The sequence below is a fragment of the Thalassotalea ganghwensis genome, from assembly GCF_053485795.1.
In genome coordinates this window covers 115,344-173,014 of sequence record NZ_JBQRUM010000004.1, presented here as the reverse complement: position 1 = coordinate 173,014, position 57,671 = coordinate 115,344, and the positions used below count along the sequence as shown (strand labels likewise).

The following is a 57,671-nucleotide window of genomic DNA, read 5'->3' as shown; positions in this document are numbered from 1 at the left end:
GTTTAACCTTAAATCCAGACTTTGGTCATGTTGATAGTGATAACTTAGTGGTTAACTTTTCGCCTACTGAAACGTTTTTCTCAGAAAATCGTGCTTTTTTCACTGAAAATCAATCACTGTTTACCTTAAACGGTCAAGAGAGTTTACGATTAATACATACAAGGCGTATCGGCGCTAAGCCAGATGGAGGTGACGCCTTAGGTGCGGATATCAAAGGCGCGTTAAAATTTACCAGCGTTGATGATCAAATAAGTTACGGCGTTTTCTCAGCGATTGAAGATGATAGCGATCAGGCAAGCGGCCGTAATTTCTTTGCTGGCCGCATGATGCGTAAAACCGAGCGATATAATCTTGGCTATTTAGCAACACTAACCGAACGCGATACACTCAATCGACAAGCAGTAGTGCAAGCTGTTGATTATGGTTACTTTATTAACGATAACGTGTCAGTATCTGGTCAATATATCCATTCAAGTATCGACGAACAACACCAAAAATCGCAAGGTAGTGGTGGTTTTGTCAGTGTCAGTTATCAACCGTCTAATCAATGGCGACACTTTTTATCAGGTACATATTTTGATGAAGATCTGCAGGTTAACGATTTAGGCTTTTTACCGAGAAATAATATTCGCTCACTTGCTTATCAAAATATTTATAACCAGTATGAATTTAGTCAAGAGAGCTTATTTCAAGAACATAAAATCGTTACTGATGTTATTTATAAAGAAAACCAACAAGGCGTAAAGCTAGTGTCTTCATTGGCATTAACTGATATTTGGAAACTAAAAGATGCTAGCTGGTTTCAATGGCAGGTTAGCCTTAAAGATAGTGCATTTGATGACTTAATCACCCGAGGCAACCATGCCGTAGCGCTTAAACAAGGTAAAGCGCTTGATCTAATGTACTTTGGCAAAAATACCGGCAAGCTGCGTTATCATTTACATGCCACGTTATATGATCTGCCAGTAAAGGGGCAAGGTTATACCATGCATGCCCACCCAAGTTACTATTTCAGTGACGATTACGCACTTACCCTTGGGCTTTGGTATACTCAAAGCGATGACTGGTTACTGTGGCAACAAGGTAACGAACTTAATGGCTATCATCGCAAAGAGTTTCAAACCAATATTAATTTCAACGCTATTATCGATGAAAAACAAGAGTTTACTTTGAAGTTTCAATGGATTGGCTTATCCGCGAAAGGAGATAATAGCTATCAGGTTAATGCAAATGGAGAGCTTGCTCTGTTAAATGGGGATGTGAACGATTTTAGTATTTCAGATACCGCGATACAGCTGCGTTATCGCTACGAGATTGCGCCGCTGTCAAATGTTTATCTAGTTTATAGCCGAGGCGGTAGAGCGTTAATTGACAACAATGAATCGTTAAATGCACTGTTTAGCCCAGGCTGGGACAAACGCGATGGCGATAGTATTTCAATGAAAGTTCGCTATCAGTTTTGAATGATAAGTTAACCTCATGTTTGTAAAAGTAATCGCACGAAAACTGTAAAATCAAAGTCTTAAGCTCATAGTGACTTTTTAGCACGCTACTCTTTATTTAATTTAAGGCGTATTAATTAGGAATAGCCAGCTATTTCACGACAATATCACGCAGAAGTAAGTAAAAATAGGTGTTAGAAATGTATTCCTTATGCAGAGCTGAGGTCAAGTTAGTGCCTGTTGAACGTTCGCGGTTAAATGGTTTTCGTGTTTCTAAACCTTCTTCGGTGTAAGATTTTTAGATATTGAAATATCCATTGTCTCCAGTGCGTTGAAAACTTCATTTAAGTGATGGTGTAATTTTCGGGGCAAAGGTCACAATGATATTAAGATATAAATCGGTTTTAATACTACCAATTTAGATGGTTTTACATATTTTGGAGCCCTAAGGTTTCTTAATACAGCTAAAGAATATAATGTTGGTTATCTGCCATGGTGGCTGTTTTGTGTGTTGCTGAAATTATTGTTGGCTGATATTACCTTCAACTGCAGTTAATGTATTAACCGCCAAAGACGTTCATTTACTAAGGCAAATGCTTAATGAAACGGTAAAATGACTAGAATGGAAAAATAAAGAGCGGCAAATATGCCGCTAGAGAGCAGCTAGTAAAATTTAGGCGTTAATGTTGAGTTGTCATACTAGCCATAAACTACAACCTCATTGAATAACAAACACTTTCTAATTTCCATTGGTTATTTTTATAGCGTAGGGAAAACTTCTCTGCATCGCTTGGCGCAACTTCAAAACTGGCTAACCAAATATCAACATGGTTTGCAGAAACCTTATGCCAGCGTGATGCTTGAGCCACCGTCGCAAATGTTGAGGCAAAACTAATTTTTTTTACTAATTCATCACTGGATTCACACGACCAATCTCCCAATTTTTTTGTGCCTGAATAAAAACCACGATGACTTTTTATTGCATAAGGAAGATTGACCTTGCTTGAATAGCTATTTTGTTTTGCTTGGCAGATAACGTTAAAAAATGAATCAACCAATTGCTCGGAAGCAATAACCTTTTTAGTGTTAAGGTAGTTTTTAATGGTAGGGTAGAGCTCAGCTTTTTGCTCATTATGGCAAAAACTTCCTTTGGCGAGTAAGTCTTCGTTTAGCAAACTAAAATGTTTCAATTGCTTTTCGGTTAATAGAACCCCAATATCTTGTGCAACCTTAGCGTTATTTGTTGTTGATTTTACTTCTGGTGGCGGTGTTAAAGGTGGCTGATGTTTGACACGTTGTAAGACCAAATCACCTGTAGTAAAGCGTAGCGTATTGCTTTCCAATGAAAATTTACCCCAAGACTTTTCTTCTCCCATCAGCGAAACAGAGAGTTCGTTATGTTTAACCTGCCATGTACCATGTAAAGAAAATTTAGGAAGGTTGACATAAAGTTTGTTTTCTCTATCTAAGCACAATAATTCAGCATTAGCTTTACTTTGATTTTGCCAGCAGCCAACAAGGTTATCTACTTCAAAAGCGTTTGTGTTGAGGCTACTTAGGGTAATAGCTAAGCCAGTTATCCAGCGTATTTTTTTCATATTCTTTCCTTGAGTTTAAAAGTATTTACAGTGGTTAAAATTGACAATATTGTTTGATTAAAAATTGTTTAGTCGAGTGCGGAATGAATGGCCTTAGTGCCAGCAGCAGTTGGCTTAGCCGGTTTAACCATCAGAGGGTTAAATGCCCGTCTAAATCGGCAAATGTTAATTTAAACTGCCCTGAGCGCTCTATTGTAAACACCGCTTCTGCCCATACCTTGTCCGATTTAGCTTGCGCTAAGCTGAAAAGCTGTTGAAAAACCCGTTCGGCAAATGGCGAGACGGTTACGGCAATATCTTTAACTTTGCTTCCTGTTTCAGGGTGATATTCACGGGTATAAAAGCCACTGCATATAAAACTCTGTTTTTCAGCGCTTTGTGAGCCAATATGAGCATTTGTACAGGTGAGCGTAAGCGTGGCTGATAGCCATGGTTCGTTAATTGAGTGATATAAGAATTGCCCTAGCTGACGAGACAACTCCCGCTCAGTCATTTCTTGTATCGCTGAAATATCCATACACATCCTTTTGTGCTGTCGTCCATCAACATAGGAGGGGAATCTACCTTATTTAATCTTAATTAAAAAGAAAGCGAACGGTATTGATTAAGGAGATTAATCGTTAATTTATCAATATTTCTTTACACCTCTAGGGCTATGCAGGTAATTAGTTATAGCATCCTTGCTTACGTGTTAAAAAGTTAACTCATTATTACATAGGCTATCAATGCAAACAGTGGAGACATGAATAACAGAAAAGCGGTTATATTGATAGGGAGATTTAGTTTAATTACTAACCGTATATAATCTTCACGTTCTAGCTCATCAACCTCGTCATCACTCATACTAGTTGAGCGTACTGAAAAAGCACTTATAAAAATGCCGCTTCCCATTGCTATTAAACACAATGCTACAGGAATAAGTTCTTTCCCCTTAATTGTATGGCCTGTTCTTTCTGTTTTTGAGGGTAAATAAATCTCTCCAGTGTGTAATCCAATAAAGGCGTATAAAATAAATAGAAGACCAAACCATATTAGAAATTTTTCAGGCTTAGTATTTTTTAAATTTTCACTATTTCTATATATTTCCATCGTCAATTGGTTTGAATCAACTACGCCCCCATGTTTAATCTTAATATCAAGGATTGTGCCCGTATACTCGGATCTTATATCTAAGATACCTTGCACTGTTTCAACATTGAATAGTAAATCCCCTTTTTTAACTTCTTCGCCTTTATGCACATAAATCATATTTATTTTCTTTGAATCTTGATCATAAAAAGTAGGCGCTAATACTTCCATATTGTAATACCTTTATAAATTTGCTTAATGATTAAATATAAAATCATCCTTTCCAAGTTGTTAAAGAGCGAAGGTAATACAAATTACCGAATATTTTATTGATTAAGAAAAATCTGGCCTTAATTGCTCACGCATTTCTTTTATTTTGGCGGGCTTAATTGTCCAGCGATTTGGGTTGTCAAACTCAAAGTCTATTTTGATACGTCCGGTTGATTTTTCCATTTGGATTAAGAGTTGTTTAAATTTATGGCCAGTTTGTTCATAGATCATTTTTCTAAGGTCTTTTATTTTGTCGCTTAAAAGCATTGGCTCTTCTTTGATTCTTGCCGTTGCGGTTCTAATATTATCTTCGTGATATAAGAAGCCTGAGTTTGCGAGATGACCATCTGCGACGTCAAAAACAAAAGTTAAAGCCTCCCAGTTGTTCTCAATGACTTTTTTACAACGCAGAGTTAATTCGCCTAATTCTAAAATATACTTATCATCAATATTCATTTTTTTACCTATATGCTTTCATGTCCTTTCTTCGGACTCTATCAAAACCTTCTCCAGATCTATTGTTAAACTCATGATCCCGTTCGAAGACAACATCGCCAGTGTTTGGGTATATGACTTCATATTCAGAAATAATATCCGTCGGTCTCTCAGAGCCTGGAGGATGAAGCTCAACTTTCAACTTGATCTCAAACCCTTCGTCAATCCAATCAGCCCATTCATTTTCCATTTTCTTGTCAGCACTGCGGTTTAAATTCGCATTTTGTGGGAAAAGGTTTTTAAACCTAGGTCAGACATAAAGCGATGTCCGATAATATGTCCCCCATCATCATCGGCTAAGCGTGCTAAGCCGCAACGGTTTGTTGCAAATTCTTCTCTTCGTTTGAATGCTTTTCATTGTACGTATTATCAAGGGAGCTCTGGCTTGGAGGATTTTTTGAGAAGGGTGCGCTTTAATGTACCCCACTTAGTTCAAGGTTTAACTCAAGCTAAGTGGGGTAGTTTTGGCATCCGTTCCAAATTGTTAAAGAGCAATCAAACGCTTGTGATTAGTTAATGGGTTGACCATTCGCCAGGCATTTCCAATCTTCTGCTGGTGGAAGAGGTTGAAAATTGTCAAAGGACGTTCTTAAAGCGTCCCGTTTTCATATTTATTCGCAAGCTCTTTCCATAACTCCAGTAACCCACCTTGAAATAAAAAGCTATCTGAAAAACTAATTGTTTGATAAGAGTTACTGATTGGCGCATGATCTTTTCTTTGTAGGTTCGTTATATCATAGCCACCATCTCGGCGTGCATTTCCTGCATCCACTAACCGGCCTAAAATTAAGTTTTCCCCAGCGATGGGGTCTTTGTCGGTGGCAATTTTATTAGGCGGAAGGCCACCTTGGCTGGAGGGTTTTATAAAAAATTCGAGCTTATTAACGAACCACGGTAATATTGCTAATGGAGCATCAAACTGGTCTGTCGTTAAATAAGGTGCTTTGTTTTTTGGGGTGATTATCCAATGATGTACAATGGATAAGTGTTCACCTTGTTGAAAAAATGAATAGATTTCATCTGGATAATTTAATTTATCATTAATTTCAGCGATTTTTAATATGCCATCAGGCGGGCAGTTTGGATCAGTAATTTCAATTAACGCGGGTAGGTATTGTGAACTCATGGTTTCTTTTTCAACTACAAAATACCCTTTTGATACTTTTCAGCTAAATCTTTCCAAAACTCTAATAAGCCACCATCGTACATAAATGGATCTGGGAAATCAAAGCCTTGATAGCTGCAACTATCAGCTGTTTTACCATAATCAATACGGCTTAGGTTTTCTAATATATAGCCTCCATGGTCTGGGCCTCCGACACAAACGCCACGAGTAAACAATAATGTTTCTCCTTCAACCTCTGCTTTATTAGATATTTTGCCTTCTTTTAACCCTCCTTGGTTTGGTGGGGTGGAAAATATGCCTAATTGCTGCATTACCCATGGTAAAACGGCCAATGGAAAACAGGCTTGATACTTTAAATACTTAGTGTGTTTAGTAACAGGGTGAGTCCAATCATTGCCCATGAATATGACAAGTAAATTCTCAAACATTAAAAATATATAATCATTGTTAGGTTTATTTGGATTTTTTAGTTCGCCAAGTCGTTTGAATTCGTTTGGTATTGAACTAGGGTGAGCTATTCTAGGAGGAGTGAGCATCTTATTTTCCTATCAGTTTTAAATCAGTAACAATGGTAATAGCATCACTGTCTCGGAGTTCTGCTATCGTTTGCGGTTTTCTCTCAAGGGTAAAGATTTCAACCACACCAATTTTCTGTTTATTTGGTAGATTGTTTTGGGTCACACCTGTTCCTAAAAAATCTTCATTACTGCCTAGCTTATTGTGGAGTTCTAGACGGCTTTTAAAGTGTTCTACTTTTTCGTCTTTTTCTAATAAGACTTCACCAAACTGCTCCATACCTTGTTTATCCCAAATATCTATTTCGCTTTTTTCAGCTTGCCTATATAAGTTTTGGTAAGTAGCTTGATATTCATGAGTGAATACAGAGTCAACCACTTTGGCATCAATAGTGTCTAACTCTTCTTTTGCAAAGTTACCAAGCTCTTTAAATGTAGGTGTAATAGATTTAGCTCCAGATGTTTGAGCGGCTTTGTGAGAATCTATTAATATCATGGTATACGTTTTTTTAGGATTATAAGTTAACCCTAAAATTTCGGCTATAAGTTTTGGATCTGTATCTGCCGATTCTATTTGATCGAATGTTGTCGACCAGTATTTGATCCCCGTTCCATTTTTGCCTTCAAAGTTGCCTCCTAACTTTCCACTCAATGGAGATTTTGGTGTCTCTCGATCTTGTAGGTACCTTTCTTCCATAAAGCGTACATGAAAACGTTCATTAGCGACTTTACCTGCTTGAGCCATAGCAAGTAGTTCATCATCTGAATATTTTGAGCGATAGCCGTGTTTTTTAATACTTTGACGCGCTATTTTAAGGCGATTAAACGCATCAGTTAACGACACAGGTGGTGGAAATTTCTTGAATTTAGGCGCCTCTAATGTCACTTGTGGCTCGGGCGCTTTAGTGGTTAAGGCGTTCTCGCCCTCAACTAACGCTTTGCTTTTTTGCTGGTTTAGTTGCTTACGCTTGAGTATGTCAGCAATATCAAGCAGTGATTGGTTGGCTTTTACAACATATTTTGATTTAGAGGCGGCGGAAACCGCAGCGCCAGCACCTGCGGTCAGTACTGCAAGCAATATTTCGAATAAGAAAATGCCCCCTATACGGTGTTTGTCGACAATCGAATGTGCATCTACATAGTTTTCTGGAAAACTCACTAGCATTTCGCGGGTAGGCTCATCGGTGATGACAATAACCAATAAGTCAAAGGCGTCACTTAATTGCTGAAAGCTTTTTTCACTGGCAGATAATAGGGTTTCTAATTGAACTTTAATCCGGTAAATATCAGCTCGTTGTAAGGCGCTAAACAGGTGTTGAGCGGCTGTAAAGGCATTATAATGTAGCTCAAGTGATAAGGCAGCTAAATCCGTCAACCCAGAGATTAACGTTTCACCGCCTTGATAAACCCCTGTCATTACCGCGCCAGAGCGTATTGCCCATTGTTCAAAAAAGCTGGCTTGCTCAAACAAGGCATCTTGAAGCGCTGCTTTGGCTTTAACTTCGCTTATCATGCCTGATAGTGCTTGGTTTAACGATGCTCTAAGGGCGATGAGCTTTTGCTCATCTTCCAAGGTGGCGCAGTTGAAGGTGACTTGGCAAGCGCCAGTGGCTAACTCTGCAACGGTGGCTTGTCCATTGGCTAATTCTCCGGTATGCACTTGCCCGTGTGCGTCGATTACCTGATATTCAATGGTTTCTTTAGCTTGTTCACTGTCAAGCTCATAAGTAAGGTTTAAAATTGAAGTAGGCGCTCCAACCTCAGCAGGCTCGTTTTCTTGAGCTTTTCTTGGCTTACCGTCCAGCACCTTCATTTGTGGAAACGGCAACGGGGTAATTCTGGCAATATTGGGGGCACTTTTTTGCCCGGGTTTGGCGGATTCTTTTTGAGGAGGGTGCGCTTTAATGTCCCCACTTAGCTCAAGCGTTAACTCAAGCTAAGCGGGGTAGTTTTGGCATCCTTTCCAAATTGTTAAAGAGCGAAAATGCTAGAAATTAGCTAAATGCTTTTTTAAACAAAGCATCCTTATCAAGAACTTCAATTTGACCAAATTGAGCTAATAACGATAGATGCACAAAAATATTGACCTTTTCAACATTCTCTAACTTAGCATCGCCACCAGCAATTAAACTCGGTACAAAACCAAACATTTCATCAGCTTTTAACGCTCCTAAGTGTCTAACGCACTGGTCAAATAATGGGTTACCATCTTCATCATCGATATCTTGAGAGGTTGGCCTAGCGCCACCAAAGAACCTTTCAATTGCTAAATTATGTTTTGAACGAGGTGTATTTTTCTTTTCGATAATCCAACCTTGTGACGCGGTAATTTGATAGCTATAGCCTGTTTCTTCACCCCAAAGAAATAAGTCACCAAAGGCATTGCGTGCAAATACATGATACACATCATTATCAGGAATATTTGTTGGCTCTAGCCATTCGTCCAAGACCTCTTCGTATTCTTCAGGGTTTACTATCCAAAATAATCCATCAGAAAAACCACAAAATCCATATTCTTGCCAGTATTCTAATAAGCGCGAGGGGAGTTTACCTGTGTACTTGTTAATGGTCTCGGTGCTACAAGGGGCTTGCTCAATTGGAGTATCAAATTTTTTTAAAAAGTATTTAAAGCCTTCATCTAACTCAAATGGAGTGCTCATATATATTTACCTTATTTACATCGTGTAAGTTCTACATTCATTTGTGCATTTGGGCCAAATTCAGCCAAAGCCTTCTCTGCCGCTTCATCCATACTGGCTACTCTGCCTGCTTTTGACCACTGTGAGCCAAGCGACGAGTTTACATTGGTGTTGCCTAAACGGTTTATTTTATCATCACCACCTGCGATCATATCAGGATCGTGCAGTGCTGCTAGCTCTTCTAATGTTTTTTTAGTATTTGAGATTGCGAGTTCTTCTGCCTTTTCAAAGGATATTCCTTTATCAAGGTAATTATCAAATAAAGATTCATAAATCTCGTCCTCATATTTTTTTCTAGCTACATTTTGCGCTGCACTTCCTTTTGTTAAAATTCTACGTGCTTTTTTATGACCGTGCTCATCAATTAAGTCTTTGAGAGCTTGTCTATTTTGTAAATATTTACCAACGGTCATTTTATTAATGCCGTCTTGCTGGTCTTTAAGTTGGCGGTAGAACTCTTTTTCGAGTTTTTGTTTATTACCAGAAAAACGTTTGGCTTTGAGTAACGCTTCACCCGGTGTAAAGCAGGGTGGGGTGTGCTTTTTCATCGGAACTGGTTTTGTTTTCGCCCCTTTTAACTTATTCCCTTTAGGTGGTTCGAGTTCATCTGTCTTAATTTTTTTCACCGAACCCGCTGAGCCCGTGTGTGGGGCTTCACCGTGATAGGCTTTTAAGGCGTTTTTTACTTTATCTTCGATTAACTGCGTTGCATCCTTAATCCCTTGGTCAACTTTGGGTAAAATTTCAGTCAGATTATGACTATGCTTGCGCAGGCTTTCTAAGGCAGCGGCAGACAATAACCATGAATAATTGGCGATAATACTGTTTAAAGCATCACGAATCGCGAAAACTTTTTCTTTAATTAACTCACTGCCTTGTTTGCCTAGGGCTTGCCAATTAATGTTTTCAATGTACTTAATTGGGTCGCCTTTACCCGCTTTACGCAAGGTGGCAGCGGCGAGTGATATGGCACCTTTGGGGTTATCAATAATGACTTTTCCAACCCCTTTAACCGCTGAGCCAAATAGCGGTACAAAACCTATCCCGGTTAAGGTTAGCGCAATCCAACCGTCAGTGTCGTTGGCTTCATTATCATCACTAAGCAGCATGACATTAGCACAGACATCGCGACAATCCATCAGTTGGTCAATCACCGGTATCATTGAAATCACCGTACCGACAACAATTTGTGAAGTACTCGGGTTTTGGTTGAAATCACCTTGTAAGGTGCCCCATAACCAATCACCCGCGCTGTCTGCCATTTTACTGGCTTGATTGAGCAAGGAGAGGTCGTTATTTTCAACCATTTTTACCGCGCTTTCTGGGGTGATTTTGCCATACAAGGGGTTAGCGGTGGTGTTATCTTGAGGTTGATACTCTCGGGTATCTTCACCCAGTACCACGCGATACGCTCCTTGCGGTACACCCGCTATTTCAGCTTGACCTTGCGCATCAAGTGCACCTTCAATGACGGTGCCGTCGTTTAAGGTGATTTTATACGGGGCATGTTGTACTGGCTCACCGTCTTGATAAGTGTAATTGAGCTTAATTGCGGGGGCGACTTGCTCGGCTTCAGCGCTTTCTCTTGGCTTACCGTCCAGCACCTTCATTTGTGGAAACGGCAACGGGGTAATTCTGGCAATATTGGGGGCACTTTTTTGCCCGGGTTTGGCAGATTTTTTTGGCGCTTTAATGTCGTAACTGACGGGGCCATCAAAGGTGATCATTTGTCCTTTTAGGGTTAACACATCGCTGCCGAGCAGTTCAATATCGCCTTGTTGGTTTAGGGTAATAGCGCCTTTTTCACTGTAAAGGGTGATGTTGCCATGACCATTGCCTTTAATGGCGATATTACCGCTGGCATTGCTAATAACGCTGCCTTTAGGGACATTTATGGTAAAGTTACCTTGCTCGCTATTGGCGATAATGTCGCTATTAGCACGGGTTTTTAAGGTACGACCGGTGAGCAAGGTTGTGCTTTTGTCGCTGTGCAAACTCAGTGCTTGTGCGTTTATTTTACTGGCATTGGCGCTGTGAAGGTTAACGTTTTGCTTGCTAGCGGCGATGGTAAGATTTTTAGCGGTATCTAAACGATGGTTCGCTGCGCTATTGAGGGCAACGAAGCCATCGTGCGATTGCAATGTGGTGTTTATCTCACCTTGTACGGCAATGGTGCCTAACGTTGATAGCCATTTTAAATAGGGTAGCCCCGGTCGCGGCGTCGCCATTTCAAGGTAATGGGCACTGCCTAAGGTTTGTAAAATAATTCTGGGTAAGTAGAGATCGTCGTCAAAAATCAGTTCATTGCCTTGACGAGACAGCAGGCGATTTTGCTGATGATTTTTACTGGTCACCACGGGCGGTTGTTCGGTGTTTGGGTCAAAGCCAACGATATACGCTTGCGAGGGGTCGTTGTTTAAACAACCTATCATTACCTGCGCATCTTTGGTTAACGGGAAATGCCAACCGGTGGCTTGTGGTTGGTGAGCACAGGCGTAGTTCACCAGTTTTCTAAGCGGTGCTGAGTTAACCAAATGGCCATTGGGTTGTTGATCAAAGTTTACTTTGACTTGATACAAGCCGTTATCGTCGATGGTTGGCTCGTTTGATAAGCTTTCTACTTTGGCGGCGAACATCATCGGCAGCGGTGGAAACTCGGTTAACGGCAGCTTAAAGGGCTGGGTGCGCAAAATGGCGGTTACTTCACAACGATATTGGCTTAGCCCGTCTTGACAGCTTTCATCGGAAGGTTGCTGACAATGGTGTTTAACTTGTATACATAAGTAGTCACCACTGAGTTTTAAACCACTTTCGTCAAATAACGAAAATGAGCATCCAGCAAACATTTCGGGCACATTACCCGTTAGGGTAAATACCTGCTGATGGCTGTTTAATGCTAATGATTGAACTTGGCTAAAGTGCTGGGCTTGTGCGCTATTTTGTCCGACAGGCTCAAAGAAGTTGTGATCCGTTAATTCATCTCCTTCAAAGCGATGGTTAGCCACTGGCGTACTGGCGAGTCCTTGAGGCAATACTTGTTGCTGCTGACATTGGCTAAAGCCGACAAAACCGTCGCTAAGCGTTGTGGTGTCTTGGCCTTGCTGTACTGACCGTGCAAAACCAAGCGAGGGATTAACGTTAATTAAGCCTCGGTGCAAATAAGGGGTGTTGATATTGGCATCAGTAAGCACAATGCAGGTGTCGTTGTCTTGACTGATAAAATAGTAAAACAGCCCATATTGACGCAATAAACGTTGCAAAAACGCATAATTATCTTCCATCGCCTGCACACACTGGTTAAGTGTTGGTAACGGAGAGGCGGTTTCAAAGATAATTTGTCCGTGATGATAACCTGCGTCGATTAACAGGGCAGTAAAAATATCGCCTAACGAGGTATCAATAAACAATCGAGAATGGCTGGCGTGTTTTAATAAACGCAAGCGACTACCTACCGTAAGGTGGTAGCGTTTGGTGGCGGTGGCATCGTGATAATCGCTGGCAGTCACCTTGGCACCAACGACACCTTTATCTTCAATAGCGAGCAGGGTAACACTTTGCTTTTGTTGCTGACCATCTTCGGCAATGAAGGTGAGGGTGATCGTGTGCCCAAGCTTTTGCTCAAGTGGCACAATATTGAGCGTGTCGATACTTACCAACAACTCTATATCTTCACTGAGGGTGTCAGTACCTGCTAAGTAGTTGGCTTGATACTCGGTATTTGCACTGGCAACGATTAAGCGCGCTTTTGACACGTCGTTATCCTTAACGAAAGTTGGTTAATACATTAACGCTGGCATGTTAACCAAATGCTGCTTTGGTGCAATCGCTTTTGCTATGGCAATTTTGCATAACAGTTATGCAAATGTATAAACAAGGTAAAAAAGGTTAGTTATAACATAATCTTATGTAAAAAATTTGTAAGTTTTTGTGATTGTATACGATTTTTACACTTTACTATCGTGCTCAGCGCTTTAACATTGCCGCGTATATCAAGAGATTACTTTTGAACCGTTAAATAGGATCTGTTGATCTTTGTTTAAAACTCATGCTGAGTAAAAAACAAATAAAAATCAACAGGCCCTAGGTTAGGGATAACTGACTTAACAGCTTAACGAAACCAGTGTAAACAAAGGGCTGTATGCCGTTTGGGTATTTAGCGTTTTTAAGCTGTGAAAGAGCACACTAACGTTTTGGGAGTTGCAACCAATGGAATTTGCTAAAAACGTTTTGGGTAACGATGAAACTCAATACGCGATAAAAGCCGTTAAAGCTGGCACTACTCACGCAAGCGCTAGGCAGCAGCAAGGTCATAATGCCAAGGTTAGCTTAATTGACCAGCAACCCAGCGCAGATAACCACAGCGATGTTGCAAGTCAGACACGAACAGTGCTAAAGGAAATTGGTTATAAACAGGCGCTACTAAGTGCGGTGTGGTCACAAAGTCGATTGGTGGCGTCATTACTTGACCAAACCGGCTTGGCTTATCACCGAGTACTAGACGAAGACGCGCTGGCGTTATTTTTACAGTTCATTCAGACGGAGTTGGATGTGTTGCTGTGGCAAGATGATATTCAATTAGTGCCACTGAATCGCCTTAATGAAAACCTTCTGGCGATTTACTCTCATTTGATCATGTCGATGGACGCTATTGTGTTAGAGGCGTTTAAACAACAACAAGCCCATAAACAAAACCATAGTATTGTTGATCGAGCGCTCGGACGACACCATCAGTGGCAACAATGCGCTAAAACACGGTTTGAACAAGTGGTGTGTACGGTATTAGAGCAAAGCTTACCACAAGCAAAAATTAACCCTGCTTGTCGTTCAGATAAAACAGAACGAGAAAACCATAACCTAGAAAACAATAACCTAGAAAACAATAACCTAGAAAAACATAACCTAGATAAACAAAACAATGCTGATAAGCAAAAGGTATAGAAAAAATGAAGTTAGTAAAATTTTTTAGTGTGATCGTGTTAACCAGTGTCTTAGCGGCATGTACGTCTACGCAAGTTAAATTAGATGTGGTAGCCACCGATAACTTAAACCTTAACCAGTTTGATGAGGCCTTGCCTGTGGTACTGCGTATTTATCAGTTGTCTGATATTCAAGGGTTTAACTCGGCAACATTTGAACAACTATGGAAGTCTGATAAGTCGGTGTTGGCCAATTCGTTGATCACCGTTGAAGAGCGTACGGTTAATCCTTCTGATCGCTTAACCATTGCCTTTGAACAAGCTGAAGAAGCAAAATATGTTGCGGTTTTTGCCTTATTTAGAGATAGATCTGCCGACAAATGGCGGGTATTTCATGAGTTAGATTCTGGTACTGTGCAATTATCAACATCACTGGATGTCATGCTGACCAGTAACTCTGTGTCGTTACCAAATAAAGAAGTTATTCAATAAATGTCAGGCGTCGTTGGTAAAAAACCGGTATGGGCTGAAGGGGTGTTGCTGGGTCAGCAGCACTTTCAGGTGTTTGATCAGTACCAGGAATATATGCAGGCTAAGCGGCAGTTTGCCCATTCAAGTCTCGCGTATGGCTTTAAAAGCATTAGTATTGACCACAGCGCTTTAGCGCGTGGTGAGTTAACGGTGTTAAAGCTTGATTTTGTTTTAGCGTCTGGGCGTTACATTGAATATAGCCGCACGATTGACAATGAATTGTCGCTTACCCTCAATCAAGAGCTTGAAACCATGATGGTTTATGTCGGGATTGCCTCTAATGACACCACATCGGGCATTAGTGGCTACGATAATAGTGGCCAATTGAGTGCTTTTCGTGCCCATTATGCTGAGGTCAATGACGTGCATGATGCCTCGCGCAGCCGAGAAGTGATGGTGGCAGAGCCCAATTTGGCATTATTTACCGATAATGAAACCACCAACTATTTTGATGTGTTACCGCTGTTTCGGTTAGTGCGTGGTGAAGAAGGTCAGTTCGTGGTTGACGAGCGCTTTATTCCGCCATTAATAGATATTAGTGCTTCTCCTTATTTAACATCATTGCTATCACGCACCAATAATTTGGTCAATGCTAAAGCGAATGTATTGATTAAACGTCGACAATCGTTAGGCAGTGTCACCGATTTTGGCCCAAATGAACTCAATAGCTTTTTACTGTTAAGTGGGTTGCTGCCGAGCGCAAAAATGCTAACCCATTTAAAGCAATTATTGCATGTTCATCCAGAACGTTTGTATTGCGAATTTAGTACCTTGATCAGCAAAATTTCGTTGTTTGAAAACAGCCAGCTAATTGAACAATTACCGCCTTATCATCACAACCAATTGAGCGATGTATTTACGCGCTTTGATACCTTGGTTTCGCAATTGTTAGATGAAGTCGTGCCGAAAAAAATGTCAGGGCTTAAATTGGTGAAAAAATCACAGGCGTTATATCAGGTTGATACCATTGACTCTGATCAGCTCGCTCAAAACGATTTTTATTTAGCGGTGTATTATGATGCACCCGATAATCAATGGATAGATAACTTTGCTGACCAAGTAAAAGTAGGCTCAGTGGAAAACATTGAAACGATTGTTGCCTCTGCGCTCAATGGGGTTGCGGTAACGCATTGTCAGCGCACACCCAATAAACTGGCGGTGAAAAGTGGCTATGAATACTTTCGCTTAGAGCCTTATGGCGCGGTGTGGCAACAAATCATTGAAGAACAAAGTATTGCGGTGTTTGTACCGTATTTATTGCAAAGCGCTAATGTTGAAATTGTTAGCATTACTAAACAGTAACCTTAGCCAACTCGTGTAGAAGAGAGCCAATGGACACTACGGAAAAAACACCTGATTTATTACGATGTATCGCCCCGGTGGTCAATGCATTAATGCCGTTAAAGTTACATCAGGAAGCGGGCAAGTTACCACAAAACTTTCGAGAGCAGATCATTGACTGTTTCGATCAGTTTGAAAAGCATTGTTATGAAAATCAAATCACGACTTCGCAAATGCAAGAGGCAAAATTTGCTTTAACCGCAACGTGTGACGAGTTAGTGATGAGCTCTGGCGCAGCGTTTCGTATGGAATGGATGAGCCGTCCTCTGCAATTAGAGTTTTATGGCAATAATCGCGCCGGTGAAGAGTTTTTTGAGCGCATGGACAAGTTACGCATGGGCGGTGAAGACAAGCTAAAAGTACTTGAGGTTTACTATTTGTGTTTACAGATTGGCTTTGAAGGTGCTTATAAAATCAAAGGCTTAGAACAGCTAAAAGCGCTTATCGTCGACATTAGAGCTCAAATTGAAGACGCCAGTGGTATCGCCAATACCGTGTTGTCTGATAATGGTGTGCCAGAAGAAGGCTTTGTTATGAAAGTTGGGCGCAACCTGCCTTATTGGGTCATTTTTAGTATTGGTGTGTGTTTGATCATGCTGTTATTCATGGGCTTTCATTATGTGATCAGCAGTAATGCCAAAGAAAGCAACCAGCAAATGGAAAAGCAGTTAGCGGTGCTTACGCAGTTAAATCAAACGCAGCTACCACACAATCGGTTGAATCCTAAACCACTAGCTCAACAGCCATTAGGTCAATCAGCGTCTACTACAGCGCAGCAACAGGGAGAGAGTAACTAACATGGCAGGACGTGCAAATACCAGTGGCCTTGTTCATTTTCTTTTAGGCATGGCCTCATCGCGTGCATCAGGGCAAGTCGTTGGTTTAATTGCGGTATTAACCATAGTGTGGTTTGCCGGGCATTTGGTGGGCTTAGATAGCGCAGACAAAAAACTTATTGCTATGCTTGCGGTTTTTGGGGCATTTGTGACTTATTTGATCGCCCGTTGGTTATGGACAAAACGTTCAGGTGATAAGTTAGTTGCAGAGCTTGCTCATCACAATGCAGGCTCAGAAGCTGAAATAGAAGAAATTCAGCAGAAGATGACGCAAGTGTTGCAGTCGTTGAAAGGCTCGCACTTGGGGGCTGGACACCGTGGTAACGCGGCACTTTATGCCTTGCCGTGGTACATGATCATCGGTCCATCGGCAACGGGTAAAAGTACCTTATTTGCTAACTCTGGTTTGCATTTTCCTTACGCTGATTCCAATCAACTGCATGTGCAGGGCTTTGGTGGCACGCGAAATTGCGATTGGTGGTTTTCTGATCAAGCGGTATTAATTGATACCGCAGGGCGCTATACCACCGAGTCTTCTGATAACCAAGAATGGTTGTCATTTTTGGGATTACTTAAGAAACACCGCCCTAAGCTGCCGATCAATGGCGTGATTGTTGCGATCAGTGTTGCCGATATCTTAACCAGTGACAGTGAAGGAATACGCCATCATGTTAAAGTGGTACGTGAACGTATTCAAGAGCTAATTAATGAGTTAGGGGTGATTTTTCCAGTTCATATTACCTTTACCAAAACGGATTTGATCAGCGGTTTTGAACCATTTTTTGCCGATTTGACCGAAAAAGAACGTGAACAAGTTTGGGGTACCTATTTGCTTGATGAAAGTGAAGATCAAAGCAAAGATCCCGCAGAGTTGTTTGAATTGCGCATGGAAGCGCTTTTCGAACGCCTATGTGAACAGCGTTTAAGTAAGCTGGCACGTGAGCGTAATACCCATCGTAAGGCACTTATTTTTGATTTCCCCAATCAATTTAAGTCCGCGTCGATAAAACTGACTGAGTTTATTAACTTATTATTTAAAGATAACCCGTATCAAGAAGTACCTTGGTTTGCAGGGGTTTACTTTACCTCTGGCACGCAAGAAGGCACGCCGGTAGAGCGCATTATTTCTGGGGCAAGAGAGCAGTTTTGTGCGGTTGCGATAGAGCAAACCCAAGAAACCATTACCAAAAGTTACTTTATTAATCGCTTCTTTAACGATGTGGTGTTTAAGCTACAAGACTTAACTCGTGGAAATCGTCGAGAACGTAAAATTTCACGTTGGTTAAAAGGCTTGTCGGTATCAGCAACCTTAGCCAGTATCGCAGGCGCTGTGGCGTTATTGACCACCTCGTACACCATGAATGCATTATTGGTGGCCAACGGTGAAGAAAAAATCAACCAATTAGTCGAAAAAGTGGTCAATCACGCTGGGCCAAGCGACCATGTACAGGCGTTTATTGAATTGTATGATCACTACGCTACCTTGCAAGGTTATGAAGCAGAACTACCTTGGCGTTTTGTTCTTGGCATTTATGAAGGTGATGAAACATTACCCACCGTTGAAGCCATTGTTTTAGCGCAAATGGAAGCCTTGATATCGGTGCCATTACAGCGCCATGTCAGTGAACAAATTATCAGTTCAAGCGAAAAATGGGCGTTAGCACCCGACATGGACAGTAAAAATGCGTTGCGTCAAGAATACTATCGTTTGTTAAAACTGCAATTAATGCTGGCTAAGCACCCACACCAAATGGACAAAGAATTTGCTCAAGCTGAGTTAAGTAAGCATTGGAAACAAGTGCTTGGCATTGATTTAAGCGGTGAAGAACAACAAGTGCTGGGCGCGAAACTTGATGAAATCATTGCCTTGTACGTTAACCAGTTTGGTGATGATGTTGAGCAAGCTGGAAAGATAGCCTATTGGACGATTGATGAAGGGGTAATTGCAACCGCGCGGATGCAACTTGATACGCAGCCAGAGCCTGAGCCGTTATACCAACAAATTATTGCTAGCAAGGCAGCAAAAAAGGCACCGATCACCGTTCAAAATCTGGTAGAGCCCAAGTATCGCAAGCTTATCGTCAGTGATTATCAAATACCTTATGCATTCACTGAAGCGGGATGGCGCGAGTATGTTTACCCAGAAATTAAGCGTGTGGTTACTATCGTTAGCTCTGGCGATTGGGTCATGGGCACAGCCAATGAAAAAGGTGAAAACTTACTCGACCAGTCTAAGGCTGGGGTGTTAGAGAAAGCGATCCGCGCCCTGTATTTTAAAGACTATGCCCAACATTGGTTTGCGTTGTTAAGTCAAACGCAAGTTAAACCATTCTCAGGTTTAGCCGATGCCAGTATTTCGCTTGCTAAGTTAAGTGCGGTAGATGGGCCTTTTACCCAATTACTGACCAATATTAATAAGCACATTACCTTAGCCGATGATCCAAGTGCCAAGCGTGAAGCTTTATCAAATGACGCGCAAAAATTGGCCGATAAAATTCAGGTTGATATGCCAACGGTCGTGGTCAAGCGTGTTGCTGAGCTTGATAATCGTTTTGCCGATTTGCGCCGCTTTACGCAACGCAATGAACAAGGGCAAGCGTCTGATTTACTGCAACAATATATTCGAACCTTAAGTACGGTTCACAGTGATATAAAAACCCTGATCAGTAGCAATGAGCCTGAAGCACATGCGATGGAGTTTGCCCAAAAACTGTTAAGTGGTGAAGACGTTGACAGTGGCTTGCAAGCGTCTTGGATTGTGGTTGAAAGCCAACTAAGAGCATTAGATCCGTTAACGAAAAAGGCCATGGAGAGTTTGTTTAAAAGTGCGTTGCGCTCAAGTTTTGATGCCATCGCCGTGGTTTCTCGTCGCCAGTTAGACGAAGAGTGGCAAGAGCATGTTTTTGCACTGTATGAAACAGGCATTAAAGGTAAGTTTCCATTTTATGCAAAAGGGCCAGACGCTGCAGTCGCAGATGTTGCAGAGTTATTAAATGATCGCTCTGGGGTGTTATGGAAATTTGTTGAAGATGAGCTTGCCCCGTTTATGAAAAAACGCAAGGGCAAATGGGAAGAGCGCACTTGGAACGGTATGGGCGTAGGTTTTAGTGAAGCGCTATTAAGCGGGTTGGTTAAAGCAGACCGAGTAAAACGTTCATTGTTTGCTAAAGGTGGAGAATACTCTGAGTTTCAATTTCAAGCATTGCCTGTGCCGCAACGTGGCATTAGAGAAACGTATCTCGGGTTTAGCGATCAAGCTTACCGTTATCGTAATGAACCCGAAGAGTGGCGTAAGTTTCGCTGGCCTGGTAATGGTACAACAGAGGTTGCACGCGTTTATGCGGTTGATAAACAAGGTCGCCGGGTAGGTATCGAAAAAAGTGGTCCATGGGCGTTACTTCGGGTATTAAATGAAGCCAATATCAAGTGGATGAAAGGTACTGAATATGCAGTGAATTGGTCGTTAGGCGATCAAGATAAAGACGCTAAGCTCTCAGCTAAGTTTATGCTCAAATCTGGTCGCAGTAACGGTATTTTTAGTAAAAGCACCATGACATCCTTCCAGTTGCCGAGCACCTTATTTAATCGTGCTGACGACTCCAACACGTTAGCGAAGTTGAATTAGGAGGGCGTATGTTTGGTATTTTTAAAAAGTCAGCTACCAAAAAGCCAGCAATAGCCCGATTTGATCAATACGGTTATCTCGGTAAAACCCAATTACGACCTGACTTTATCAAGTTTCAAGTAAATTCTAGAGAGTCTATTGCGCTAGATCATTGGCTTAAAGAAGGCTTTACTTATGCATCGCGACAGTCGGTTCAGCAACACAATAAAGCCAAAGCCTTTGGCATTACCAATATGTTTTTTATGGCGGGCAATGAAAACGAGGCTAGTTTACTCGGGGTTATCACCCCGAGTATTGACAGCAGTGGCAGGCATTATCCGTTTGCCAGTTTTATTCATATTGGCCAGGAAAGTTACCGTTTACATCCTTCATCATTGTTCCTTAATGAAAAAAGTGATTTTGGTTATTTAATTGAACGCGCTGACGCCGTATTTCACGGCAAAAGTGAACAAGAGATGCAAACGCAAGCGGCGGCGTTAGAGCAAGTCGCGCATTTGTTTAAACAGCCTTCTTCGGTTACCCAGCAATTAGAAAAATTTCGTCATATCAAAATGTCGACGTTGTGGGAAGCCGTCGCGATAGACAATATCGAAAAACGTGCCATTTTAATTCAAGAATCTTCGTTGTTGATGCAATCGATCGCCAATCGCGGGTGTTTGCGCTCTCAGGTTGGATTGAGATTTCCAATGCCGCGATTATCTGAGGGCTTTGAGCTTATTGCCGCATTTTGGCTCCATTTGGTGACGGTGATGGTTGCTGATCACAATTGGCGACCGTGGATTTTTTATCAATTAGGTAATGAGCATACAACGCCAAGCTTAACCCTATTCACCACCCCAGTACCGCCATCCTATTTCGATACGATTTGGTCGACTGATCTTAAATCACAACATTTAGTCGACTTTACCAAAGTGGTGCCGTCGCAACCGTTAGGGTCGGCGTATGTTGATTTAGCCAAAATGGATCATACCAGTATGTATGATGCGCTGAGAAGATGGTGTAAAGCCTAATGAATACCACGCCGTATACACATGATAATTGGGACACCTGGCTAGCGCATCTAAGTGCGCCCTTGGCGAATAGCCCCTGTGGAGAAGACTTAAAATACGAAGAAGATTTTAAGTTTTTAAAATCGTCGTTCTCTGGTGTTAATGAGCTAGCAGGTAAAAAAGTATTTACTATTGCCACCGATTTGCTGGCTGAAAAAAGCAAAGATCTTCGAATCGTCAGTTATTTAGTTGCTGGCGCTACGCAAGAGTTTGGTGTAGAAGGGCTTTATTATGGTATAGCGTTATTAAACCGCTACTTGCAGAGTTTGTTTGATGAGATCCACCCTCAAAAAGACAAAGCAAGAATGGCGGTACATACCTGGTTGTTAGGGCAACAAGGGCGCTTTATTGCACTAGCACAGCAGCATGATCTGGCATTGCCAGAGGTATTGGCGTTGTTAATGCAAGAGTTGGCGCGTTATGGCAATGAAAACGTACGAAAGCTTGATGAAAACGCAGGGCCTTTAACCGAATTAAACCAATGGTGCACTAAGCTTTGTAGTAAACACCCTGTCATCAAAGAAGCGCCAAAGCCAGTTGAACCCAATGCGGTTGAGCAGCAATCGGATAAGCTGATATTAGATAACCAAGCGGCAAGTAAACCGTTAACAGCGCCCAGTGCAGATCCCAATGAACTGGCGCCAACGTCGTCGCCTTCACATATATCCGGCGTATCCAACGTTTCCAGTCAGGAACCCGTTTCTGAAGCTGATTACATGAAAGGGGTGCGTCAGTTGCTATCGTTTGACAAGGCTGAGAATAACATTGAGCGCTCTATTGCTTTAGCGCGAGCGGTACGCTGGTCAAAGCTTACCTTACCACCCAATGAATCGGGTAAAACACGACTGCCAGCACCCAGAGCAACGGCTTTTGCGCCGATAAAAAATGCCTTGTCTAATGAGAATTTTGTTGATGCATTATGGCATGGAGAAAAACTATTTTTAGAAGGGGCAATGCATTACAACCTTGATCTGCAAGCCTTAGTGTTAACCGCACTAAAAGGTTTGAGGCTCAATAAGGCCGAGCAACAATTAACGTTAGCGCTTTATCAGGTGATTACACTCTCACCGCAGTTAATGCAACTAACTTATGAAGACGGTACCCCGTTTTGCAGTGCCAAAACACAAGACATGCTTCACGATATTGCTAAAACGTTTAGTCAAGAATCAACAGCTTGTGCGCAAGATGATGTTAGCGAAAAAATAGAAGTTGAAGGTAAAACTTTAATAGAGCAAGGCAAGTTGTCTCAAGCGTTGCAGTTAACCCAGAACATGCCGGTCATAACACCAGTCGATGGCCTTAAACAGCAGTTACTCAAGGCAAAGTTTTGTTTAAGGGCAGAGCGCTTTGATTTTGCTGAGCCTATTTTATCGTCATTAGTTGAAAAGATTGCCCAGCAACAGCTAGCACTATGGCAACCGGATTTGGCGATGCAGGTTTGGCGTAATGCGGTCAGTTGTTATCTGAGCTTAGCTGAAGATAACAACGACTTTGCTGAACGTGCACAGCAATTAAAACAAAAGATGATTTTAACTCAACCTGAGGTCGCTTTAGGTTGGTTTTAACGTAAACGCCAGTTTCACACTGGCATAGGTCGCGCTGTTTGCGCGTAGGATAGTTTTGAATAAAAAGGAAAAATGATGTCTGATACTTTTCAAAAAGAAATTCCGAGATCTCGCGTAAATATTTCATTGGAATTAGAAACCGATGGCGCATCAAATAGTAAAGAATTACCACTGAAAATGTTAGTCATGGGGGATTACTCAAACGGTAAAAACCAAGATGACTTAGCAGAGCGTGAACGTATCGCAATTAATAAAAACAACTTAGATCAAGTGTTAAAAAATATTTCCCCTGAAGCAAAATTTGTTGTTGATAATAAAATAAGCGGTGAAGGCTCGATTGGGGTTGATTTAACGTTTGATTCGTTCAAATCATTTGATCCTGAGCAAGTCGCTTCACAAATCCCACAACTGAATAACATGTTAGCCATGCGTAACTTGTTAAAAGATTTGAAATCTAACTTGTTAGACAATGCCTCACTGCGTAAAGAATTAGAGCGTGTCTTACAAAACAAGCCTGAGTTAGAAGAGCTAAAAGCGAAACTCAATGAGATTGCACCTTTGCTTGACGAGCAAAGTGAACAAGCGCCAGCGGCACAATAAAAAGGAGTTTACAATGTCTATTCAAGAACAACTAAATGTTGCGGCGAAAGTAGAGCAAACCGTAGAAAAATCAACATATGAAAGCCTTTGTGACTTAGTCGATATCGCGCCTGTTGAACAAACGGTAGCGTTAAGCACATTTAAAGACGCCAATCACTTGGCAGAAACTAAGGCGGATGAGCGCTTAACTGCGGCGTTAAGTGTCTTTTTAGAGATGGCGGGTGAATCTAATGTGAGCCGCATCGATAAGGGGTTGCTAGACAACTATGTGTCTAAAATTGACCGGATAATTTCGGCGCAACTTGATGAAATATTGCATCACCCAGAGTTTCAAAAAATTGAATCAGCATGGCGCTCGCTGCAATACCTTGTTAATCGCACACCTAACAGCTCAAATATTAAAATTGAATTATTAGACGTTGATAAAGAAACGTTACGTGATGATTTTGAAGAAGCCCCAGATACAACGCAATCAGCATTATATAAGCATGTTTATACCGCTGAATTTGACACCCCAGGTGGTGAGCCCATTTCAACCATCGTATCAAACTATGAGTTTGATTGTAGTGCAGCAGATATTAGCTTATTACAAGAAGTGTCTCGCGTGTCAGCCGCCGCTCATGCGCCATTTTTAGCCAGTGCGGGCGCTAAATTCTTCTTAAAAGATAACTTGGAAGAAGTAGCGAAAATTCAAGACTTGAATTCATACATGGACAGAGCGGAGTTTTTACGTTGGAAAAACTTCAGAGACACGGAAGATTCACGTTATATCGGTCTAACCTTCCCACGTTACTTGCAACGTTTACCCTATGGTGACGCCAACCCCGTACGTAACTTTAATTATCAAGAAGATGTTAGCGCTGAAAGCCATGATAAGTATTTATGGGGCAGTGCATCGTTTACCTTTGCATCTAATGTCATTCAAAGTTTTCACAAAAATGGTTGGGCAGTGAATATTCGTGGTCCACAATCAGGCGGTAAAGTGGAAAACTTACCACTGCATACCTTTGAAGCAGGTAATGGCTTTGAAACTAAGATCCCAACAGAAGTCTTAGTGTCAGAAACCAAAGAATTAGAGTTTGCTAACCAAGGGTTTATCCCATTAAGTTATTATAAAAATTCTGACTTTGCCTGTTTCTTTTCTGCGAACAGTACGCAAAAGCCGACCGAGTATGACACCCCAGAAGCGACAGCAAACGCGCGAATTAACTCACGTTTACCGTACATTTTCTTGGTGTCACGCATTGCCCATTACATGAAGGTATTACAGCGCGAAAACATTGGCTCTAGCAAGCCGCGCCATGAACTAGAACAGCAGTTAAATGACTGGTTGGGTTCACTGGTGACAAAAATGAATAATCCAGATGAAGAGCTGATCGCCACACATCCGCTAAAAGATGCCAATGTTACGGTGTCAGAAATCCCGGGTAACCCAGGCTATTACCGCGTAAACACCTTTATTGTGCCGCATTTCCAAGTGGAAGGTGTCGATGTGCGTTTAGCGTTGGTGGGACAAATGCCAGGCGAGAAGTAAAAAGTACGTTGTGAGTAGTAGGTTTACTACTCACAACTATCGTTATTAAACACTAATTTACTATAGGGATGTATAAAATGAGGACTTCATTATCAAATTTCGGACTTCTAGGGAAGGTATATACTGGTTTTGAAGTTCTTTATAAGACATTTTATAAAAATGAAAAAGATGCAAATGAAGCATATAAAAGAATTTATCCAGCTATTAAGGTAGTTGTTAGACAGCATGGAGTGAAATCTCCTGAAGCTCGAGGGATGTTGTTACACCTTGCATCTTTTGCTCCTACCGGTGCTAAACAAAGGAACTTTATAAAATATTATATTGATCAGCCAGAGGGGTGGAAAAAACTACCTGCTGATCCAAAAGATATTCCCTATGGTAAATGGTATTAATATGGTGAATATTCTCAGATTACGCTCTGACCATTGGTTTTGGAAAGCTTTACTCACTATGCAAGTTTTTGCGACGACCGCTGATCTTTATCGAATGGTTACTGAGCCAGCAATACTTCAACCGACTCACCCTATATTGTTATCAGTTGGGGTTTTCTTGCTAGATCAGTTAGTGCTTCTAGCAAATGTTGGCGTAATTATTAGTAGACGTTTTTTTGAAATGTGGGTTTGGCAATGTACGTTAATAATGTTTCCAATTAGCACTTTTTCAGTACTTTTCTACGAATTTTCTGCTGGTGGATACTCTACGAGTGACATGGGGTTATTTAGTATCGGACTATTTTGGACTTTATTATTGTTTTTATTACCTGTTTTTAAATTATTAAACGATGACAAGGAAGATGTTAGAGAGCTATCAGAATGAATAAAAAATTCAATGCTGTTGATTATAGAATTCATTATGTTGTCCTACTAGTTTTTGTCGTCTCCGTAAATATTTTTGATATTTATGAGGCTTTCAGGATGGCGGAAGTTCCAGAGTATGAACCAAGTAACCCATTATGGTTGTCTTTAGTGCTTTTCATTTTAAATATATTAATAGTGGTCGCTACCTTTGGAGCTACATTTAAGAAATACATTTTAGTCAATTTTAAATTTTGGTGCATGGTCATAGTCGTTGACATTACTGCGGTTTTTCTTAGTTTATATTTTGATATTTTAGCTGGTGGTTATTCTAAAGAAGATGCAGTTAATGCATCGTTTATTGCCGTATGGTTTTTGTGTATCTATTTATTTGCAACGTTAAGGTATTGTCTTGATATTAAAGATTTAAATATAAATAAAGCGATTAATAGCGAAAAATGAAAAATAGTATCTATTTGGCGTTGTTACTTTTGATAACACCTACGGGTTTTGCTGGGGAAATCGATAAAGAACTTAACCAAACGTTATTAGCTGATTATTACCAAGCTATAGAATTATATGGTGATCTAACTGAGCGATGTGATGAAAAAAAAGCGCCGGTATTACCCAAAAACTTGTTCAGTGGTATTGATATGACAAAAGTAGAAATGGATACCATTTTTAACTTCTTTAGAAGTCGAGCATTCGTTAATTGTACTCAGGATGGACTTAATAATTATGTGCTTCGAGCAACATTATTGCGAGTTAAAGCTCAAACGGGTGAGTCTAAAGAAATGATTGCGGCAAGTGATGAACTTATAACCTACAACTATTTGTCTTTTTTAAGGGATAAAGTTGAGTATCAAAAGTTAAATCGAAACTTAAGAAGCAAAGTCGAACAAATACCAGAGTTACAGCAGTTATTTAACGTACTGAAATCCTATGAAAATTTAATGGAGTCTTTTTAGAGGTGTTAGATAGCTTTGAACGTTAAGGTTACCCAAAGGACGATATTTCAGCCGATCGCTTCTTTGGAGCTTTTGGAACAAAATATAAAGAATAACTGAAAATTGCCCTAGGTGGGTTGCCGCCCACCTAGGACATGTACCCATCGGCATAAAGCGGACGGCTTTTTGGGCACCTTGATACTGTACCATTGTTTAGTATTTGGGTGTATGCCATCAATTAGGAAAATTGTATTTATTTAAGGAGAATATTAAATGGCAATTCCTGCATATATGTGGTTAAAGGATGACCAAGCAAATGACATTCAAGGTTCAGTCACTGTTGCTGACCGTGAAGGTTCAATTGAAATTTTACATTTTGACCACGAATTACGTATTCCAATTGACAACGACACAGGTGAGTTAACCGGTACGCGTAAGCATGAGCCTTTTGTGATCACAAAAGCGGTTGATGCGTCTACGCCTTACCTTTACAAAGCTTGTGCTAATGGTCAAACCCTTAAGCAATTAGAGCTTAAGTGGTACCGCATTGACGATACAGGTACTGAAAAAGAGTACTTTTGTCAGCGTTTGGAAGACGTAAAAGTAACTTCTATTGCGCCAACCATGCATAACGTTAAAGACCTCGACAAGGAGCGTTACCCGCACCTTGAAACGGTTTCATTGCGTTACAAAAAAATCACGTGGACATACTTAGATGGCAACATCGAGTTCACTGATTCTTGGACGGAAGGTCGTTAATCTTATTAACGACGATACCGCCTCGAAAGGGGCGGTATTATTCTGTTAACGAAGAAATTAACGTAACCACCGCGGATAAATCATGGCCTTATTTGACAAATTAGCTGAGCCTGTTCGCTATACGGCGCTAGCAGCGATCAGCCAAGACGAAGTAGAGAGTGTTTGTAAGCACATTAATGTGCTGCTCAATGCTCGTCGTGGGGTTTTAGGGCACATGAAAGATTATGGTTTACCCGATGTTGAAGATATTTATGAAGGCCTACCATATTCGCAACAAACGCTGGCATTAGAAGTTAAAAAGTTAATCGAAAAGTATGAGCCGCGTGTACGTATGGTCAATGTGTTAGCCAATGATATTAATCAACATGACTGTGTGATCAAGTTAGAAATACAGGCATTTTTAGTGAGTGGTTCAGCCATCAAGTTAAGCACTAAGTTCGCATCAGGCGGAAAGGCGCTGGTGAACAACAAGGGTGTGAGATGAGCAATAAACTACTGACTAAAAGTGAACTGTGTGATGTAGAGCAAAATTATGCAACAATTTTTTGATGCGCAAATGCGCTTGCTAACCGAAGCAGGTAAACAGTTTGCCGAAAATTACCCTGAACATGCAGGGTTATTAAATATCGACTCGATAAAAGAGCGTGATCCGCACGTTGAACGCTTACTAGAAGGCGTGGCTTATTTAAATGCGCATGTCCACAAACGCTTAGATGAATCATTACCTGAAGTTTCAGAGCAAGTATTACGTCAGTTATGTCCAGCACTACTGAACTATTATCCGTCGACAACGGTGTTTCAATTTACGCCTAAGTTTTCAATGAACGAGTCGCTGGTGGTAAAGAAAGGGCTTGAAATTACCACAGAGCATGCGGTTGAGCAGGTTAAGTGTAAGTTCACCACCTGTCATGATCTTAAGGTGTTGCCATTAACGGTTCAACAGGCAGACATTGTCGATACCTACCATGGCTCTGAGCTTAAAATCACCTTTAAATGGGCGTGCCAAGGCGAGTTAGAAAACTATGATCTTAGTCGATTGCGCCTTTATCTAGACGGTGATACACCGCTGGTAACCGCGTTATATCAATTATTACTGACCAGTGACAAAGAAGTTATGTTTGATTTTGGCGCAAGCCATTATCGTGTTAATAAGCCTTATGCCGTTAACGTCACTTCGGCGTTGCTTGAGCCACATCAAGCACTACTGCCTAATGCCTCAACGAGTCACCCTGGCTATGCGTTGTTGCAAGACTACTTTAATGGCCGAGAACGGTTTAACTTTGTTGATGTCTGTTTACCTATGCAGTTAACTTTACCCAGTGAGTTAGATGAGTTTTCCTTGGTCTTTAAAGGGCCCGTAAAATTACCACCTGGGCATAAGCTCAGTGCCAATAACATTAAGCTTAATTGTGTGGTGGGCATTAACCTATTTACGCTTGACGCTGAGCCGATTCATTTGCAACTTAATCGCACAGAATACTTAGTGGTACCAGACAAAGATAAGCAACACTATATTTATGCCTATTGTGTTGACCAGATCAGCGGGCGAGACAAATTAACCGCACAAGCCCATGAGTATCTTCCTCGTTATCGCAGTGTTTTTGGTGATGAAAAACGGCTTTATACACTAAGTCTAAAAGATATTGGTGCAGCGGTACCAAGCCATTACATTAATATTGCCGTGGGACACGATGGTGTTGATGATACGTTATCTACGCAATTAACCTGTTATAACGGTAAGTGGCCGAAACAAACTATAAGAGAAGGGCAATTAACCAGCAGTGGTAAAAATATGCCGTCGTTGTTAACGGTAAAAAATATTGCCAGACCCACTAATTTTAAAACATCAAAAGCAAGTTCAAGTTATTGGCAGTTGATTAGCTTGCTAAATTTAAAATTTTCATCACTAGCTGAGGCTAACCAGCTCAAACAGTTATTGGCACTTTTTGATTGGTCCGAGCGCTCTGAAAATAAACGTCGCATTGATGCCATTATGTCGGTTAAAAGTCAAAAGTTTAATCAGATCACCCGAGGCATATTTGTGCAGGGGGCAGAGCTTGTGATCACCTTGGATGAAAGTAAGTTTTCAGGTCTCGCCGACGTTTATCATTTTGGTAGTGTATTACATCAATTTTTTGTGATGTATGCGCCGATTAATCAAAGCGTACAAACACGCATTGAATGCATACCCAGTTATCAAGAATTTGTCTGGACCGTAGCGCCTGGACAAAGTGCGCACTTATAAGGGGTTGTCATGTCGATAGCAGAACAGCCTAATTGGCATAAACTTTCAGAAAAATTAACCACGCTTCATCAAAAACCGTGGCAATTTAGCCTGTTTCGAGCGATGCACTTGTTAGAGAAAGAATGGGCCAGCAGTAATGAACTCGAGCAAGGGCTTAGTCAACGCGTATTGATCACCCCTTATAAAGAGCTTAGTTTTCCATCGGCAGAGGTCAAAGCCTGCCAATTAACGCTTAAACATCGAGGCAAGTTTAATTTAAAAACAACATTTTCTGGTTTATATGGTGCTGATGCTGCCATGCCACATTATTTGTTAGAACAGGCGGCCAGTGATGATGAGGCAGGGGCAAGAACGCGCGCTTTTCTCGATATGTTTAATCATCATTATTACTGTTTGCTCTATCAAGCGTGGAAAAAGTCACAGCTTACTATCGATGGCATTGGTAGCCGTCAATATGACCAAGTGATCAATGCCATTTTAGCCAATAATAACGAACGCCATGTCAATGCAGGGGTTGCTGGGTTAAAAACAACAAGTGCGAGTGGCATGGCAAGTTTGTTAAATGAAGAGTTTGGTTTAGCGCAAATTGTGGTTAATGATAGCGCTGCCCATTGGCAGCCATTAGAGAAGAAAAGCGTTATCGGCTCAGATGAAGGTTGTATCTTGGGTCAGTCCATGATGTTAGGTGATCAAGTGCTCGTCTCGGGTGGCAAAGTGGTGATTCATTTTGGTGAAATGGCAGCTAACGATGCGCAACAGTTTTTCCCGGGGCAAAGCAAAGGTAACAACTTATATTCAGTGGTTAATCGACAACTACCCAGCGACCTGCCGTGGTCGTGTCACTTTGTGGTTCACTACTCCCACAAACCCATTCAAACATTAGGGCAAGATAACCTTGTTTTAGGCACAGCAAGCCATGTCGGTGAGGTTAGCCCTAAAGCCAGTATACATATTTTTAAAGACGTACAGTACAAAAGCCGCTTGAGGCTTAATGACTGTGCGTAAACGATAGGAACAGAGCAATGGATGTCAAAGGTATTAAACAACTTATCGATAAGTTAAATGGTCATACAGCAAGTGCGCTAGAGGCAGCGGCAGGGTTTGCTAGCAGTCGTAGCCATTACGAAGTATTGCCTGAGCATATGTTAATAAAACTAATGGAAGAGGGCGCTAATGGCGATTTAGAGCGTATTTTTCACTTTTTTAACATCGATCAAGATGCGATTTGGCAAGCATTACTCGCGCATTTAAATACGCAACCAGCAGGCAGTAAAAGTAAGCCGGTATTTTCAAGAAGGTTATACGAATGGCTAGAAAAATCGTGGCTTAGCAGTAACTTGCATTATCAAGGAGATTGGATCACTGGTATTAGCCTAGTTGATGCCTTGCTTGATATTGCGCCATTTAGCCCAGTGGTTTCGTTACCTGAATTACTTGAAGGAATAGAGTTAAGGTTTTTACGCGCAAACCAAGAGAAAATTTGCCAAGGCTCATGTGAACGTTATCGAGCTTCAGAGCAACAGACGGCAACCAACGAGGCAAAGCATAATGACGTAGACAATAATGCCGCCAGCGCCTTAGATGATTTTTGTGACGATTTAACCGCAAAAGCACAACGAGGTGAAATAGATCCTGTGCTTGGGCGAAACGATGAAATTCGCATGATGATCGACGTGTTGTGTCGTCGTCGGAAAAATAACCCCATTATGGTGGGCGAGCCGGGTGTTGGTAAAACGGCAGTTGTAGAAGGCATGGCGCAACGAATCATTGATGGGCAAGTGCCTCAAGAGCTTAAAAATGTGCGTTTATTAACGCTAGATATGGGGTTATTGCAAGCAGGAGCTGGCGTAAAAGGCGAATTTGAACGGCGCTTAAAGCAAGTGATCGACGACGTTAAGGGCTCGGCGCAACCTATTATTATGTTTATTGATGAAGCCCACACCTTAATTGGTGCAGGTGGTGATGCTGGCATGAGCGATGCCGCTAACTTGTTAAAACCAGCGTTAGCGCGAGGAGAATTGCGCACTGTTGCAGCCACCACATGGTCTGAATACAAAAAGTACTTTGAACGCGACGCCGCGCTAGAGCGACGCTTCCAATTAATTAAAGTAGATGAACCTTCGGAAAATGCGGCAAAATTAATGCTTTCAGGCTTAAAAGCCAAGTATCAAGCGCACCATAATATTCAAATTACCGACAGTGCCATTGAAGCAGCGGTGAGTTTATCGTCACGTTACATTACTGGTCGTTATTTACCTGATAAAGCGATTGATGTGCTAGATACAGCAGCGGCACGGGTTAGAATGTCTTCTGCTACCGAGCCTGCAGCCATTGAAGCCGAGTTAGAGCATATTGCTTATTTAGAGCGACGCATTGATGCGCTAACCACAGAAGTTGACCAAGGTTTAGAGGTTAATCAACAACTGATTGCTCAGCTACGCAGCGAACTTAACACCTCTAACAGTAACTTAACGACAATGCTTGGCGCTCGAGATAATCAAAAAGTAACGTTAGCCACCATTGAAGCGTTAAAAGCGCAGCAAGCTGCTGGTGAAGATATTAGCGCTCAACTATTACAATCACGTGCACAATTAAAACAACATAATGCCCAAGGTAATGGCTTATTTTCTGAAGTTGATGCCGACGCCGTCGCTGAAATTATTGCCGAGTGGACCGGTATTCCAGCAGGCTCAATGGTGAAAGACGAAATAAATACCTTGATCAGCCTTGAAGATACCTTAAACCAACGGGTTGTAGGGCAAGCGGATGGATTAGCAAAATTAGCACAAAGTTTAAGAGTGAGTAAGGCTGGCGTGAGTGCCTCAGAGGGCCCATTAGGGGTGTTTTTGCTCGCTGGCCCGTCGGGTATTGGTAAAACTGAAACCGCGCGCGCCCTTGCCCAAGAGCTATTTGGTGGTGATAAGTTTTTAACCACCATTAATATGAGTGAATATCAAGAAGCGCATACCACCTCACAACTTAAAGGGTCACCTCCTGGATACGTTGGTTATGGTGAAGGTGGCGTGTTAACGGAAGCGGTGAGACAACGTCCATATTCGGTGATATTACTTGATGAGGTCGAAAAAGCCCACCCTGATGTATTAAACCTTTTTTATCAGGTATTTGAACGTGGTTTTATGCGCGATGGTGAAGGGCGAGAAATCGATTTTAGAAACACGATTATTTTAATGACGTCTAATTTAGGTTCACAAACGTTAATTGACGCCTGTACACCGCCTGAGAAAACGCCCGATCTTGAAGAGCTCGCCGAAGCGCTTATCAATGAAAATCAAGATGAACAGCAAGATGCTACCAAAGAAAGCGAGGCAGTTACCGACCAAGAAAATGCCGAGCAACGGTCAGCGGTTAACGATCAAGCGATTAACGATGAAGCAATTAACAGAGAGGCCACGTGGCAGCGTCCAAGCCTAGAGGCATTGATAGCACAAATTAAACCGGAATTACTGTCATTTTTTGCACCAGCGTTACTGGCGCGCATGCAAGTGATCCCGTTTTTACCGTTAGATCAAGTGTCTCTAGCGTCAATTGTCGCATTAAAGCTTGAGTCAGTAGCGAAACGATTGGCTGAAAATCACCAAATGGCGCTACGTGTAGATAGTGCCGTAGTCTCTAGCATTGCCCAGCAATGTCAACTTTCTGATTCTGGAGCGCGCATGGTCAATGCCATTATTGAGCAACAGATTTTACCCGGTATTGCAAAATCAGTATTGGCGTTTATGGCTGAAGAAGATATGCCAGATATATTAACGTTATCATTGAATGAACACGGCAAAATTGAAGCAGTATTTGCTGATAGTGTCAGTGAGGAAAAAGTGGCTTAGCAAAAAGTGCAGGGAGAAAGGCAATGAGTGTATCTGAAGTATTAACCAATATTGTTGCAAGTGAGAGCCAGTTTTCGCTATCGGTCGAAGGTGTGCCTACTCATTTGTTTGCGGTCACCGATATGGCATCGGTGAGTGATGAGTTGTGTCAAGATTATCAATTTACCGTTGATGTATTAACCGAAGAGTTAGTCAGTGCCGAGCAAGTTATCGGTAAAAATGCCACCTTTACCATTGTCTGGGGATTGGCCGATAGAACCATTTCAGGCATCGTAAGCCAACTGCTGGCAAGAGGTCAAAGTCATCAAGGTTATCATTATACGGTAACCCTGAACTCACCTTTAATTTTATTACATCATAAACGTTCTAATCGTGTTTTTACCGAGTTAACCATTGAAGAAATACTGACCAAGGTTTTTGAAAAATCAGGATTTCCAATGGAGTGTCTCGATATTAAAGCCCAGGGCCCTAAAATTGACATGCTAGTGCAGTACAACGAAACCGATTTGGCGTTTGTTGACCGCGTTATGCGTAAATACGGTATGGTTTATGGCGTGATCGAGCAAAATGGAAAAGCGGTCGTTACCATAACCAACGACAGCAGTGCGTTTGTAAAAGCCAGTGAAACACTCGACCTTGCCTATCAAGCGCCAACAGGAACGGTGCGTGCGAGTGAGAGCATTTTTGCGATCAGCAAAAAGTCACAGTTGTTAATTAATGATGTCGAGTTATTCGACTATCGAAATGAATTTTCAGAAACTTATAAGACAGCAACCACTAACAACATGCCATTGGCTGGCGCGGGTAAAGATCAACGTTATGGCGAAAACTATCGAGGTCTCGAGCTTGGAGAACTATTTGCCACAACGCGACAACAAGCGCTAGATTGTCAACGACAAATCACCATCATAGACAGTGATTGCCGAGCAATACGCCCGGGTATGTTAGTGAATATTGTTGACCACCCTGAATATCAAGGTAGCTATTTTGTCATTCGTGTTGATCATGTTGCCAGCCAAGCTGGCGCGGTAAACTATGGCAGTAAAGTAAAAGGTTTACTTTATAAAAACCAAGCCCATTTAATCCCCGCTGACGTGTCATTTAAAGCGTTTGTGCCAGACAGTAGACGCGTATATACCACATTCTCAGCCACCATAGAAAAGGAAATGGATGCCAAAGGTGATTACATTGTTAGATTACCCTTTAATCAGGATGGCGAAGGAGAAGAGAGCAAACGCACCCGTATGGCGCAACCTTATGGTGGTGCAGGGCATGGCATGAACTTTCCACTAACCAAAGGTACCGAAGTGATTGTTTGTGGCGAAAACGGCGATTTAGACCGCCCGATTATTTTGGGCGCGATGTACAATGAGCATGCGCCAAGCCCTGTTACCGCGCACAATAGTCACGAAAATATCATTAAAAGCCGCGCTGGGCATCAGTTGATCATGGATGACAAAGCGGGCGAAGCAAAAATTTCGTTACAAAACCGTCATAGCGCTAACAGCTTAGTACTTGATGCGACAGATGGCGCGCATCAAGCAACCCTTTCTTCAAAAGGCTCTGCCGAAGTCAGTGCACAAGGCTATTTAAGTTTTCAAAGTGGTCAAGACACCTTAGTGACGGCAGGCAGCAATATTAACCTATCAGCCACTAATGCCATCAACATGACCACTGCTGAAGGCGATATTAGCGTACAAGCGGCTAAAGATATTCAGGCCAAAGCAGGTGCTAATATCGCGCTGGAAGCGACAGAAAATAATATTGATGTCAGCGCTGAAAAAGCGCTTAACTTGCAAGCTAAACAAGACATCAGTTGGTACAGCGAACAAGGCAACGTTTCGCTTCAAGCCAACCAAGGCGATCTTGAGGTTAATGCTGGTGGCAATATTGTTATTCAAAGTACAGATCAAGGCAGTATTTCAATTTCTCAAGGCAGTGGCTCCATCGAAATAGATGCTGGTGGCAATTTAACCATTGATGCCAACAATATCACCTTAAGCGCGGCCAATATTGTGATTAAAGGCAATGCGGTTTCAAACAATTAACCTTATTGAAAGAATAAAAACGGATATTTTATGACAGCGTCAATTAACACCATTAAAGCAACTCACTTTGCTCAATCAACTGCGCCTGAGCTTGCCAACGTCGATGAAATTGACAGTGCAGGTCGAATCAAATCGGTTAACTTGCAAGATTATCAAACAAAACAACCAATTATTGGTCAAGCGCGACACGTAACAACAAGTACACAAGGTGAATTAGTGTTAGTGCAATACACCAAGCAAGGCTGGGTTGTTATTGCGCAATTAGCTGAGCAAAATAGCTTTCCTGCCGCCTACATTAGTGACAGTAATGGCCACGTACAAATTTCGGGGGCAAAAAGTGTCAGTTTAACCACAGAAAAAGGCAGTGTTGAAATTCATCAAAATGGACGAATTGTGCTTGATGGGAGTGAAGTTAATGCGTGTAGTGAAAAAGACTTTTTTATTTCAGGTTGGCCAATTCGGCTTAACTAAGCCACTTGGTGTTGGGTAAAGGCAAAATAGCAAAGGGTATCATGGGCAATGTTTGAAACGGTGGCAAGAGCAAGCGCACATCACACACAGGTGGTTAACTTAGTGAAACAGCGCCAACATATTGAGCGCAGTTTATTGTCGCAATGTTCACGTATGCAAACGCTTGAACGTAATTTATTGGCGTATATCTATGCATTGGTTGATGAAAAAACATTCAAAATAAAACCAAATGTTGCCTCGTTAGTGACAGCATTAACGCATTTCTTAGCGGAAAACATCACCTTAGAAACCCTTATTCAGCGTTTTTGTGAATTAGAGCAAGATAATGATTTTTATAGTTTTATTTTATTAGCTTCCCTGCTTGTCGGGGTAACGCGTTACAGTAAATTAACGATAAATGAAACAACACCGCTTATTGACAGCTTACTGTACCCCAAAAAACAAGGTGAACAACAACTCGCGGAGTTGTTGCGCTTATGGACACTCAACTGGCCCAGTGATGCATTAGCAGGGTTACGCCAACATCTTCTTAAAAGTGTCGAGCGGCACAGCAACGCACTTAATTATCTGGTACTGAGCACAGATGCAGTCACCGAAACCGATTTAACCCAAGGTTATTTTCACGAGAATAGCGAGCTTGCTTTGGCCTGTTTTGTCAGAGGCCTTATTGACCCAAAACATCAACATCATGCCCAAAGTGCGTTATTTCAGCGCTTTGCAAAAAGTGAACAACCACAAGATAAAGCAAGGTGGTTAGCGTTGGCTGGATTAACCGGTGATCAGCAATGGCTAGAGCCAGCATCAATTTTTTGCCAACATTATCCTCAATATACCTATGAGGTCTTGTCTCACTTTCAGCATAAAGCCAATTTAACCTTAACCATTGAGTTAATGGCCATAGCACAAACTTCACAAGCGGCTTATCAAACGTGGCTTTTGCTCACTGAGCAATCATTGTTGATGGAGCCTGCCATCAAAGACATCGGCACGCAACAACACAGTGCAGGCGATGCATTGATCCCCAATCAACACCAAGCAGAGCTTTACCGCCAGCAATGGTTTAATCAGGCCGGTGATTGTGTATTGGCAGGCATAAGCTATGACAACCAAAACGCGGTAACTAAGCTAAATCATCTGCATGGGCTATTGGTACAGCGCGTGGTGCTTTTTAGCGCGAAAGCGATAGCGCAACTCGATAGCTACGCGTATCTCTATGGTGTACAGCCGTGGCAAAACGTCATTAAGCAGTTAACGTCAGGCTCAGCTAACGCGAATCAGGCGCTTAAACAGGGGGTAAGCGATGTTGCATAACTTATCGCCTTGGCAAGCAACGTTAACAGAGAACTGGTTAGCCGATACAACCGCTTGTAAAACCCTAACGGTAAAACAGTCCTATGAGTTTGATGCATCCGGGCAAGTTTATGTGCTTTCGCCCAGTATTGATATTTGCATGGCAGAGCAAATGAGCGGTGAACCAAATAGCAGCTCATTAATTCAAGCATTGGAAACCGTACCCTTTAAGCAAGGGTTTGAGGTCTACGGTAATTTAACGGCATACCCGCCAAAGGGGAAAACTGCTCGGGTCATTGAAGTTATGCTAGCGCTTTATCAAGATCAACAACCGTTAATGGAAAAGGTGTTACGCGTTACCGGTAAAAGGCAATGGCAGCGCTCTTTACTTGGTGCTAAGGCCAGTGACCCACAGCCTTTAGCACCAGTAGCACTTAACTACGAAAACACCTATGGCGGCATTGACAGTGAAAAGCCTGACAAGCACTTTGAACAAAATCCAGCAGGGTATGGTTATCGCCTAAAATCACCCATTGGACAACATTTACCCTTGGTTGAATACCCCAAGCAGCTGCTAACACACCCAAAAAATAAAGGGGTTGCGGCAAGCTATGGGCCTATTCCTCAATTTTGGCAACCAAGGTTAGACCTAATGCCTGACGTTGATGAACAAGCGGCAGTTGCAGGAGAGTATCCTTATAGCGCCCGTTTAGCGAATAATTTTTATAACTGCGCACCACAAGATCAACAACTCGATGTTGAATTTTCCGACGGTTTTACCCTTAAAATGAAAGGGCTAATGCCCAATACTGACTATCACGATATAATCGCGATTGATTTACCTTATATTGAGCCCGTTATTGCGTTGTTTAATGGTGAACACCAAAAGCAGTTAGCAATGACCTGCGATACCCTAGTGCTTGATTGTGATGCAAATAGCTTTCACTTAATTTGGCGAGCCAATATATTGAGCAAGCTGGTAAGCGCCCATAGTCAATTTGTTGTGCAAGCACCTGATATAGTAGAGGTTCGCAATGCTTCATAACTTTAGCGCTATTACCTTATCTTGTATTAATGCCGCAGGTTCTTCGCCAAAAGCACTGTCTGCTGCTTTAACAACACAAATGTTTTTTGGTGAAAAACAATCTTATGAAATTTTAGCCAATAATAAGCAGCGTCAGCATGACGACGAAGGCATCGCTCAGCCATATTTTGCAGTGCCGATAGACCCGGTAATGTCATTGTCAAAACAAGTTAAAATGACAATGCTCTTAACAGCATGTTTTGAGCAAACAGCTGCAAAGCTTGCCACGCTATCAACAAGTTTGCCGTTAAATGCCATTGAAGAAATAGTTGTGGTAACTTCTAGCATTAATAAACAAGAACAAGAACAATACGCAAACCTTAATGAAGAGAACGATTGGCACGACACCGCAGTGGAGTTGTTACAACAAACGCTGCCGCAATTTGTTAGTAAACTCAGGGTTTGCCAAGTAGGTGCGCCGGCTTTAGACAAGGTCATCAACCTGCTTACTCAGCAGACAGTATTAACTGAGCCAAAATTGGTGGTGTGTGTTGATACCTTTGTCGATTTTCAATCAGTAAAAGCCTTAAATGAACAAATGTTTATTCATTGCGCCGAAGGGGAAATTGGCGTAATGCCCGGAGAAGGAGCATGTTGTATGTTATTACTTCCTGAGACTTATCCAAATATTAACGTCAGCGAAACAGTGCAAATTAGCCCGATCATGACCGAAGGCAAATTATCGTTAAAAGAGCAATTACAGCAAGCAGGCTTTAGTTTGCCCAAGGCGGTTATTCACACGGGTTCGTTTAACGAAATATGGGTGAGGCATTGGTATCAACAAACGCAACAGTTTTATCATGTTAATAGCAAGCAAGATCTAGCATTAGACACGGATATTGAACCTGAATTAACACTTTTTGATCAAACACGAATACTCGGATATCTCGGTTCATTAAACTTAGTGACTGGGTTGGCAAGTGCTTCGGCGTTACTTAATTGTCCATTTAATAACATTAATCAATTGTGGCTGATTGAGTATTATACCGAGTTAGAAAGCGCTGATTCTCTCACTCAGGTGAATGTTTTTCTTGTCAGTAAGGCTGGCGTTGAACAAAAAGCACTGGCTAATTCGGCTCAAGAATAAAAGGATTTATCATGACAAAATACATTAATGCTCAAGCCGGAGACGAGGCACCTAGTGTTCATTACGATATTGATGAGCTTAGTGCGGATATTAAAACAGGAGGTAATCAAGCGTGGCGACATACCAACGTTGCATTACTTTCGTTAAATATATCCGCCCGTCAGCATAACGCAATTGGCTCCGCTTATGGTGTGGCGGTATTTGCTAAGAAGAAAGACAGTCAAGAGGCGTTTATTACCGAGTGTCAGCGACCTAAATACAAAGGTAGAACGTTAGGTGAAATGGTTAATATCTTTATACCTGATCATATCATTGAGCCTCCTCAGTGGGATGAAGAAAACCAACAAGCAATTTTACCTTGGATAGAGCCTGTAACAGGGCTTGATGTTAATGCAGAGCTAAGCGACTATGATGCCTTTTTATCGTTGGTGGAACAACATATCGGTTGGCAAACGGGTAGCAGTCAAACCATAGAGAAAGATAAAAAAGCACCTGCGCCAACCGTCATGACCGTCAGTGGCAATAACGTATTAGTCAATGGAAAAACCGCGGTGCATAAAGACAGTGGTGGCGTGTTACAAACGGTAGATGTTTGTTTAACCACAGTGGGTAATGCGGTGGTACCTATTCCTTATCCCAATATTGCACTTTCAAGCGATGCGGCAAGCACCGCCTCCTCTGTAAAAATAAACGGTAATCCAGCGTGTCATAAAGACAGCAATTTCGCTAAAAGTACCGGTGATGAAGCAGGTGATCAAAAAGGGGTTAAGAGTGGAACAATTAAAGATAAAGCACACTTCGTTACCTATTCTTTTGACGTATTTGTCGAGGGTAGTGCAATAACCCGGGCAGGGGATTTAATGGTATCAAACAATAAAAATACCCCACCGGCACCTTTAATGCAGCCGCCCGGCCCCATGCCAAGAGGGTTAAAAATTAAAAAGAAAAAAGCGAAACAGGCGCAAAATGACCAACAGCAGATCCTGATTAAAATGTCAGGCAATGAAAAACTCGATACTGATTTAATCGTTAAAGGATAGGGAAATGAGTATTATCACGGCAGACAATATTGAAATAAAAGAAAAACACCGCTCTTTAATATTTGAAGGTGTAGGCGCTGAACAAGAAAACCTATCGTTATTTATTTATGACTATGCTAATCCAAAAAATAAGCAAGGCGCTTATAAAATTCCTTTATATCAAGCTAAAGCGCAACAACCTGATAGCGACGTAGCGGATATCGAATTAGTAAATACCTATCCTTTGATATTTGACACTATCGACAAGACTGATGACCAAATATCGCCCTTACCACAAGGGTATGTTTATATTTTTGTTGACGGTTACTTATGGCGCGAATTAAAAGTTATTGTTGATAAATTCGGTCAACGATTTTTTAGTGATGTAAATTTGGCTTATCAAAAAGGTTTTTTAGTGTGGAAAACCAAAAAAAATGCCGAGTACGCTAATCAAGGCAGAAGAGACGCAACCTGTGAAAAGTTAAGAACGATTCTTGTACCCAACAAACTTAAAGGGCAACAATGTAAAGTTGAAATGGCGTATTCTGAGCAGCAATGGTCATGGACACAAATTCTTAAACTTGGCGGTATGAACCCAGAAGACCCACGTTTAAATTATGGTGATCCACTGTCAAAAGAAGAACGACTATGCCCAGATAAAGCCATTGCCGCCAAAGCCCGCAGTAAAAGAATGCAAGTTATTGATAACTTGTCTGATTTTGAAAACGGTTTTACCCGTAAAGGGCTGATTAAAACAGGCGCTACAATTAATAAAAATATTAGCCATTTTGCCGCGCAAAAGTTAGCGCCAGTGGTCTTAACCAATGGCTTACATGTGGCACGAAACACGATTAACGCCATTTTAACCTGCCAACTAGAAATCGCCGCGACCTTGCATCACATTAAAGGGGTAACCGTTGACGAACAAGGCACCGAAATTGTCGTTGATGCGGTGAAAAAAGCAAAGTTCGAACTTGCAGAGCAAATGATCAATCGTTTCTTTCAAATGAACGACGCTATTCTTGACGGTGATATCAAAGTGCAAGGTAGCGAAGGTGCTGAAAAAGCTCAGCAAAAGCAAGTAGAATACGCTGAAAAAATAAAAGCTTGGCGCGAAGACGGATTAGATCTAGATAACTTAAGAGACTATTTGCACTATGATAAGTTACTAGCGCTTTCAACGTGTATTAAAGACAATCAACTGGTGTTGGCGCAATTAATTGAACAAGACATCGATGTGGTTAAGTTTAAACACTGCATTGAAGATTTTACCTATCATCGTAATGCCCATTATGCACAGGGCATTGACGTACTCAAAGATATCGCCGTCGCCTTTAAACAGCACCCTGCTAATCAGTATTCCACCATTATTTTGGATAAAAAAGACTGGGACGAATTAGAAACCAAATTTACCACCAGTTCAACGCTATTAAAGCTCTTGGGTGAGCACCCAGACGAACCTTTTCATCCTATTGCCGAATTGTTTTTTGCTAAGGAGCCAACAGACCAACCTAAACCTGGCACCTTAGACCTAGAAGTTGAAGATCACCAAGACCCATTTAACCCCAAATTTAGTTTAGAGCGTGTACTGTTAGTCGAACAAGATGAATCGTTTGACCAGCAAGACCAAGAAGCCGTAATGCAAATAGGGCGCAGGCTATCACAAGCATTAATGGGGCTGTCAACGGGGTTATTAGATTTATCATTAATTGCCAGTGCCAACCAAGGCCAAGCGCAAACCGTCGCTGGGTTTAACCAACAAATTCAACAAGAAAAACAGCAAAGTTTAGTAGCCAAACAAAACCTTAACAGTGAAATCAGTGCTCATGCTCTGCGTGAAAAAGAGTTAAAGGCAAAACTTGCCAACGCTGAGCAAGAGTTGGCGCAGAAAACAAAACACTTAAACGCCACCGACGCTGAATATCAACGTCAGCACCTTTTAGCCAAACCTGAAATTGAGCAGTTAAAGAAAGAGCTCGGTGAAATCGACAGCAAGTTAGCGAAAGCGCAAAAGTCATTGCGGCAATTAAATAACCAACTGGTGCAACTAGAAGTTGAAATCGCCCAAAAGGGCAGCGCCCACTTAAGTAAAAATAAAGGGCTAATTTCAACGATGCGGGTGTTAAACCAGTTAGAAGATGGCCAATTTACCGCGCTAGAAATGACCGCGCAAGATTATAAAAATGGTAAGTACGCCGAGGGCTTTATTGCCCTAGATGCTCGCGCACGCGCAGAAATCGCCCAAGAGCTTGGTAAAGAAATACGCGATTTAGTGCGCGCGCAAAACAACAGCCGCACCCGTTTAGCCACCAGCCAAGGCACTGTGGTTGATACCGTTGACGATGTCATGCATATGCGCAGCAACATCAATCGCTTATTGGCGATTGCCGAGCAAGCGCAAACGGTATTAGCAGGTGAGGGCGCATCTGGCTTAAAATTGCAAGTTATCGCCTTAAAAGACAGTGAAAAAGCCACGCATTTAAAAAAACTGTCACTGCAAGATGAAATCAAGCAACTCAACCAAGGGCTGGTTAACCTAAGCAGTGATTTTGATAAAAATGCCATTGCCAATCAAAAGCTTGCTGAATTAGCCAAACAAACAGAAACGCTGGCCAACCAAAAGTTTTTATCTAATACCTCCATCAACGGTTTAACCCGCGCCAATATTGGTATTTTAGGCGCGGTCGGCCTATTTGAAGTGTATAACCTCACCATGGCGATAAATACTGCCGTAAAACAACCTAACGGTAAAAATATTGTATACGCACTGGCGGGAGTAGCCGATTTTGCAGCCGTGATTATGACCTTAACCCGTGAAAGCTATGTCATCAAAGTTGGCCATCCAAGCCCCAAACAACTGGCCAACCTTGTACGTCGCAAACCAGTAACGGCTGAGGTAAAAACCTGGTTTTCACTTACCACATGGATGTATCGCGCAAATATCGCGGCGTCATTATTTAGCGCCTTCATTAGTTTATTTGAGGCTTATCAAGCGTTTCGCCGCGGCGATAACGACGCCGCTTTTGGCTTAGCCACTGCAGGTATCGGATTTGCCGTGGTCGCGATCTCAGATAAGCTCGCGTCAAATGCGCTAAAGCGTGGGCTAAATATTGGCTCGCGCGCGGGTTGGATTGGCCTGTTAATCGTCTTGGTCGGGGTTGTCATTTATTATTGTTTTAAAGATGAAGACATCGAGCGTTGGTTTAAAGTATGCCCATGGGGCACCGATGCCGGTGATGATGATAATAGCGCTACTTGGCTAACCCGCCCCGATTATGCCTTTCATGACTTAGCGCAAAAACTTTTTGCCCCACAAGTGCAAAGCGACAATGTGTTAAAAATAACCAATAGCTATTCACTCACCGCCCACGGGCAAGATATGGTCCACACCTATGAAGACCCAACCGAGGCCTATTTTATTGTTTCTTGCCCCACCAGCACCGCTCCCGAGCATGTGGCGGTTGAATTTGCCGTTAAACCGAAAGCCGATTTATTTGACTTTAACGGCAACGACGAACACTACCGTAACATCATCCTAGGTAAAGCCGTTGGCCAAGGCCAACCATGGTTACAAGCCTTTTGGGATAATATCACCGTAACAAGCCTCTCGGGTGGGCAGGGTTTGCGCCTTGACCTAAACCAGTTTAACTGCGCTCCGCTATTTAAAAAGTTTAACACCACGGCGCTCACTTTTAGGCTAAGGCTAAAAACGTATCCAAAAGGCAAAGGGGTCCCCGTTAGCGCCAGCTTTACCGACAATGAATATAAACTACCGATCAGCGAGCGCGATGATGACGGCACCTTTACCGATGCCATCGACTGGCAATCCGCTGAGGTTAACCTATCGCTGCGTAATCGAGCATTAAAGCAACAATTAGGACTAATATAACCGATGATAACCGTCGTAACTCAAACACCACAAAATGCCATCAATACCGTTGAAGTGACAAAAGCGCTTAGGCCACCCAAAAAGCCCGCGGAAATAAAACTGGGCAAATATTTTCGTAAGGCAGAGTTAGCATACGACGATATCTTTGGTTTTCAAACAGATATTTTCGCATTTGATGGCCGTTATGCGAATTTGATTATGCCAGGCTCCCTTCGAGATAGTGATCATTGGGCTAATGGCGCTACAGCTATGATGTTTGCCGTGATAATACTAATACTTCAATTGATAATCTTATACAATCACGGTTTTTTTATCATATTAGAGGGCTATGATCTGCTCGCGCAGGCGCTATTGGTGCCTTATGCGCTGATTCAGTTTAAAAAATCGAAAAAAAAACAAGCATTGGCTGTGGTATGTGACCGCAAAACCGGTAACGTAAACTTTCCTGCCTTTGGGGGTAATCCTGAATTAGTCATCCCGTTTTCAGAAGTGGAAATGTATATGGGCTCCATTGCTTATAGCCGCGGTTCAGGTATGCCAACCAATATTATTGCGCCAAAAATGTACCCCAAAACAGCAAAGTATGATTTTCAATACCCGGTATTATGTGCTGACAGTTATGATGAGCTATGTAAATTTTGGACAGTACTGACCGAGTTTATGGATAAAAACAAACCTATCCCTTATGGCGCGATGTCGTCGATTCAATCGCATCTTGATGACGATAGAGCAGCGATATGGCCGGGTACCGATGTACTGACCCGTTTTCCGCTAGACCCCGAAATAAAAGATAACTACCGCTATGTCTATTTTAAAAATGAAGATGGCACAGTGGAATATCCGCCTGAGGAGATAACCCATGTCATTGCCCCGTATAGCGATGACCCAGAGCTATTACAACAAAATATCGAGCGCGCTTATCAACTGAAATTATTGATATTTTATTAAAAAAACTTAACCGATATGGATATCTTGATCATGCAAGACGACGTTAACTTTCAGAAGGTGTCACTGCCTCAACTGGCCAATCGTGATTGGCAAATGTATGTAGAGTGTATCGACTGGCAAACTGACGAGGTGAACTTGGTATTTCGTAATCGGGCACTAAAGCTACAACTAGGATTAATATAACCGATGATAACCGTCGTAACGCAAACACCACAAAATGCCATTAATACTGATAAAGTGACAAAAGCGCTCAGGCCACCTAAAAAGCCCGCGGAAAAAAAACTGGGTAAATATTTTCGTAAAGCCGAGTTAGCCTATGACGATATTTTTGGCTATCAAACTCGTACTTCAACGTACGACGGCCGCTATGCGAAATTGACCATGCCTGGCTCTGCTCGAGACAGTGACCATTGGGCCAATGGCGCTACAGCTATGATGTTTGCCGTGATAATACTAATACTTCAATTAATAATCTTATACAATCACGGTTTTTTTATCATATTAGAGGGCTATGATTTACTCGCGCAGGCACTATTAGTGCCTTATGCACTGGTTCAGTTTAAAAAATCGAAAAAAAAACAAGCCTTGGCTGTGGTGTGTGACCGCAAAACCGGTAACGTAAACTTTCCTGCCTTTGGGGGTAATCCTGAATTAGTCATCCCGTTTTCTGAAGTGGAAATGTATATGGGCTCCATTGCTTATAGCCGCGGCTCTGGGATGCCGACTAATATTATTGTGCCGAAAATGTATCCCAAAACAGCAAAGTATGATTTTCAATACCCGGTATTATGTGCTGACAGTTATGATGAGCTATGTCAATTTTGGACAGTACTGACCGAATTTATGGATAAAAACAAACCTATCCCGTATGGCGCGATGGCGTCGATTCAATCGTATCTTGATAAAGATAAGGCGGCTATATGGGAAGGAACAAAAATACGAGAGCCTTTGCCGCTTGACCCCGAAATAAAAGATAACTACCGCTATGTCTATTTTAAGAATGAAGATGGCTCAGTGGAATACCCGTTTGATGAAATTACCCATGTTATTGCCCCGTATAGCGATAACCCTGAGCTATTACAACAAAATATCGAGCGCGCTTATCAACTGAAAATATTGATATTTTATTAAAAAAACTTAACCAATATGGATATCTTGATCAGGCTAGACGACGTTAACTTTCAGAAGGTGTCACAGCATCAACTGGCCAATTGCGATGGCGATTGGCGATTGTATGTAGAGTGTATCGACTGGCAAACCGCCGAGGTGAACTTGGTACTCCGTAATCGTGCCTTACAACAACAATTAGGACTAAATTAATAAATGACTTCTAAACAGCCTAGCAACAATCCTGACTGTAAAATTAACACGGATAAGCTTACTCAAGCACTGCGGCCACCGAAAAAGCCTATGGAAAAATACTTAGGTAAGCACTTTCGTAAAGTGGAACTTGCTTATGAAGATATTTTGGGTTTTCAATCCTATGTATCCGCATTTGATGGTCGTTATGCCACCTTGATTATGTCAGGATCTGCTCAAGATACTTGGTATTCTGCATTTGGTATAAATGCGCTACTCTTTTTTGCAGCAATATTGGTTCCACAACTTGTTTCTTTTTCTGCAGGAAATGGTTTTTTAGCGTTTAAAGGTTGGGGTGTTCTACTTCAATTGTTTTTATTAATATCTGCTATGGTTTTATTTATTAAATCAAAAAAAAAACAAGCCTTGGCTGTGGTATGTGACCGCAAAACCGGTAACGTAAACTTTCCCGCCTTTGCGGGTAATCCTGAATTAGTCATTCCGTTTTCGGAAGTGGAGATGTACCGTGGCTCCATTGCTTATAGCCGCGGTTCGGGAATGCCCGCTGAAATTATTGTGCCGAAAATGTACCCCAAAACAGCGAAGTATGATTTTCAATACGACGTTTTATGTGCTGACAGTTATGATGAGCTATGTAAATTCTGGACAGTACTGACCGAATTTATGGATAAAAACAAACCTATCCCTTATGGGGCGATGGCGTCGATTCAATCGTATCTTGATAAAGATAAGGCGGCTATATGGGAAGGAACAAAAATACGAGAGCCTTTGCCGCTAGACCCAGAAATTAAAGATAACTACCGCTATGTCTATTTTAAGAATGAAGATGGCACAGTGGAATACCCGCCTGAGGAGATAACCCATGTTATTGCCCCGTATAGCGATAACCCTGAGCTATTACAACAAAATATCGAGCGCGCTTATCAACTGAAATTATTGATATTTTATTAAAAAAACTTAACCGATATGGATATCTTGATCAGGCTAGACGACGTTAACTTTCAGAAAGTGTCACTGCCTCAACTGGCCAATCGTGATGGCGATTGGCGATTGTATGTAGAGTGTATCGACTGGCAAACCGCCGAGGTTAATCTATCGCTGCGTAATCGAGCATTAAAGCAACAACTAGGATTAATATAACCGATGATAACCGTCGTAACTCAAACACCACAAAATGCCATTAATACTGATAAAGTGACAAAAGCGCTCAGGCCACCTAAAAAGCCCGCGGAAAAAAAAACTGGGTAAATATTTTCGTAAGGCAGAGTTAGCATACGACGATATCTTTGGCTATCAATCACGTGGTTTCGCATTTGATGGCCGTTATGCGAATTTGATTATGCTAGGCTCCTTTCGAGACATGTGGCATAAAGCATTGGGTGATTGTGCTCTTTTATTTGCCGTCATTATATTAAGTGCTCAATTGCTCGGTTTGTATTTTCACGGTTTATTTTTGGTCTTAGAGGGCTATGGTTTGCTCGCGCAGGCGCTATTGGTGCCTTATGCGCTGATTCAGTTTAAAAAATCGAAAAAAAACAAGCCTTGGCTGTGGTGTGTGACCGCAAAACCGGTAACGTAAACTTTCCTGCCTTTGGGGGTAATCCTGAATTAGTCATCCCGTTTTCAGAAGTAGAAATGTATATGGGCTCCATTGCTTATAGCCGCGGCTCTGGGATGCCGACTAATATTATTGTGCCGAAAATGTATCCCAAAACAGCAAAGTATGATTTTCAATACCCGGTATTATGTGCTGACAGTTATGATGAGCTATGTCAATTCTGGACAGTACTGACCGAGTTTATGGATAAAAACAAACCTATCCCGTATGGCGCGATGTCGTCGATTCAATCGCATCTTGATGACGATAGAGCAGCGATATGGCCGGGTACCGATGTACTGACCCGTTTTCCGCTTGACCCCGAAATAAAAGATAACTACCGCTATGTTTATTTTAAGAATGAAGATGGCTCAGTGGAATACCCGCCTGAGGAAATAACCCATGTCATTGCCCCGTTTAGTGATAACCCTGAGCTATTACAAAAAAATATCGAGCGCGCTTATCAACTGAAATTATTGATATTTTAGTGGATAACGTGATGGACATGTAAACTTAAAAAGGAGTGTAAATTATGAACAAGGATAAACTTACGATAGCGCTTGATACGTTGCCAACGTTTGTCAAGGTAGATGGGCTTAGTCACTATATTGAGGCTAAATTAACTAGGACTTATTTTGTCTTTTTAGCTTATTTATGTATCGGTATAGCATTTTTCGCAGGTCTAACGGGTATTTTTGGGCCTAGCTCAATTATTGTCGGTTCGAGATTATCTATTGGCGAATTTTGGCTGTTGTATCCAGGGCCGATATTGAGTGTTGCGATGCTCTTAGCTATGGCGTTTCATTACTTATCTCAACCTAAACCGTTATCAGATGTTAATGGTTTTTTTGCTGAGCACATAAAGCTAAGCGTTGATAGTAAAGTACTTGAACGTGATGATTATTACGTTGAACTTATTGGAGACAATGGTTTTATCATTGTTAAAAGTAAAGATGATGCCATGGAGTTTATGCTAGCATTTTGTGACAGTTTGGAGCAGCGAGTTGAAGAGAAACTAGAACGAATTGAACAAAGTTTATTACTGTTAGAAAAAGGAGAATAAATTGATTAATGTAAAAGGATTGTGCGCCACTGGAATTGTTTTTTTACTGATGGCCTGCACTGAGTATAAGGAAGTAGAAGTTGGAAGTGTTACGAGTAAAGGCAACACAGGACTTGAAAATTGGCTAAAAATAAAAAATGAATTGAATAATTATATCATTGCATATGGTTATGACCGAATACATAAGTTATCCCATCAGGATAACAAAATTATTGTTAAAATTGATCAAGAGAGCGAACTTGCATCAGATCAACAATTCATAAGTTTAGTTAAGCGTTTTTTTTCAAGTAATGATCATGTGGGAAAAATTCTAATTAAGTTTGATGATCTTAGTCTAGCCTCGCCAGAGCTGATAGATTATGTAAGTGATAATGAATATATAGCGAATGAACTTTCCGGAGATGTATTGCCAGAGCTACTATTTAATGAGCTTTCACGAGAAGTAACCTGTGTGATTAAGGTGCCTCTGGCTAATGTTATGCCATCTTTTGAAGTACATAAAAAAACGAAAGAGCGTATAGCCGAAGAACGTTATCTGGAAAGCTTAGGCATGGCGTTTGAGCCTCAAATGCTTAACTATCAAGTATTATATGGTGATTCAGAGGTTTTTCCATTTGCTGCATCGGACTATGAGATCACAACTGAGCAGTCGCCAATGTTGTACAATGGTCAAAACTTTACACAAAGCTTCTTAAAAGTTCATCTTGGTGTGTTGGAAAATGTTGAAACGTATACAACATTTATTGATCCAAACAACAGTAAAAATAATAGCCATGCGACTTCATCTTCACATTTTGCTCGTTGTGAAAAGCTGATTGATGATTTATCAGGAGAGCAAAAAAATGTTTTGCGAAGAAGAAAGATGAACATCTAACCGATAAACTTTTTGATTTTAGTCAGCGATAATCGTGAGGTTACTCATCAGATAAACGCAGTGCAAAGCAGTGCCTATGTGTATTTAGGCGCTGACCCATTAATGGATTATGTTGACTAGCTCAAACCTAACTAATTGAAAATTCGGAGTTAACCTGTGACAGAAGCACACCGTAAATCGCATCCACGCTTTTACCAAAACTATGACTATATGGATGAATATATTTCGCCAGAGCAAGCAAAAGAGATGTTTGATGTAGAAGACTATAATCATTGGCGTGAAAAAAAAGTCGGTTATTCAATTATTTATCCGCCTAATACAGTGTTGGAGCCAGAGCCACCTGGACGAAAAAAAATACTAATAGATGGTGCGATAGTATTTGATAATCGAACCAAAGCTCAAATGGATGCCGATTGGGATAAAAGAATGAAGCAATGGGCGCTAGAAAACCCTGAGGAAAACGCTCGAATTGATAAACGTTTTGATAATCGTACTAAATATGAAGAAAGAGGTGTTTTTTATGAGCCTGTTAACAAAGACTATTTACACCAACAAAGTTACCAACAGCGTTTAGCAAAAGCTGAGCAACTTAATGGTTGCAAGTTTAAAGACTCACCACCGCTTAACAGTAAACGCTGGCAAAAAATGAGTAATGTCCTTAAAAGAGAAGACAATAACCAGAGTTTAGGGAATTTATGCGATGGTAAAACCTGTGTGCTCGGCCGCTTAAACGGCTTTACCATGCTAACACTCATGGTTGGTTTTTTAGGTTTTCTATTTTCATTTTTACATGCCTTTGATGAACCGATATTTTTCTTAGTTGCGTTGGGCTTTATTGGTTTGGGGCTATGTTATCAGTTTGTTCTCCCGTTTGACCGTTTTGTATTTGACCGTCACACTGGTTAGTTAAGACCCCACATAACTGGTGGCGGCGCTCGTTTTATATCCCGTATGAAGATTTAGCCTGCTTTGATGGCGGTGTTGTAAAAGCGGCCCGCGGTGGTGGCGCACGCCAAACCGCTAAAATTCGCTGTATGAAAACCCCCAAACGTTTTTATTTAAAAACCCCTGAATTTATTTTACGCATGGGTGGTTTAAGCCAACCTTGTTGGGCAGGTTATTATGAGTTTATGGATATTACCAAACCGGTAAACGATCATCTGCATGAAAGCATTGAGTATTACTACAGTATTGATCGCAATGCGCTCGAAACCGGCCCATTTCCAGAAGAAATGAAACCTTACCTTGACGCGGAAGATGGTCAAGTTAACCGTGAAGAGGTGTGGTAACAGATGTTAGAATAGATAATCGATTTGATAATTGTTTAAGAAAAGAAAATTTAATTGGACTTGAAATAGAGAGTCATAGAATTAAGCCCTGAAACTTTGATTTCAGGGCTTTGATTAAAAGTGTTTTAGTTTAAACGTTTTATTGATTTGCTTTTGCAATAATAGCTCTGGCCATTTCGTCTGCAACTATGCCTGTTGGCTTGTCTTCAGCTTTTGCTTTTTCAAATACTTTCATTAGCGTGTCGTAAATGCGCTCAACCAAACGAGTTGCTTCTTCTGAGCAGTAGGGCTCTGGATAGATTTCTAACGAAACGTTAATAATACCACCAGCGTTGATAACATAATCTGGAACGTAAAGAATATTGGCTTCTTTTAAAACGTTGTCATGGCGCGCCTCTGCTAACTGATTGTTGGCACAACCTGCGATGATAGAGGCTTTTAATTGGGGAATGGTGTCGTCATTTATTGAAGCACCTAATGCACAGGGTGAAAATACATCGACATCTTGTTTGTAGATATCATCTAAACCAACGATTTTCGCTCCAAACTCAGAGGCAGCATTATCTAACGCAATTTGGTTAATATCAGTGACGATTAACTCTGCGCCAGCAGCATGTAACTTGCGGCATAAATCATAACCAACACTACCTAAACCTTGTACAGCAACTTTGATACCGGTCAAATCTTCTTTGCCCAGTTTAAATTTAACCGCGGCTTTTATGCCTAAGAATGTCCCTAAGGCAGTAAATGGTGCTGGGTTACCACTTTTACCGTCAAGGCCTGCAACGAATTCTGTTACTGTGTTTACTGTTGCCATATCACCCGTGGTAATATTAACATCTTCGGCAGTGTAGTATCGGCCACCTAAGTTATCTACCGCTTTACCAAACGCTTTGAATAAAGCGTCTGATTTTAACGCTTTAGGATCGCCAATAATAACCGCTTTACCACCGCCAAGTTTTAAACCGGCCATGGCGTTTTTATAAGTCATGCCGCGAGATAAACGTAAAACGTCTTTTAGTGCCGCTTGGTCGTCACTATAATTCCAAAAACGGCAGCCACCAGCGGCTGGGCCTAATGCGGTACTGTGAACGGCGATAATGGCTTTAAGTCCAGTTTCTTTGTCGCTGCAATAGACGACTTGTTCGTGATCGTCAAAATCCACTAAATCAAAAAAAGACACGTATTCTCTCCAAACTTTGTTATTCGCTTTATTATGAAAGGCAATTGGTAATGTTTTATTGCGCGCAAGATATCATTTAGCTGCCTTGATAGCTAGAATAGATTTTTAAAATAATAATGAGTGAGTGTAAAGCTAAATCACCACTTATCAACCAGTGGTTAAATATTGGTAACTAAATAACTAAAACGGGTTACTAATGGCTTAAATACACTTTGGTATCTTTGATATTTTCGGTATTACAGACCATGCGTTGGCGAGGTAAACCGGCTTCCATAAATACCGCTCCAGCAGGAGAGAATTGATGTTTACGAAAGTAATCGACCGCATCGAGGGGGCTGTAGATAAAAACTTCGTCGAGTTTAAGCTCGTTGGCTATGGTGATCAGACTGGAAATAACGAGTTTATCGACTTTGCGCTTGCGGTACTTAGGGAGCACCGCGATACGACTTATTTCACCGGTTTGTAAGATACGGCCAGTGGCAATCGGCTCTTGATTTTTATCATCGCAAACCAATACGTGATAGGCATGGCGATCTCGACGATCAAACTCAACTTTTTTTGGAATGCGGTGCTCGCAAACAAACACCCGCTCTCTTACGGTTTTTAATAGTGGCGCTGCCACTTCCCATTGCACACGGCTAACACTGTACGACATAACTCTCTTTATTCTATATACCAGTACCCCTTATTTAACACTCTAGTTAACAACTGGTGGTTTTTCAAACATGAGAGGAAACTTTTTGCATTATTCATGGTCAAAGGTGCGTTACCGGCTAATATCGTGGCAAATTCCCAGTTCGAATCTTCAATTAAAAACTCATCACCATTGATGTAAAGCGCCTTTTTAGGCTGTGTTAACACAAGTGCTTTAATACCTGAAACTGGATAAAACTGTAACTGTTGTTCGTCGGTAAACGACATCACTTGTTGTTCACTAAACGGCTCCATTGGGATCAGTAATTCAAGCGCATGGTGGCTTTGAGTTAGGTACTTTGCTAAGGCTTGGTTAAAAAACTCAGCGTCGTCTAACTGAGTTTTCATAAAAGCTCTAAGGCGCTCAATGTCTTCATCTGCTAAAAGTTGAGGCGTCTGTGAAAGTTTTCGGTCTTGATCACCAAAGCGTTGCTCACCTAAGTTATCATCGATGAGTCTATCGGCGACACCAGAGAATAATTCTTGATTATTGGGCGCTTGAAACCCAATTGAATAATTAAGTGAATTTTCAATCGATACGCCATTATGAGGGTGGTTTGGCGGAATATAAAGTAAATCACCCGCTTCAGTTACTTCGTCAATAACAGGTTTAAAGCTCGATACTTGTTTAAGATCTGGATGAGGTAATAAGGTTTCAAGCGTATCGTCGGGTTTACCAACTTGCCAGCGTCGTTTCCCTTCACCTTGTAAAATAAAAACATCGTATTGATCTAAGTGCGGGCCTACTCCACCTTCAGGGGTTGAGAAGCTCACCATAACATCATCAACACGCCATCGTGGTACAAAATTAACTAAATTGATCAGTTGGTCGGTATCACGAGACCAGTTGTTAACCGCTTGAACAAGTAATGTCCAGTGGCTTTCTCCAAATTGGTCAAAGGATTCAAACGGGCCATGGTCGACGTGCCAATTACCGTCATTTTTTTGTGAAATTATCCGCGACTCAATTTCTTCTTCCATGGCCAAACCCGCTAACTCGTCGGCGGCTATGGTGCCGGTAAACCCCGGAAGGGCTTGCTTGATCAGTAATGGTTTTTTTTGCCAATACTCGCTTAAAAATTGTGCTGGGGTTAGGTCGCCCCAATGGATCTTGTTCATGCATTTCTCCAATGAAAAAGGGGAGCCATGTGGTTCCCCTTTACCTCTAACAACTAACTATTGAGCTTAGTTTAATTCGTCAATAAACGATACAGCGCGGCCAATGTAGCTTGCTGGTGTTAATTGACATAATTGTTCTTTTACTTCGTTTGGTAGTTCAAGGTTCATAATGAATTCACGCATTGAAGGGCCGTCAACACGCTTACCACGCGTTAACTCTTTTAATTTTTCATATGGTTTTTCAATACCGTAACGACGCATAACCGTTTGTACAGGTTCTGCTAATACTTCCCAGTTTTGATCTAATTCAGCAAGCAGTGCTTCTTCGTTTACTTGAAGTTTGCTCATCCCTTTTAATGTCGCTTGATAAGCGATCAATGAATGGGCAAAACCTACCCCTAAGTTTCTTAATACTGTCGAGTCGGTTAAGTCACGTTGCCAACGTGAAACAGGAAGCTTTTGGGCTAAATGAGCAAATAACGCATTGGCAATGCCTAAGTTCCCTTCTGAATTTTCAAAATCAATTGGGTTAACTTTGTGTGGCATGGTTGACGAGCCAATTTCACCGGCGATGGTTTTTTGCTTAAAGTGTCCTAAGGCTATATAACCCCAAACGTCGCGGTCAAAGTCAATTAATATCGTATTTAAACGCGCTACCGCATCAAATAATTCGGCGATATAATCGTGTGGCTCGATTTGTGTGGTAAAAGCGTTCCACGTTAACCCTAAAGAGCTGACAAATTCCTCCGAAAACTGATGCCAGTTAACTTCAGGGTAAGCAGAAAGGTGGGCATTGTAGTTACCTACTGCACCATTAATTTTACCTAAAAGCTCGATATTAGCGATTTGCTCACGTTGACGTTGTAAACGCACATAAACGTTAGCAAATTCTTTACCCATGGTGCTTGGAGAAGCAGGCTGACCGTGAGTACGACACATCATCGGGATGGTTTTATATTCTTGGGCTAACGTTTTTAACTCAGCTAAGATGGTATCAATGCTTGGCAATAATACTGTTTCACGGCATTCGTGTAACATTAAACCGTGCGAAAGGTTGTTAATGTCTTCTGAGGTACAAGCAAAGTGAATAAATTCAGTAATGGCATTTAACTCTTCGTTATCAGCCACTTTTTCTTTTAAAAAGTATTCTACCGCTTTTACGTCGTGATTGGTTGTCGCTTCAATGGTTTTTACGCGTGTCGCATCTTGTTCATTAAAGTTCGCAACGATATCATCGAGTACTTGGTTTGCTGCGGCTGAAAAAGCGGGAACTTCTTTAATTTCAGCTGTTGCTGCGAGTTTTTGTAACCATCTAACTTCAACAGTAACACGGTATTTGATCAAGCCAAATTCGCTAAAAATAGGGCGCAATGCTGCAGCTTTACTGCCGTAACGACCATCTACTGGTGATATTGCACTTAACGCTGAAAGTTCCATAGTAGTTTCCTGAATTAAAAGTGTTAAATTAAATATTTCGTAATAAGTTTTCTGCGCATTCAACGATTTTTCCGCGTGAAAAAATAATCGAACGACGTTTGCCACCCACTTGTCGCCATAAAACCGCGCTGCGTATGCCTGCGAGCAATAACGCTCTAATTTTATGTTGGTTGGTTGGCTGTTTAAGTATTTCTGGATTGCCCGCTACTTGGATTGGTGTACCGAGTGGGCTGATAATGTCACTGTATATACTGGCTAAACTGGCGATTAAGGTATCGCTAGTTATCTCATAATGCATTAACTGACGCTGGCATTCGCTAATACGCTCGCCAAGTTCATTTAACTTTGCGCTGCTTTTTGATAATCGGCGCTCTAAACTTAATAAGCTAACCACGTAACGGGTAATTTCTGGATCTTTATTGGTGGAATTATTGCCAAGGTGAGTGGCAACCACGTTAAGCCCGGTTTTTAAGTTGGCTAAATCATCACCGTATACTGCTAACGTACTACTGGGAGAGGTTTCAATAATACTGTTAAGTAAAATCGCCAGTTCATTGTCATCGATTTGACCATGTCGAGATAACCGTTGTACGTTTTGAGCGACTTGACATACTGCCGCGAGCGTAATGGTTTGTTCTGATAATGCTTGCATAAAAAGGTAAGATTTCCGTCAAAAATTAGCGAATTAAGGTGTTAATAATTGCGCCACCAAGACAAACATCATCTTGATAGAACACCACGGATTGACCCGGTGTAACCGAGCTTTGAGCTTCATTAAACATGACGAGGAATTCATCAGGGTTTTCGCTTGGCGATAACGTGCAAGCAACATCTTGCTGACGGTAACGCGTTTTTACTGTGCAATGAATCGCTTCAGTTATTGGCTCCCGCGCCACTAAGTGCAATTGATTAGCGATTAAGCCTTTAGAAAATAGGCGAGGGTGATTGTGCCCTTGTCCAACAATTAACACGTTACGATCGAGATCTTTATCAACGACGTACCAAGGTTCATCTCCAGCATTGGCTAAACCACCAATCCGCAAGCCTTTACGTTGACCAAGGGTGTGATACATTAAGCCATCATGCTCACCAATGGCATCGCCTTCAGCCGATTCTATAACACCTGGTTGCGCAGGCAAATATTGTTGTAAGAAGTCTTTAAACTTGCGCTCACCGATAAAACATATACCGGTTGAGTCTTTTTTATTGGCTGTGACCAAATCAGCTTTTTCTGCAATGGCTCTAACTTCTGGCTTTTCAATATGGCCAACAGGAAATAACGTTTGGCCAATTTGCTCGTGTGATAAGGTGTAAAGAAAATAACTTTGATCCTTGTTGTTATCACGGCCTCTGATCATGACCCATTTTCCATCGCGAAATTCACGCTGGACATAGTGACCTGTGGCAATGTAATCGGCACCTAAGTCTTCACAAGCAAATTCAAGGAATGCTTTGAACTTGAT

The 57,671-nt window shown here is 41.6% G+C and carries 53 protein-coding genes and 1 pseudogene (2 of these 54 cut by a window edge); 38 read left to right on the top strand and 16 right to left on the bottom strand.

Annotation, left to right across the window (positions count from 1 at the left end):
* Positions 1 to 1,463 carry the 3' portion of a DUF5916 domain-containing protein gene (locus ACSLUH_RS05875; protein WP_448565367.1) on the top strand. 763 nt of this gene lie to the left of the window's left edge, so only the last 1,463 of its 2,226 coding nucleotides appear in the window; the start codon falls outside the window, past its left edge; its stop codon occupies positions 1,461 to 1,463.
* Positions 1,464 to 2,152: 689 nt separating this feature from the next.
* On the opposite strand, the gene ACSLUH_RS05870 is transcribed toward ACSLUH_RS05875, so the two are convergent.
* The 10 genes and pseudogenes from ACSLUH_RS05870 to ACSLUH_RS05825 form a co-directional block, all read right to left on the bottom strand.
* On the bottom strand, positions 2,153 to 3,040 hold the full coding sequence (locus tag ACSLUH_RS05870; protein ID WP_448565366.1) for a hypothetical protein: 888 nt from the start codon (positions 3,038 to 3,040) through the stop codon (positions 2,153 to 2,155).
* A 130-nt stretch (positions 3,041 to 3,170) separates the two neighbouring features.
* Entirely contained in the window at positions 3,171 to 3,557 is a 387-nt protein-coding gene (locus tag ACSLUH_RS05865) for a hypothetical protein (RefSeq protein WP_448565365.1), read from the bottom strand.
* Between the two features lie 182 nt (positions 3,558 to 3,739).
* The gene (locus tag ACSLUH_RS05860; RefSeq protein WP_448565364.1) at positions 3,740 to 4,339 is read right to left on the bottom strand and encodes a lipoyl domain-containing protein; all 600 of its coding nucleotides are present in this window, start codon (positions 4,337 to 4,339) and stop codon (positions 3,740 to 3,742) included.
* 102 nt (positions 4,340 to 4,441) lie between these two features.
* Positions 4,442 to 4,834, bottom strand: a complete 393-nt coding sequence (locus ACSLUH_RS05855; protein ID WP_448565363.1) for a hypothetical protein — start codon at positions 4,832 to 4,834, stop codon at positions 4,442 to 4,444.
* 4 nt (positions 4,835 to 4,838) lie between these two features.
* Positions 4,839 to 5,105: pseudogene (locus ACSLUH_RS05850) on the bottom strand (hypothetical protein); the annotation flags it as partial.
* A 357-nt stretch (positions 5,106 to 5,462) separates the two neighbouring features.
* Positions 5,463 to 5,999, bottom strand: coding sequence for a hypothetical protein (locus tag ACSLUH_RS05845; RefSeq protein ID WP_448565362.1), 537 nt, complete (start codon positions 5,997 to 5,999; stop codon positions 5,463 to 5,465).
* Positions 6,000 to 6,013: 14 nt separating this feature from the next.
* Positions 6,014 to 6,535: a hypothetical protein gene (locus tag ACSLUH_RS05840; protein ID WP_448565361.1), complete on the bottom strand. Its 522-nt coding sequence runs from the start codon at positions 6,533 to 6,535 to the stop codon at positions 6,014 to 6,016.
* A gap of 1 nt (position 6,536) precedes the next feature.
* Complete coding sequence (locus ACSLUH_RS05835; RefSeq protein ID WP_448565360.1) at positions 6,537 to 8,342, bottom strand: hypothetical protein; 1,806 nt, start codon at positions 8,340 to 8,342, stop codon at positions 6,537 to 6,539.
* 166 nt (positions 8,343 to 8,508) lie between these two features.
* A complete protein-coding gene (locus ACSLUH_RS05830; RefSeq protein WP_448565359.1) occupies positions 8,509 to 9,174 on the bottom strand; it encodes a GAD-like domain-containing protein in 666 nt (221 codons plus the stop codon).
* Positions 9,175 to 9,185: 11 nt separating this feature from the next.
* Positions 9,186 to 12,965, bottom strand: a complete 3,780-nt coding sequence (locus ACSLUH_RS05825) for a polymorphic toxin type 15 domain-containing protein (protein ID WP_448565358.1) — start codon at positions 12,963 to 12,965, stop codon at positions 9,186 to 9,188.
* A gap of 454 nt (positions 12,966 to 13,419) precedes the next feature.
* Between ACSLUH_RS05825 and ACSLUH_RS05820 the strand changes: the two genes are divergently transcribed.
* The 37 genes from ACSLUH_RS05820 (at position 13,420) to ACSLUH_RS05640 (ending at position 51,776) form a co-directional block, all read left to right on the top strand.
* Complete coding sequence (locus ACSLUH_RS05820) at positions 13,420 to 14,151, top strand: hypothetical protein (protein ID WP_448565357.1); 732 nt, start codon at positions 13,420 to 13,422, stop codon at positions 14,149 to 14,151.
* 5 nt (positions 14,152 to 14,156) lie between these two features.
* Complete coding sequence (gene tssJ / locus ACSLUH_RS05815) at positions 14,157 to 14,621, top strand: type VI secretion system lipoprotein TssJ (RefSeq protein ID WP_448565356.1); 465 nt, start codon at positions 14,157 to 14,159, stop codon at positions 14,619 to 14,621.
* Entirely contained in the window at positions 14,622 to 15,962 is a 1,341-nt protein-coding gene (gene tssK, locus ACSLUH_RS05810) for a type VI secretion system baseplate subunit TssK (protein WP_448565355.1), read from the top strand. It abuts the gene before it with no gap.
* Positions 15,963 to 15,991: 29 nt separating this feature from the next.
* Positions 15,992 to 16,798 carry a type IVB secretion system protein IcmH/DotU gene (icmH, locus tag ACSLUH_RS05805; RefSeq protein WP_448565354.1) on the top strand — a complete coding sequence of 269 codons (807 nt, stop codon included), beginning with the start codon at positions 15,992 to 15,994 and terminating at the stop codon, positions 16,796 to 16,798.
* Between the two features lies 1 nt (position 16,799).
* Positions 16,800 to 20,462 carry a type VI secretion system membrane subunit TssM gene (gene tssM, locus ACSLUH_RS05800; RefSeq protein ID WP_448565353.1) on the top strand — a complete coding sequence of 1,221 codons (3,663 nt, stop codon included), beginning with the start codon at positions 16,800 to 16,802 and terminating at the stop codon, positions 20,460 to 20,462.
* A gap of 8 nt (positions 20,463 to 20,470) precedes the next feature.
* Positions 20,471 to 21,472, top strand: a complete 1,002-nt coding sequence (tagF, locus tag ACSLUH_RS05795; RefSeq protein WP_448565352.1) for a type VI secretion system-associated protein TagF — start codon at positions 20,471 to 20,473, stop codon at positions 21,470 to 21,472.
* Positions 21,472 to 23,076, top strand: a complete 1,605-nt coding sequence (locus tag ACSLUH_RS05790) for a type VI secretion system domain-containing protein (protein ID WP_448565351.1) — start codon at positions 21,472 to 21,474, stop codon at positions 23,074 to 23,076. Before tagF ends, ACSLUH_RS05790 begins: the two co-directional genes overlap by 1 nt.
* A gap of 75 nt (positions 23,077 to 23,151) precedes the next feature.
* On the top strand, positions 23,152 to 23,676 hold the full coding sequence (gene tssB, locus ACSLUH_RS05785) for a type VI secretion system contractile sheath small subunit (RefSeq protein ID WP_448565464.1): 525 nt from the start codon (positions 23,152 to 23,154) through the stop codon (positions 23,674 to 23,676).
* Between the two features lie 13 nt (positions 23,677 to 23,689).
* Positions 23,690 to 25,210, top strand: a complete 1,521-nt coding sequence (gene tssC, locus ACSLUH_RS05780) for a type VI secretion system contractile sheath large subunit (RefSeq protein ID WP_448565350.1) — start codon at positions 23,690 to 23,692, stop codon at positions 25,208 to 25,210.
* A gap of 77 nt (positions 25,211 to 25,287) precedes the next feature.
* The gene (locus ACSLUH_RS05775) at positions 25,288 to 25,602 is read left to right on the top strand and encodes a hypothetical protein (RefSeq protein ID WP_448565349.1); all 315 of its coding nucleotides are present in this window, start codon (positions 25,288 to 25,290) and stop codon (positions 25,600 to 25,602) included.
* 1 nt (position 25,603) lies between these two features.
* A complete protein-coding gene (locus ACSLUH_RS05770; RefSeq protein ID WP_448565348.1) occupies positions 25,604 to 26,026 on the top strand; it encodes a hypothetical protein in 423 nt (140 codons plus the stop codon).
* Positions 26,023 to 26,466, top strand: a complete 444-nt coding sequence (locus ACSLUH_RS05765; protein ID WP_448565347.1) for a hypothetical protein — start codon at positions 26,023 to 26,025, stop codon at positions 26,464 to 26,466. Before ACSLUH_RS05770 ends, ACSLUH_RS05765 begins: the two co-directional genes overlap by 4 nt.
* Positions 26,463 to 26,972, top strand: coding sequence for a hypothetical protein (locus ACSLUH_RS05760; protein ID WP_448565346.1), 510 nt, complete (start codon positions 26,463 to 26,465; stop codon positions 26,970 to 26,972). The genes ACSLUH_RS05765 and ACSLUH_RS05760 overlap by 4 nt, the downstream gene beginning before the upstream one ends.
* A gap of 252 nt (positions 26,973 to 27,224) precedes the next feature.
* Positions 27,225 to 27,710, top strand: a complete 486-nt coding sequence (locus ACSLUH_RS05755) for an Hcp family type VI secretion system effector (RefSeq protein WP_448565345.1) — start codon at positions 27,225 to 27,227, stop codon at positions 27,708 to 27,710.
* 82 nt (positions 27,711 to 27,792) lie between these two features.
* A complete protein-coding gene (gene tssE, locus ACSLUH_RS05750) occupies positions 27,793 to 28,194 on the top strand; it encodes a type VI secretion system baseplate subunit TssE (RefSeq protein WP_448565344.1) in 402 nt (133 codons plus the stop codon).
* A gap of 48 nt (positions 28,195 to 28,242) precedes the next feature.
* The gene (tssF, locus tag ACSLUH_RS05745; protein ID WP_448565343.1) at positions 28,243 to 29,955 is read left to right on the top strand and encodes a type VI secretion system baseplate subunit TssF; all 1,713 of its coding nucleotides are present in this window, start codon (positions 28,243 to 28,245) and stop codon (positions 29,953 to 29,955) included.
* A gap of 9 nt (positions 29,956 to 29,964) precedes the next feature.
* The gene (locus ACSLUH_RS05740; RefSeq protein ID WP_448565342.1) at positions 29,965 to 30,960 is read left to right on the top strand and encodes a type VI secretion system baseplate subunit TssG; all 996 of its coding nucleotides are present in this window, start codon (positions 29,965 to 29,967) and stop codon (positions 30,958 to 30,960) included.
* Between the two features lie 17 nt (positions 30,961 to 30,977).
* Positions 30,978 to 33,797 carry a type VI secretion system ATPase TssH gene (gene tssH, locus ACSLUH_RS05735; protein WP_448565341.1) on the top strand — a complete coding sequence of 940 codons (2,820 nt, stop codon included), beginning with the start codon at positions 30,978 to 30,980 and terminating at the stop codon, positions 33,795 to 33,797.
* Positions 33,798 to 33,820: 23 nt separating this feature from the next.
* Positions 33,821 to 35,845, top strand: coding sequence for a type VI secretion system Vgr family protein (tssI, locus tag ACSLUH_RS05730; protein ID WP_448565340.1), 2,025 nt, complete (start codon positions 33,821 to 33,823; stop codon positions 35,843 to 35,845).
* A gap of 30 nt (positions 35,846 to 35,875) precedes the next feature.
* Positions 35,876 to 36,316, top strand: a complete 441-nt coding sequence (locus tag ACSLUH_RS05725) for a hypothetical protein (RefSeq protein ID WP_448565339.1) — start codon at positions 35,876 to 35,878, stop codon at positions 36,314 to 36,316.
* A gap of 48 nt (positions 36,317 to 36,364) precedes the next feature.
* Positions 36,365 to 37,627: a hypothetical protein gene (locus ACSLUH_RS05720; RefSeq protein ID WP_448565338.1), complete on the top strand. Its 1,263-nt coding sequence runs from the start codon at positions 36,365 to 36,367 to the stop codon at positions 37,625 to 37,627.
* Positions 37,617 to 38,651 carry a DUF2169 family type VI secretion system accessory protein gene (locus ACSLUH_RS05715; RefSeq protein WP_448565337.1) on the top strand — a complete coding sequence of 345 codons (1,035 nt, stop codon included), beginning with the start codon at positions 37,617 to 37,619 and terminating at the stop codon, positions 38,649 to 38,651. Before ACSLUH_RS05720 ends, ACSLUH_RS05715 begins: the two co-directional genes overlap by 11 nt.
* Positions 38,641 to 39,777: a hypothetical protein gene (locus ACSLUH_RS05710; protein WP_448565336.1), complete on the top strand. Its 1,137-nt coding sequence runs from the start codon at positions 38,641 to 38,643 to the stop codon at positions 39,775 to 39,777. The genes ACSLUH_RS05715 and ACSLUH_RS05710 overlap by 11 nt, the downstream gene beginning before the upstream one ends.
* Before the next feature lie 11 nt (positions 39,778 to 39,788).
* Complete coding sequence (locus ACSLUH_RS05705) at positions 39,789 to 40,817, top strand: DUF4150 domain-containing protein (RefSeq protein ID WP_448565335.1); 1,029 nt, start codon at positions 39,789 to 39,791, stop codon at positions 40,815 to 40,817.
* 4 nt (positions 40,818 to 40,821) lie between these two features.
* Positions 40,822 to 44,685, top strand: a complete 3,864-nt coding sequence (locus ACSLUH_RS05700; RefSeq protein ID WP_448565334.1) for a hypothetical protein — start codon at positions 40,822 to 40,824, stop codon at positions 44,683 to 44,685.
* Positions 44,686 to 44,688: 3 nt separating this feature from the next.
* Complete coding sequence (locus ACSLUH_RS05695) at positions 44,689 to 45,633, top strand: hypothetical protein (protein WP_448565333.1); 945 nt, start codon at positions 44,689 to 44,691, stop codon at positions 45,631 to 45,633.
* Positions 45,634 to 45,648: 15 nt separating this feature from the next.
* A complete protein-coding gene (locus ACSLUH_RS05690) occupies positions 45,649 to 45,816 on the top strand; it encodes a hypothetical protein (protein WP_448565332.1) in 168 nt (55 codons plus the stop codon).
* 3 nt (positions 45,817 to 45,819) lie between these two features.
* Positions 45,820 to 46,764, top strand: coding sequence for a hypothetical protein (locus ACSLUH_RS05685; protein ID WP_448565331.1), 945 nt, complete (start codon positions 45,820 to 45,822; stop codon positions 46,762 to 46,764).
* Positions 46,765 to 46,779: 15 nt separating this feature from the next.
* On the top strand, positions 46,780 to 46,953 hold the full coding sequence (locus tag ACSLUH_RS05680) for a hypothetical protein (RefSeq protein ID WP_448565330.1): 174 nt from the start codon (positions 46,780 to 46,782) through the stop codon (positions 46,951 to 46,953).
* Between the two features lie 3 nt (positions 46,954 to 46,956).
* Positions 46,957 to 47,904, top strand: a complete 948-nt coding sequence (locus ACSLUH_RS05675) for a hypothetical protein (protein WP_448565329.1) — start codon at positions 46,957 to 46,959, stop codon at positions 47,902 to 47,904.
* A 15-nt stretch (positions 47,905 to 47,919) separates the two neighbouring features.
* The gene (locus ACSLUH_RS05670) at positions 47,920 to 48,093 is read left to right on the top strand and encodes a hypothetical protein (protein ID WP_448565328.1); all 174 of its coding nucleotides are present in this window, start codon (positions 47,920 to 47,922) and stop codon (positions 48,091 to 48,093) included.
* Positions 48,094 to 48,292: 199 nt separating this feature from the next.
* Positions 48,293 to 48,532, top strand: coding sequence for a hypothetical protein (locus ACSLUH_RS05665; RefSeq protein WP_448565327.1), 240 nt, complete (start codon positions 48,293 to 48,295; stop codon positions 48,530 to 48,532).
* Positions 48,502 to 49,038 carry a hypothetical protein gene (locus ACSLUH_RS05660; protein WP_448565326.1) on the top strand — a complete coding sequence of 179 codons (537 nt, stop codon included), beginning with the start codon at positions 48,502 to 48,504 and terminating at the stop codon, positions 49,036 to 49,038. Before ACSLUH_RS05665 ends, ACSLUH_RS05660 begins: the two co-directional genes overlap by 31 nt.
* A gap of 44 nt (positions 49,039 to 49,082) precedes the next feature.
* Positions 49,083 to 49,613 (top strand): hypothetical protein, encoded by a 531-nt coding sequence (locus ACSLUH_RS05655; RefSeq protein ID WP_448565325.1) that lies wholly within the window; start codon positions 49,083 to 49,085, stop codon positions 49,611 to 49,613.
* A 1-nt stretch (position 49,614) separates the two neighbouring features.
* Complete coding sequence (locus tag ACSLUH_RS05650) at positions 49,615 to 50,487, top strand: hypothetical protein (RefSeq protein ID WP_448565324.1); 873 nt, start codon at positions 49,615 to 49,617, stop codon at positions 50,485 to 50,487.
* Positions 50,488 to 50,643: 156 nt separating this feature from the next.
* Positions 50,644 to 51,393 carry a hypothetical protein gene (locus ACSLUH_RS05645; RefSeq protein ID WP_448565323.1) on the top strand — a complete coding sequence of 250 codons (750 nt, stop codon included), beginning with the start codon at positions 50,644 to 50,646 and terminating at the stop codon, positions 51,391 to 51,393.
* 128 nt (positions 51,394 to 51,521) lie between these two features.
* On the top strand, positions 51,522 to 51,776 hold the full coding sequence (locus ACSLUH_RS05640; RefSeq protein WP_448565322.1) for a hypothetical protein: 255 nt from the start codon (positions 51,522 to 51,524) through the stop codon (positions 51,774 to 51,776).
* A 139-nt stretch (positions 51,777 to 51,915) separates the two neighbouring features.
* Here the strand turns inward: ACSLUH_RS05640 and ACSLUH_RS05635 are convergent, their stop codons facing one another.
* From ACSLUH_RS05635 to mnmA, 6 genes are all read right to left on the bottom strand, one after another.
* Positions 51,916 to 52,959 carry a Leu/Phe/Val dehydrogenase gene (locus tag ACSLUH_RS05635; protein ID WP_448565321.1) on the bottom strand — a complete coding sequence of 348 codons (1,044 nt, stop codon included), beginning with the start codon at positions 52,957 to 52,959 and terminating at the stop codon, positions 51,916 to 51,918.
* A 193-nt stretch (positions 52,960 to 53,152) separates the two neighbouring features.
* Positions 53,153 to 53,614, bottom strand: a complete 462-nt coding sequence (locus ACSLUH_RS05630; RefSeq protein WP_448565320.1) for a GNAT family N-acetyltransferase — start codon at positions 53,612 to 53,614, stop codon at positions 53,153 to 53,155.
* A gap of 8 nt (positions 53,615 to 53,622) precedes the next feature.
* On the bottom strand, positions 53,623 to 54,771 hold the full coding sequence (locus tag ACSLUH_RS05625) for a cupin domain-containing protein (protein ID WP_448565319.1): 1,149 nt from the start codon (positions 54,769 to 54,771) through the stop codon (positions 53,623 to 53,625).
* Between the two features lie 66 nt (positions 54,772 to 54,837).
* A complete protein-coding gene (gene purB, locus ACSLUH_RS05620) occupies positions 54,838 to 56,208 on the bottom strand; it encodes an adenylosuccinate lyase (RefSeq protein ID WP_448565318.1) in 1,371 nt (456 codons plus the stop codon).
* A gap of 28 nt (positions 56,209 to 56,236) precedes the next feature.
* Positions 56,237 to 56,860, bottom strand: a complete 624-nt coding sequence (gene hflD / locus ACSLUH_RS05615; RefSeq protein ID WP_448565317.1) for a high frequency lysogenization protein HflD — start codon at positions 56,858 to 56,860, stop codon at positions 56,237 to 56,239.
* Between the two features lie 25 nt (positions 56,861 to 56,885).
* Positions 56,886 to 57,671, bottom strand: partial view of a tRNA 2-thiouridine(34) synthase MnmA gene (mnmA, locus tag ACSLUH_RS05610; protein ID WP_448565316.1) — the 3' portion only. The gene runs 357 nt beyond the window's last position; the window shows 786 of its 1,143 coding nt (coding positions 358–1,143); its start codon lies beyond the right edge, outside the window; it ends in the stop codon at positions 56,886 to 56,888.

Coding starts and splice junctions, on each gene's coding strand:
- ACSLUH_RS05670 (WP_448565328.1), top strand. CDS start 47,920: ATGGATATCTTGATCAGGCTAGACGACGTTAACTTTCAGAAAGTGTCA.
- ACSLUH_RS05760 (WP_448565346.1), top strand. CDS start 26,463: ATGAAAAATAGTATCTATTTGGCGTTGTTACTTTTGATAACACCTACG.
- ACSLUH_RS05840 (WP_448565361.1), bottom strand. CDS start 6,535: ATGCTCACTCCTCCTAGAATAGCTCACCCTAGTTCAATACCAAACGAA.
- ACSLUH_RS05740 (WP_448565342.1), top strand. CDS start 29,965: ATGTCGATAGCAGAACAGCCTAATTGGCATAAACTTTCAGAAAAATTA.
- ACSLUH_RS05725 (WP_448565339.1), top strand. CDS start 35,876: ATGACAGCGTCAATTAACACCATTAAAGCAACTCACTTTGCTCAATCA.
- hflD (WP_448565317.1), bottom strand. CDS start 56,860: ATGCAAGCATTATCAGAACAAACCATTACGCTCGCGGCAGTATGTCAA.
- tssB (WP_448565464.1), top strand. CDS start 23,152: ATGTCTGATACTTTTCAAAAAGAAATTCCGAGATCTCGCGTAAATATT.
- ACSLUH_RS05655 (WP_448565325.1), top strand. CDS start 49,083: ATGAACAAGGATAAACTTACGATAGCGCTTGATACGTTGCCAACGTTT.
- ACSLUH_RS05755 (WP_448565345.1), top strand. CDS start 27,225: ATGGCAATTCCTGCATATATGTGGTTAAAGGATGACCAAGCAAATGAC.
- purB (WP_448565318.1), bottom strand. CDS start 56,208: ATGGAACTTTCAGCGTTAAGTGCAATATCACCAGTAGATGGTCGTTAC.
- tssE (WP_448565344.1), top strand. CDS start 27,793: ATGGCCTTATTTGACAAATTAGCTGAGCCTGTTCGCTATACGGCGCTA.
- ACSLUH_RS05855 (WP_448565363.1), bottom strand. CDS start 4,834: ATGAATATTGATGATAAGTATATTTTAGAATTAGGCGAATTAACTCTG.
- tssM (WP_448565353.1), top strand. CDS start 16,800: ATGGCAGGACGTGCAAATACCAGTGGCCTTGTTCATTTTCTTTTAGGC.
- ACSLUH_RS05680 (WP_448565330.1), top strand. CDS start 46,780: ATGGATATCTTGATCAGGCTAGACGACGTTAACTTTCAGAAGGTGTCA.
- tssH (WP_448565341.1), top strand. CDS start 30,978: ATGGATGTCAAAGGTATTAAACAACTTATCGATAAGTTAAATGGTCAT.
- ACSLUH_RS05865 (WP_448565365.1), bottom strand. CDS start 3,557: ATGGATATTTCAGCGATACAAGAAATGACTGAGCGGGAGTTGTCTCGT.
- ACSLUH_RS05630 (WP_448565320.1), bottom strand. CDS start 53,614: ATGTCGTACAGTGTTAGCCGTGTGCAATGGGAAGTGGCAGCGCCACTA.
- ACSLUH_RS05715 (WP_448565337.1), top strand. CDS start 37,617: ATGTTGCATAACTTATCGCCTTGGCAAGCAACGTTAACAGAGAACTGG.
- tssI (WP_448565340.1), top strand. CDS start 33,821: ATGAGTGTATCTGAAGTATTAACCAATATTGTTGCAAGTGAGAGCCAG.
- tssJ (WP_448565356.1), top strand. CDS start 14,157: ATGAAGTTAGTAAAATTTTTTAGTGTGATCGTGTTAACCAGTGTCTTA.
- ACSLUH_RS05870 (WP_448565366.1), bottom strand. CDS start 3,040: ATGAAAAAAATACGCTGGATAACTGGCTTAGCTATTACCCTAAGTAGC.
- tssF (WP_448565343.1), top strand. CDS start 28,243: ATGCAACAATTTTTTGATGCGCAAATGCGCTTGCTAACCGAAGCAGGT.
- ACSLUH_RS05820 (WP_448565357.1), top strand. CDS start 13,420: ATGGAATTTGCTAAAAACGTTTTGGGTAACGATGAAACTCAATACGCG.
- ACSLUH_RS05675 (WP_448565329.1), top strand. CDS start 46,957: ATGACTTCTAAACAGCCTAGCAACAATCCTGACTGTAAAATTAACACG.
- ACSLUH_RS05665 (WP_448565327.1), top strand. CDS start 48,293: ATGCTAGGCTCCTTTCGAGACATGTGGCATAAAGCATTGGGTGATTGT.
- ACSLUH_RS05770 (WP_448565348.1), top strand. CDS start 25,604: ATGGTGAATATTCTCAGATTACGCTCTGACCATTGGTTTTGGAAAGCT.
- ACSLUH_RS05775 (WP_448565349.1), top strand. CDS start 25,288: ATGAGGACTTCATTATCAAATTTCGGACTTCTAGGGAAGGTATATACT.
- tagF (WP_448565352.1), top strand. CDS start 20,471: ATGTTTGGTATTTTTAAAAAGTCAGCTACCAAAAAGCCAGCAATAGCC.
- tssC (WP_448565350.1), top strand. CDS start 23,690: ATGTCTATTCAAGAACAACTAAATGTTGCGGCGAAAGTAGAGCAAACC.
- tssK (WP_448565355.1), top strand. CDS start 14,622: ATGTCAGGCGTCGTTGGTAAAAAACCGGTATGGGCTGAAGGGGTGTTG.
- ACSLUH_RS05845 (WP_448565362.1), bottom strand. CDS start 5,999: ATGAGTTCACAATACCTACCCGCGTTAATTGAAATTACTGATCCAAAC.
- ACSLUH_RS05690 (WP_448565332.1), top strand. CDS start 45,649: ATGGATATCTTGATCATGCAAGACGACGTTAACTTTCAGAAGGTGTCA.
- ACSLUH_RS05640 (WP_448565322.1), top strand. CDS start 51,522: ATGAAAACCCCCAAACGTTTTTATTTAAAAACCCCTGAATTTATTTTA.
- ACSLUH_RS05830 (WP_448565359.1), bottom strand. CDS start 9,174: ATGAGCACTCCATTTGAGTTAGATGAAGGCTTTAAATACTTTTTAAAA.
- ACSLUH_RS05685 (WP_448565331.1), top strand. CDS start 45,820: ATGATAACCGTCGTAACGCAAACACCACAAAATGCCATTAATACTGAT.
- ACSLUH_RS05790 (WP_448565351.1), top strand. CDS start 21,472: ATGAATACCACGCCGTATACACATGATAATTGGGACACCTGGCTAGCG.
- ACSLUH_RS05700 (WP_448565334.1), top strand. CDS start 40,822: ATGAGTATTATCACGGCAGACAATATTGAAATAAAAGAAAAACACCGC.
- ACSLUH_RS05710 (WP_448565336.1), top strand. CDS start 38,641: ATGCTTCATAACTTTAGCGCTATTACCTTATCTTGTATTAATGCCGCA.
- ACSLUH_RS05860 (WP_448565364.1), bottom strand. CDS start 4,339: ATGGAAGTATTAGCGCCTACTTTTTATGATCAAGATTCAAAGAAAATA.
- ACSLUH_RS05765 (WP_448565347.1), top strand. CDS start 26,023: ATGAATAAAAAATTCAATGCTGTTGATTATAGAATTCATTATGTTGTC.
- ACSLUH_RS05625 (WP_448565319.1), bottom strand. CDS start 54,771: ATGAACAAGATCCATTGGGGCGACCTAACCCCAGCACAATTTTTAAGC.
- ACSLUH_RS05695 (WP_448565333.1), top strand. CDS start 44,689: ATGATAACCGTCGTAACTCAAACACCACAAAATGCCATCAATACCGTT.
- icmH (WP_448565354.1), top strand. CDS start 15,992: ATGGACACTACGGAAAAAACACCTGATTTATTACGATGTATCGCCCCG.
- ACSLUH_RS05705 (WP_448565335.1), top strand. CDS start 39,789: ATGACAAAATACATTAATGCTCAAGCCGGAGACGAGGCACCTAGTGTT.
- ACSLUH_RS05720 (WP_448565338.1), top strand. CDS start 36,365: ATGTTTGAAACGGTGGCAAGAGCAAGCGCACATCACACACAGGTGGTT.